Source organism: Pseudomonas sp. Marseille-Q7302, assembly GCF_965111925.1.
The window spans coordinates 1,112,501-1,167,550 of record NZ_CBCOPK010000001.1; the positions used below are offsets into that span (position 1 = coordinate 1,112,501).

Annotated in this window: 52 protein-coding genes, 2 rRNA genes and 1 pseudogene (1 of these 55 running past the window's edge); 32 read left to right on the plus strand and 23 right to left on the minus strand. The window is 65.3% G+C overall.

Annotated features, from left to right (window positions below; genetic code table 11):
- From ACWPW1_RS05220 to ACWPW1_RS05245, 6 genes are all read left to right on the plus strand, one after another.
- Positions 1-2,502: ribosomal RNA gene (locus ACWPW1_RS05220) — 23S ribosomal RNA — on the plus strand (it extends 391 nt beyond the left edge of the window).
- A gap of 159 nt (positions 2,503-2,661) precedes the next feature.
- Positions 2,662-2,777 (plus strand): 5S ribosomal RNA (gene rrf, locus ACWPW1_RS05225).
- A gap of 83 nt (positions 2,778-2,860) precedes the next feature.
- Positions 2,861-3,808: a bifunctional biotin--[acetyl-CoA-carboxylase] ligase/biotin operon repressor BirA gene (gene birA / locus ACWPW1_RS05230; RefSeq protein WP_454252492.1), complete on the plus strand. Its 948-nt coding sequence runs from the start codon at positions 2,861-2,863 to the stop codon at positions 3,806-3,808.
- Positions 3,798-4,550 carry a type III pantothenate kinase gene (locus ACWPW1_RS05235; protein WP_454252493.1) on the plus strand — a complete coding sequence of 251 codons (753 nt, stop codon included), beginning with the start codon at positions 3,798-3,800 and terminating at the stop codon, positions 4,548-4,550. The genes birA and ACWPW1_RS05235 overlap by 11 nt, the downstream gene beginning before the upstream one ends.
- Before the next feature lie 204 nt (positions 4,551-4,754).
- Positions 4,755-5,213 carry a DUF3301 domain-containing protein gene (locus ACWPW1_RS05240; protein WP_271654013.1) on the plus strand — a complete coding sequence of 153 codons (459 nt, stop codon included), beginning with the start codon at positions 4,755-4,757 and terminating at the stop codon, positions 5,211-5,213.
- 97 nt (positions 5,214-5,310) lie between these two features.
- On the plus strand, positions 5,311-6,603 hold the full coding sequence (locus ACWPW1_RS05245; protein ID WP_059313756.1) for an MFS transporter: 1,293 nt from the start codon (positions 5,311-5,313) through the stop codon (positions 6,601-6,603).
- Positions 6,604-6,645: 42 nt separating this feature from the next.
- Here ACWPW1_RS05245 and ACWPW1_RS05250 read toward each other — a convergent pair whose 3' ends face one another.
- Together ACWPW1_RS05250 and ACWPW1_RS05255 are read right to left on the minus strand one after the other, a co-directional pair.
- Positions 6,646-7,041 carry a hypothetical protein gene (locus tag ACWPW1_RS05250; RefSeq protein ID WP_454252494.1) on the minus strand — a complete coding sequence of 132 codons (396 nt, stop codon included), beginning with the start codon at positions 7,039-7,041 and terminating at the stop codon, positions 6,646-6,648.
- Positions 7,042-7,161: 120 nt separating this feature from the next.
- Complete coding sequence (locus ACWPW1_RS05255) at positions 7,162-8,097, minus strand: alpha/beta hydrolase (protein WP_454252495.1); 936 nt, start codon at positions 8,095-8,097, stop codon at positions 7,162-7,164.
- A gap of 120 nt (positions 8,098-8,217) precedes the next feature.
- Between ACWPW1_RS05255 and ACWPW1_RS05260 the strand changes: the two genes are divergently transcribed.
- The 9 genes from ACWPW1_RS05260 to ACWPW1_RS05300 all read left to right on the plus strand — a co-directional run bounded on the left by ACWPW1_RS05260 (position 8,218) and on the right by ACWPW1_RS05300 (position 15,263).
- Positions 8,218-8,736 (plus strand): hypothetical protein, encoded by a 519-nt coding sequence (locus ACWPW1_RS05260; protein WP_454252496.1) that lies wholly within the window; start codon positions 8,218-8,220, stop codon positions 8,734-8,736.
- Positions 8,733-9,119: a DUF3140 domain-containing protein gene (locus tag ACWPW1_RS05265; protein ID WP_059313760.1), complete on the plus strand. Its 387-nt coding sequence runs from the start codon at positions 8,733-8,735 to the stop codon at positions 9,117-9,119. Before ACWPW1_RS05260 ends, ACWPW1_RS05265 begins: the two co-directional genes overlap by 4 nt.
- 143 nt (positions 9,120-9,262) lie before the next feature.
- Entirely contained in the window at positions 9,263-10,153 is an 891-nt protein-coding gene (locus tag ACWPW1_RS05270) for an EamA family transporter (protein WP_313649492.1), read from the plus strand.
- 56 nt (positions 10,154-10,209) lie between these two features.
- Positions 10,210-10,992, plus strand: a complete 783-nt coding sequence (locus ACWPW1_RS05275; RefSeq protein ID WP_454252497.1) for a DeoR/GlpR family DNA-binding transcription regulator — start codon at positions 10,210-10,212, stop codon at positions 10,990-10,992.
- Positions 10,993-11,012: 20 nt separating this feature from the next.
- Positions 11,013-12,146, plus strand: coding sequence for an MFS transporter (locus ACWPW1_RS05280; RefSeq protein ID WP_454252498.1), 1,134 nt, complete (start codon positions 11,013-11,015; stop codon positions 12,144-12,146).
- A gap of 67 nt (positions 12,147-12,213) precedes the next feature.
- On the plus strand, positions 12,214-14,262 hold the full coding sequence (locus ACWPW1_RS05285) for an AsmA family protein (protein WP_454252499.1): 2,049 nt from the start codon (positions 12,214-12,216) through the stop codon (positions 14,260-14,262).
- Between the two features lie 131 nt (positions 14,263-14,393).
- Complete coding sequence (locus ACWPW1_RS05290) at positions 14,394-14,630, plus strand: hypothetical protein (protein WP_058765520.1); 237 nt, start codon at positions 14,394-14,396, stop codon at positions 14,628-14,630.
- The gene (locus ACWPW1_RS05295) at positions 14,627-14,848 is read left to right on the plus strand and encodes a YgdI/YgdR family lipoprotein (RefSeq protein ID WP_454252500.1); all 222 of its coding nucleotides are present in this window, start codon (positions 14,627-14,629) and stop codon (positions 14,846-14,848) included. Before ACWPW1_RS05290 ends, ACWPW1_RS05295 begins: the two co-directional genes overlap by 4 nt.
- 13 nt (positions 14,849-14,861) lie before the next feature.
- Positions 14,862-15,263, plus strand: a complete 402-nt coding sequence (locus ACWPW1_RS05300) for a termination factor Rho (protein ID WP_454252501.1) — start codon at positions 14,862-14,864, stop codon at positions 15,261-15,263.
- Between the two features lie 57 nt (positions 15,264-15,320).
- Here ACWPW1_RS05300 and ACWPW1_RS05305 read toward each other — a convergent pair whose 3' ends face one another.
- The 4 genes from ACWPW1_RS05305 to ACWPW1_RS05320 form a co-directional block, all read right to left on the minus strand.
- Positions 15,321-16,514 carry a class I SAM-dependent methyltransferase gene (locus ACWPW1_RS05305; RefSeq protein WP_434775882.1) on the minus strand — a complete coding sequence of 398 codons (1,194 nt, stop codon included), beginning with the start codon at positions 16,512-16,514 and terminating at the stop codon, positions 15,321-15,323.
- A gap of 67 nt (positions 16,515-16,581) precedes the next feature.
- Positions 16,582-16,821, minus strand: coding sequence for a hypothetical protein (locus ACWPW1_RS05310; RefSeq protein WP_059313768.1), 240 nt, complete (start codon positions 16,819-16,821; stop codon positions 16,582-16,584).
- Positions 16,822-16,880: 59 nt separating this feature from the next.
- Positions 16,881-17,267 (minus strand): Cu(I)-responsive transcriptional regulator, encoded by a 387-nt coding sequence (gene cueR, locus ACWPW1_RS05315; protein ID WP_059313769.1) that lies wholly within the window; start codon positions 17,265-17,267, stop codon positions 16,881-16,883.
- Positions 17,264-19,648 (minus strand): heavy metal translocating P-type ATPase, encoded by a 2,385-nt coding sequence (locus ACWPW1_RS05320; protein WP_454252502.1) that lies wholly within the window; start codon positions 19,646-19,648, stop codon positions 17,264-17,266. Before ACWPW1_RS05320 ends, cueR begins: the two co-directional genes overlap by 4 nt.
- 112 nt (positions 19,649-19,760) lie before the next feature.
- Between ACWPW1_RS05320 and ACWPW1_RS05325 the strand changes: the two genes are divergently transcribed.
- Complete coding sequence (locus ACWPW1_RS05325) at positions 19,761-19,955, plus strand: cation transporter (protein WP_434775884.1); 195 nt, start codon at positions 19,761-19,763, stop codon at positions 19,953-19,955.
- On the opposite strand, the gene ACWPW1_RS05330 is transcribed toward ACWPW1_RS05325, so the two are convergent.
- The gene (locus ACWPW1_RS05330; protein ID WP_059313772.1) at positions 19,937-20,566 is read right to left on the minus strand and encodes a TetR family transcriptional regulator; all 630 of its coding nucleotides are present in this window, start codon (positions 20,564-20,566) and stop codon (positions 19,937-19,939) included. The two genes, ACWPW1_RS05325 and ACWPW1_RS05330, sit on opposite strands and share 19 nt — an antisense overlap.
- A gap of 112 nt (positions 20,567-20,678) precedes the next feature.
- Between ACWPW1_RS05330 and ACWPW1_RS05335 the strand changes: the two genes are divergently transcribed.
- The 3 genes from ACWPW1_RS05335 (at position 20,679) to zapE (ending at position 23,439) form a co-directional block, all read left to right on the plus strand.
- Positions 20,679-21,851 (plus strand): Bcr/CflA family efflux MFS transporter, encoded by a 1,173-nt coding sequence (locus ACWPW1_RS05335; protein WP_313650214.1) that lies wholly within the window; start codon positions 20,679-20,681, stop codon positions 21,849-21,851.
- A 66-nt stretch (positions 21,852-21,917) separates the two neighbouring features.
- On the plus strand, positions 21,918-22,304 hold the full coding sequence (locus tag ACWPW1_RS05340; RefSeq protein ID WP_271654029.1) for an MAPEG family protein: 387 nt from the start codon (positions 21,918-21,920) through the stop codon (positions 22,302-22,304).
- Between the two features lie 85 nt (positions 22,305-22,389).
- Entirely contained in the window at positions 22,390-23,439 is a 1,050-nt protein-coding gene (gene zapE, locus ACWPW1_RS05345; RefSeq protein ID WP_454252503.1) for a cell division protein ZapE, read from the plus strand.
- Here the strand turns inward: zapE and ACWPW1_RS05350 are convergent.
- Positions 23,436-24,080: a hypothetical protein gene (locus ACWPW1_RS05350; protein WP_454252504.1), complete on the minus strand. Its 645-nt coding sequence runs from the start codon at positions 24,078-24,080 to the stop codon at positions 23,436-23,438. The two genes, zapE and ACWPW1_RS05350, sit on opposite strands and share 4 nt — an antisense overlap.
- A gap of 152 nt (positions 24,081-24,232) precedes the next feature.
- On the opposite strand from ACWPW1_RS05350, the gene ACWPW1_RS05355 reads away from it, so the two are divergent.
- Positions 24,233-25,843, plus strand: a complete 1,611-nt coding sequence (locus ACWPW1_RS05355) for an inorganic phosphate transporter (RefSeq protein ID WP_059313776.1) — start codon at positions 24,233-24,235, stop codon at positions 25,841-25,843.
- Here ACWPW1_RS05355 and ACWPW1_RS05360 read toward each other — a convergent pair.
- A complete protein-coding gene (locus ACWPW1_RS05360; protein WP_454252505.1) occupies positions 25,811-26,695 on the minus strand; it encodes a LysR family transcriptional regulator in 885 nt (294 codons plus the stop codon). The two genes, ACWPW1_RS05355 and ACWPW1_RS05360, sit on opposite strands and share 33 nt — an antisense overlap.
- A gap of 150 nt (positions 26,696-26,845) precedes the next feature.
- Here ACWPW1_RS05360 and ACWPW1_RS05365 point away from each other — a divergent pair, with 150 nt between their 5' ends.
- A complete protein-coding gene (locus tag ACWPW1_RS05365) occupies positions 26,846-27,271 on the plus strand; it encodes a VOC family protein (RefSeq protein WP_059313778.1) in 426 nt (141 codons plus the stop codon).
- Positions 27,272-27,361: 90 nt separating this feature from the next.
- Positions 27,362-28,660 carry a flavohemoglobin expression-modulating QEGLA motif protein gene (locus ACWPW1_RS05370; protein ID WP_059313779.1) on the plus strand — a complete coding sequence of 433 codons (1,299 nt, stop codon included), beginning with the start codon at positions 27,362-27,364 and terminating at the stop codon, positions 28,658-28,660.
- A gap of 86 nt (positions 28,661-28,746) precedes the next feature.
- Here ACWPW1_RS05370 and ACWPW1_RS05375 read toward each other — a convergent pair whose 3' ends face one another.
- Positions 28,747-30,660 carry an AAA family ATPase gene (locus tag ACWPW1_RS05375; protein WP_059313780.1) on the minus strand — a complete coding sequence of 638 codons (1,914 nt, stop codon included), beginning with the start codon at positions 30,658-30,660 and terminating at the stop codon, positions 28,747-28,749.
- A 195-nt stretch (positions 30,661-30,855) separates the two neighbouring features.
- Here ACWPW1_RS05375 and ACWPW1_RS05380 point away from each other — a divergent pair, with 195 nt between their 5' ends.
- Positions 30,856-31,629 carry an NAD-dependent protein deacylase gene (locus ACWPW1_RS05380; RefSeq protein ID WP_434775890.1) on the plus strand — a complete coding sequence of 258 codons (774 nt, stop codon included), beginning with the start codon at positions 30,856-30,858 and terminating at the stop codon, positions 31,627-31,629.
- 4 nt (positions 31,630-31,633) lie between these two features.
- Here the strand turns inward: ACWPW1_RS05380 and ACWPW1_RS05385 are convergent, their stop codons facing one another.
- The gene (locus tag ACWPW1_RS05385; protein WP_434775891.1) at positions 31,634-32,401 is read right to left on the minus strand and encodes a hypothetical protein; all 768 of its coding nucleotides are present in this window, start codon (positions 32,399-32,401) and stop codon (positions 31,634-31,636) included.
- Positions 32,402-32,553: 152 nt separating this feature from the next.
- On the opposite strand from ACWPW1_RS05385, the gene ACWPW1_RS05390 reads away from it, so the two are divergent.
- Positions 32,554-32,802: a hypothetical protein gene (locus ACWPW1_RS05390; protein ID WP_059313783.1), complete on the plus strand. Its 249-nt coding sequence runs from the start codon at positions 32,554-32,556 to the stop codon at positions 32,800-32,802.
- A 53-nt stretch (positions 32,803-32,855) separates the two neighbouring features.
- On the opposite strand, the gene ACWPW1_RS05395 is transcribed toward ACWPW1_RS05390, so the two are convergent.
- Complete coding sequence (locus ACWPW1_RS05395; RefSeq protein ID WP_059313784.1) at positions 32,856-33,128, minus strand: hypothetical protein; 273 nt, start codon at positions 33,126-33,128, stop codon at positions 32,856-32,858.
- A gap of 124 nt (positions 33,129-33,252) precedes the next feature.
- Positions 33,253-34,065, minus strand: coding sequence for an HDOD domain-containing protein (locus tag ACWPW1_RS05400; protein WP_434776592.1), 813 nt, complete (start codon positions 34,063-34,065; stop codon positions 33,253-33,255).
- Between the two features lie 341 nt (positions 34,066-34,406).
- On the opposite strand from ACWPW1_RS05400, the gene ACWPW1_RS05405 reads away from it, so the two are divergent.
- A complete protein-coding gene (locus ACWPW1_RS05405) occupies positions 34,407-35,426 on the plus strand; it encodes a diguanylate cyclase domain-containing protein (protein WP_434775892.1) in 1,020 nt (339 codons plus the stop codon).
- On the opposite strand, the gene ACWPW1_RS05410 is transcribed toward ACWPW1_RS05405, so the two are convergent.
- The gene (locus ACWPW1_RS05410) at positions 35,399-36,961 is read right to left on the minus strand and encodes a diguanylate cyclase (protein ID WP_434775893.1); all 1,563 of its coding nucleotides are present in this window, start codon (positions 36,959-36,961) and stop codon (positions 35,399-35,401) included. The genes ACWPW1_RS05405 and ACWPW1_RS05410 overlap by 28 nt on opposite strands.
- 205 nt (positions 36,962-37,166) lie before the next feature.
- On the opposite strand from ACWPW1_RS05410, the gene ACWPW1_RS05415 reads away from it, so the two are divergent.
- The gene (locus ACWPW1_RS05415) at positions 37,167-37,427 is read left to right on the plus strand and encodes a hypothetical protein (RefSeq protein WP_059313788.1); all 261 of its coding nucleotides are present in this window, start codon (positions 37,167-37,169) and stop codon (positions 37,425-37,427) included.
- A 22-nt stretch (positions 37,428-37,449) separates the two neighbouring features.
- On the opposite strand, the gene ACWPW1_RS05420 is transcribed toward ACWPW1_RS05415, so the two are convergent.
- Both ACWPW1_RS05420 and betT read right to left on the minus strand, forming a co-directional pair.
- Complete coding sequence (locus tag ACWPW1_RS05420; protein WP_434775894.1) at positions 37,450-38,520, minus strand: AbrB family transcriptional regulator; 1,071 nt, start codon at positions 38,518-38,520, stop codon at positions 37,450-37,452.
- Between the two features lie 130 nt (positions 38,521-38,650).
- Positions 38,651-40,648: a choline BCCT transporter BetT gene (gene betT / locus ACWPW1_RS05425; RefSeq protein WP_434775895.1), complete on the minus strand. Its 1,998-nt coding sequence runs from the start codon at positions 40,646-40,648 to the stop codon at positions 38,651-38,653.
- Positions 40,649-40,865: 217 nt separating this feature from the next.
- On the opposite strand from betT, the gene ACWPW1_RS05430 reads away from it, so the two are divergent.
- Positions 40,866-41,270, plus strand: coding sequence for a response regulator (locus tag ACWPW1_RS05430; protein WP_454252506.1), 405 nt, complete (start codon positions 40,866-40,868; stop codon positions 41,268-41,270).
- Positions 41,271-41,606: 336 nt separating this feature from the next.
- Here the strand turns inward: ACWPW1_RS05430 and ACWPW1_RS05435 are convergent, their stop codons facing one another.
- The 5 genes and pseudogenes from ACWPW1_RS05435 to ACWPW1_RS05455 form a co-directional block, all read right to left on the minus strand.
- Positions 41,607-43,436 carry a glycoside hydrolase family 15 protein gene (locus ACWPW1_RS05435; protein ID WP_059313792.1) on the minus strand — a complete coding sequence of 610 codons (1,830 nt, stop codon included), beginning with the start codon at positions 43,434-43,436 and terminating at the stop codon, positions 41,607-41,609.
- Positions 43,429-44,232, minus strand: coding sequence for a glucose 1-dehydrogenase (locus ACWPW1_RS05440; protein ID WP_454252507.1), 804 nt, complete (start codon positions 44,230-44,232; stop codon positions 43,429-43,431). Before ACWPW1_RS05440 ends, ACWPW1_RS05435 begins: the two co-directional genes overlap by 8 nt.
- A gap of 91 nt (positions 44,233-44,323) precedes the next feature.
- Complete coding sequence (locus tag ACWPW1_RS05445; protein ID WP_454253900.1) at positions 44,324-45,382, minus strand: methyl-accepting chemotaxis protein; 1,059 nt, start codon at positions 45,380-45,382, stop codon at positions 44,324-44,326.
- Positions 45,383-45,445: 63 nt separating this feature from the next.
- A pseudogene (locus tag ACWPW1_RS05450) lies at positions 45,446-45,964 on the minus strand (MCP four helix bundle domain-containing protein); the annotation flags it as partial.
- Positions 45,965-46,091: 127 nt separating this feature from the next.
- A complete protein-coding gene (locus ACWPW1_RS05455) occupies positions 46,092-47,321 on the minus strand; it encodes an MFS transporter (RefSeq protein ID WP_271655904.1) in 1,230 nt (409 codons plus the stop codon).
- Between the two features lie 482 nt (positions 47,322-47,803).
- Between ACWPW1_RS05455 and ACWPW1_RS05460 the strand changes: the two genes are divergently transcribed.
- The 4 genes from ACWPW1_RS05460 (at position 47,804) to ACWPW1_RS05475 (ending at position 51,610) form a co-directional block, all read left to right on the plus strand.
- The gene (locus ACWPW1_RS05460; RefSeq protein WP_059313795.1) at positions 47,804-49,249 is read left to right on the plus strand and encodes a cytochrome ubiquinol oxidase subunit I; all 1,446 of its coding nucleotides are present in this window, start codon (positions 47,804-47,806) and stop codon (positions 49,247-49,249) included.
- Positions 49,246-50,268 carry a cytochrome d ubiquinol oxidase subunit II gene (cydB, locus tag ACWPW1_RS05465; protein WP_059313796.1) on the plus strand — a complete coding sequence of 341 codons (1,023 nt, stop codon included), beginning with the start codon at positions 49,246-49,248 and terminating at the stop codon, positions 50,266-50,268. The genes ACWPW1_RS05460 and cydB overlap by 4 nt, the downstream gene beginning before the upstream one ends.
- Positions 50,268-50,429, plus strand: a complete 162-nt coding sequence (locus ACWPW1_RS05470) for a DUF2474 domain-containing protein (protein ID WP_017640936.1) — start codon at positions 50,268-50,270, stop codon at positions 50,427-50,429. Before cydB ends, ACWPW1_RS05470 begins: the two co-directional genes overlap by 1 nt.
- Before the next feature lie 287 nt (positions 50,430-50,716).
- On the plus strand, positions 50,717-51,610 hold the full coding sequence (locus ACWPW1_RS05475) for a proline iminopeptidase-family hydrolase (RefSeq protein WP_454252508.1): 894 nt from the start codon (positions 50,717-50,719) through the stop codon (positions 51,608-51,610).
- On the opposite strand, the gene ACWPW1_RS05480 is transcribed toward ACWPW1_RS05475, so the two are convergent.
- Both ACWPW1_RS05480 and ACWPW1_RS05485 read right to left on the minus strand, forming a co-directional pair.
- On the minus strand, positions 51,607-52,983 hold the full coding sequence (locus ACWPW1_RS05480) for a GTPase/DUF3482 domain-containing protein (protein WP_059313798.1): 1,377 nt from the start codon (positions 52,981-52,983) through the stop codon (positions 51,607-51,609). The genes ACWPW1_RS05475 and ACWPW1_RS05480 overlap by 4 nt on opposite strands.
- A complete protein-coding gene (locus tag ACWPW1_RS05485; protein ID WP_434775900.1) occupies positions 52,980-54,368 on the minus strand; it encodes a DUF2868 domain-containing protein in 1,389 nt (462 codons plus the stop codon). The genes ACWPW1_RS05480 and ACWPW1_RS05485 overlap by 4 nt, the downstream gene beginning before the upstream one ends.
- 81 nt (positions 54,369-54,449) lie before the next feature.
- Here ACWPW1_RS05485 and ACWPW1_RS05490 point away from each other — a divergent pair, with 81 nt between their 5' ends.
- Positions 54,450-54,965: a dihydrofolate reductase gene (locus ACWPW1_RS05490; RefSeq protein WP_064308631.1), complete on the plus strand. Its 516-nt coding sequence runs from the start codon at positions 54,450-54,452 to the stop codon at positions 54,963-54,965.
- Positions 54,966-55,050: the final 85 nt, after the last annotated feature.

Sequence of the window (55,050 nt, forward strand, 5' to 3'; positions counted from 1 at the left end):
AATATGGGGGGACCATCCTCCAAGGCTAAATACTCCTGACTGACCGATAGTGAACCAGTACCGTGAGGGAAAGGCGAAAAGAACCCCGGAGAGGGGAGTGAAATAGAACCTGAAACCGTATGCGTACAAGCAGTGGGAGCCCACTTTGTTGGGTGACTGCGTACCTTTTGTATAATGGGTCAGCGACTTATTTTCAGTGGCGAGCTTAACCGAATAGGGGAGGCGTAGCGAAAGCGAGTCTTAATAGGGCGTCTAGTCGCTGGGAATAGACCCGAAACCGGGCGATCTATCCATGAGCAGGTTGAAGGTTAGGTAACACTGACTGGAGGACCGAACCCACTTCCGTTGAAAAGGCAGGGGATGACTTGTGGATCGGAGTGAAAGGCTAATCAAGCTCGGAGATAGCTGGTTCTCCTCGAAAGCTATTTAGGTAGCGCCTCATGTATCACTCTGGGGGGTAGAGCACTGTTTCGGCTAGGGGGTCATCCCGACTTACCAAACCGATGCAAACTCCGAATACCCAGAAGTGCCGAGCATGGGAGACACACGGCGGGTGCTAACGTCCGTCGTGAAAAGGGAAACAACCCAGACCGTCAGCTAAGGTCCCAAAGTCCTGGTTAAGTGGTAAACGATGTGGGAAGGCTTAGACAGCTAGGAGGTTGGCTTAGAAGCAGCCACCCTTTAAAGAAAGCGTAATAGCTCACTAGTCGAGTCGGCCTGCGCGGAAGATGTAACGGGGCTCAAACCAGGCACCGAAGCTACGGGTATCACCTTTGGTGATGCGGTAGAGGAGCGTTCTGTAAGCCTGTGAAGGTGAGTTGAGAAGCTTGCTGGAGGTATCAGAAGTGCGAATGCTGACATGAGTAACGACAATGCGAGTGAAAAACTCGCACGCCGAAAGACCAAGGGTTCCTGCGCAACGTTAATCGACGCAGGGTGAGTCGGTCCCTAAGGCGAGGCTGAAAGGCGTAGTCGATGGGAAACGGGTTAATATTCCCGTACTTCTAGTTACTGCGATGGGGGGACGGAGAAGGCTAGGCCAGCTTGGCGATGGTTGTCCAAGTTTAAGGTGGTAGGCTGACTGTTTAGGTAAATCCGGACAGTTAAGGCCGAGAACTGATGACGATCCTTCTTTTAGAAGGAGAAGTGGTTGATGCCATGCTTCCAGGAAAAGCCTCTAAGCTTCAGGTAACTAGGAACCGTACCCCAAACCGACACAGGTGGTCGGGTAGAGAATACCAAGGCGCTTGAGAGAACTCGGGTGAAGGAACTAGGCAAAATGGCACCGTAACTTCGGGAGAAGGTGCGCCGGTGAGGGTGAAGGGTTTACCCCGTAAGCTCATGCCGGTCGAAGATACCAGGCCGCTGCGACTGTTTATTAAAAACACAGCACTCTGCAAACACGAAAGTGGACGTATAGGGTGTGACGCCTGCCCGGTGCCGGAAGGTTAATTGATGGGGTTAGCGCAAGCGAAGCTCTTGATCGAAGCCCCGGTAAACGGCGGCCGTAACTATAACGGTCCTAAGGTAGCGAAATTCCTTGTCGGGTAAGTTCCGACCTGCACGAATGGCGTAACGATGGCGGCGCTGTCTCCACCCGAGACTCAGTGAAATTGAAATCGCTGTGAAGATGCAGTGTATCCGCGGCTAGACGGAAAGACCCCGTGAACCTTTACTGTAGCTTTGCACTGGACTTTGAGCTTGCTTGTGTAGGATAGGTGGGAGGCTTTGAAGCGTGGACGCCAGTCTGCGTGGAGCCATCCTTGAAATACCACCCTGGCAACCTTGAGGTTCTAACTCTGGTCCGTTATCCGGATCGAGGACAGTGTATGGTGGGCAGTTTGACTGGGGCGGTCTCCTCCTAAAGAGTAACGGAGGAGTACGAAGGTGCGCTCAGACCGGTCGGAAATCGGTCGTAGAGTATAAAGGCAAAAGCGCGCTTGACTGCGAGACAGACACGTCGAGCAGGTACGAAAGTAGGTCTTAGTGATCCGGTGGTTCTGTATGGAAGGGCCATCGCTCAACGGATAAAAGGTACTCCGGGGATAACAGGCTGATACCGCCCAAGAGTTCATATCGACGGCGGTGTTTGGCACCTCGATGTCGGCTCATCACATCCTGGGGCTGAAGCCGGTCCCAAGGGTATGGCTGTTCGCCATTTAAAGTGGTACGCGAGCTGGGTTTAGAACGTCGTGAGACAGTTCGGTCCCTATCTGCCGTGGACGTTTGAGATTTGAGAGGGGCTGCTCCTAGTACGAGAGGACCGGAGTGGACGAACCTCTGGTGTTCCGGTTGTCACGCCAGTGGCATCGCCGGGTAGCTATGTTCGGAAGAGATAACCGCTGAAAGCATCTAAGCGGGAAACTTGCCTCAAGATGAGATCTCACTGGAGCCTTGAGCTTCCTAAAGGGCCGTCGAAGACTACGACGTTGATAGGTCGGGTGTGTAAGCGCTGTGAGGCGTTGAGCTAACCGATACTAATTGCCCGTGAGGCTTGACCATATAACACCCAAACAATCTGACCGCAGGTCAGAGCGTGAGGAAGACGACGCCGAAAACGGGCGCGTGGGTTCGCAAGACCCAAGACGAATTGTCTACTTCGATCACAGACCCAATTGGGCAGGCCAGGCAGCCTCATCGCCTGGTCAGCCAACCGAATTGCTTGACGAACATAGAGCATTGGAACCACCTGATCCCTTCCCGAACTCAGAAGTGAAACGATGCATCGCCGATGGTAGTGTGGGGTTTCCCCATGTGAGAGTAGGTCATCGTCAAGCGCCTAACACCCAGCACCCCCGCTCAGTTCATTCTGGCGGGGGTGTTGTCTTTGGGGCGGAATAAAGTCGAACGGAGTTCGGGCATGCCGTTGCTGAACCTGCTGAGTGATGGGAAATTTCATTCCGGCGTCGAGCTTGGTGAGGCCTTGGGCGTCTCCAGGAGTGCCATCTGGAAGCGGCTGAAGACGCTTGAAGAAGACTTTGGCGTCGAGGTATTCAAGGTTCCGGGTCGGGGTTACCGCCTGGAGGAGCCATTGTTCCTGCTCGATGCCGAGCGGATCGCTCGGCAGGGTGGGTGGCCAGTCACCGTCTTGGCTTCGATAGATTCCACCAATGCCGAGGCGCAACGCCGGCTGCACCAGCACGAGCAAACACCCTTCGTCTTGCTGGCCGAGCACCAGCAGGCCGGGCGCGGACGTCGAGGTCGTGCCTGGGTCAGCCCCTATGGCAAGAATCTCTATCTCACCGCCGTGGTGTCCAGCCAGGGTGGCATCCAGAAGCTGCAGGCACTGAGCCTGACCATGGGCCTGGCCGTGATCCGTACCCTGCAACGGCTCGGTGTCGAAGATGCCTGGCTGAAGTGGCCCAATGACGTCCTGGTTCGTGGCCGCAAGCTGGCTGGCATTCTGATCGAGCTGTCGGGTGATCCGCAGGACGTCTGTCAGGCAATCATCGGAATTGGCATCAACGTCAACATGCGCCTGGCCGAGAACATCGATCAGCCGTGGATTTCCATGGCCGAGGCGTTGGGTGGCCTGCAGGATCGCAACGAGGTCGCCAGCCTCCTGCTCCAGGAGATAGACAACCTGTGGCGTATTCATCGCCAGTCGGGATTCACCGCCCTGCGGGACGAGTGGGAGCGTTATCATGGCTGGCAAGGTCGAGCGGTAACCCTGTCTTCGGGGGTTCGCTGTATCCAGGGCACAGTGGAAGGAGTTGCCGAAGATGGGGCTATCCTCATGCGCGTAGATGGGCAGACGCAGGCTTTCAGCGGTGGCGAATTGAGCCTGAGCCTAGATCATGATTCTTGAACTCGATTGTGGTAACAGCCTGATCAAGTGGCGGCTCTTGGCCAAGGGTGGCGACGTGGTCGCTACCGGCATCGTCGACAGCGACGAAGCCCTGATCGCCGCGTTGTCCCAACCGGGCACACCCGCCCTGACGGCCTGTCGCCTGGTCAGCGTGCGCAGTGACGAAGAGACCCAGCGACTCAAGGAGCTTCTCACGGCGACCTTCGGTATCGTCTGCCACCAGGCCTTGCCGGTGGAGATCTGGAACGGCGTGCGCAATGGGTATCGGGACCACCAGCGCCTGGGCATGGACCGTTGGCTGGTGATCCTGGCAGCGGTTCAGTTGGCAGAAGGCAAGGCCTGTGTAGTGCTGGACCTGGGTACTGCGGTCACCGCCGACCTGGTCGATGCCCAGGGCGAGCATCAGGGCGGGTTCATCTGTCCGGGTATTCCGTTGATGCGTCGGGAACTGCAGACCCATACCCGTCGTATCCGCTACGATCCACATTGGGCCAGTGGTGAACGCTACGAGGCGCCGGGACGTACGACCATCGAGGCCGTGGAGCGTGGGTGTCTATACATGCTCAAGGGTTTCGTCCGTACTCAGTACGAACTGGCTCAGGATATGTTCGCCGAAGGTTGCGAAGTGTTTCTGACCGGGGGTGACGCAGAACTGGTCAAACATGTCGTTCCGGGTGCGCGAATCGTGCCCGATATGGTGTTTGCTGGATTGGCATTGGCGTGTCCGCTCGAGAACGAATGATGCGTTGGTTGTTTCTGCTATTGGCGGTACTGAACGTTTTCTACTACATATGGCACCAACAGCAGGCGCCTTTGTTAGGTAAGGAAATCGCCCCTCTGGCGTTGTACAAAGGCGAGCGTGAGAACATTCGCCTGTTGAACGAGACGGCATCCGGTGACGCTGTGCGGCGTCAGTGACGGCGGTACCCTTCGATGAGGAGCGAAGATGCTGACGCTAGGTAATCTCTGCCTGTTACTGGGCGCAGTCGGCATTGGTCTGTGGTTCTGGCATGCCCATGGCATTCGCGAACAGGCTCTGAGGTTGGCGGAGCAGGAATGCCGCCGCCGCAAGGTCATCCTGCTCGATGGCGCCGTGGCTTTTTCACGTTTTCGCTGGATGGCCGATGCCAAGGGGCGCAAGCGCCTGGCGCGGCTATTCGCCTTCGAGTTCACCGTGACGGGTGAAGAGCGGCTGAACGCCTCTCTTGCGCTGTTTGGCAAGACGCTGGCCAAGGTCGAGTTCGCCTCCTTCGTGGTACCCGAGGTCGAACGGCCGTCGGCGGACTCAGTGGTGGCTTCGGCTCCCGTCTATCAGGCCAAGCCCGAGCATGGCCAGGTGGTCTATCTGGATCAGTGGCGGCAGCGCCAGCGCACCGATACCAGTAGGCGCCAAGAGCCGGAGTAGGATCCGGCGCTTCTTTCAAACCCTTTCCTTTCTTGGTCTCGACGATCAGCGCGTGCTGGTCCGTTCTGGCTTTTCGCTTCCTTTCATGTGATCCCTGATGTTCAGCCCTCTAGTTACCTTTCCTGCGCTCTATTTCGCCACCCTGTTGATGTTGGCCGGTTCCGGTCTGTTCACCACCTATATCGGCCTGAGACTCACTCAGCAGGGGGCTGGCGACCTCTGGACCGGCGCCCTGATGGCGGCCTATTACTTCGGGCTGGTGTGCGGGGGCAAGTTCGGCCACCGGCTCATCGCCGGAGTCGGCCATATCCGCTCCTATGTGGCCTGTGCCGGTGCCGCCACGGTTACCGTCCTCATCCATGCCCTGGTCGACGACCTAAACGTCTGGATCGCGCTGAGATTCGTCATGGGCATAGTGATGATGAACCAGTACATGGTGATCGAGAGCTGGCTCAACGAGCAGGCGGAAAATCACCAGCGCGGCAAGGTGTTCGCGGGCTACATGGTGGCGGTGGACCTGGGCCTGGTGATCGGACAGGCGCTGCTGGCCTGGCATCCGCAACTGGATTACAAGCCGCTGTTGCTGGTCGCGATATGCTTTGCCTCTTGCCTGATTCCCCTGGCGATGACGCGGCGGGTGCACCCGGCCAAGCTGGTGGCGGCGCCCCTGGAGATCCGCTTCTTCTGGCAGCGTGTGCCTCAGTCGCTGGTGACCATCTTTACCGCGGGACTGCTGGTGGGCGGCTTCTATGGCCTGGCACCGGTATTCGCCAGCCGTAGCGGGCTGGACACGGCGCAGTCGAGCTTCTATGTCGGGTTGTGCATCGTGGCGGGTTTCTGCGCCCAGTGGCCGCTGGGCTGGCTGTCGGATCGTCTCGATCGCTGCAAGCTGATCCGCGCCAATGCGGTATTGCTGTGCCTCGCGGCGGTGCCGCTGTGGGGCCTGATCACCTTGCCCTATCCCTGGCTGCTGGCCGCGGGATTCGTGTCGGGGATGCTGCTGTTCACCCTCTATCCGCTGGCCACGGCCTTTGCCAATGACCATGTCGAGCCCGAGCGGCGGGTGGAGTTGTCGGCGATGCTGCTGACCACCTATGGCGTGGGTGCATGCATCGGTCCTCTGCTGGCTGGCGCCGCCATGGAGCACTTTGGCCCGGGCATGTTCTATGTGCTGACCTCGGCCTATGCGCTGATCCTGATCTTCTTCGTGCAACCGCGCTTCGTGAGTGGCGAGCACCGACTGGACGCGGCGCCGCTGCATCACGTGGCCATGCCCGATTCGGTGAGTCCGATGGCGGCGGCGCTGGACCCGCGGATCGACGAGGTGCCTCAGGAGCTGAGCGTGGACGCACCCGCCAGCATCGGGCCGGGCAGCGAAAAGATTCATTGAGCGAGCCCGGCGCAAGGCCGGGCAGGAAGGCGCTGATAAGGCTTAGGCCTGGCGGGTCTGGCCGGCCTTGATCAGGCGGTCGAGGGTCTGGGCCGACCCGTTTTCAGCCACTTCATCGCTATCCAGGCGCTGTTGCTGGTCTTCGATGACCTGACCCAGTGGGCGCAGGCTGGATTCTTCGGCAACACGGTGTTCCTGCAGCTGCCGTTGCTGTTGCTGTTGCTTGATGATCTGGCCCAGGGGACGCAGGCTGGATTCCTCGGCGAGGGTGTGTTCCTGCAGGCGCTGCTGCTGTTGCTTGATCAGCTGGCCCAGCGGGCGTTGACTGGACTCCTCGGCGATTTGGGTCGCAGTGCTCGGAGCAGAGACGAAGTCCTGGGCGAAGGTGTTGAGGGCAAGAGCGGTCAGGGCAAAACCGAAGGCGATACGCAGGTTCATGGTGGTGTCCTCTGGGGAGACTGGTCTGGAGTGAGTTCAGTATCCCGAGCAGGGCCGCCCGAAAAAAATAGACTGGCGAGATAGTGACTATTAGCGCCGTCGATGGCTTTGCGAAAGTGTCTAGCCTCCTGTCGATGATTCTCGCTTTTCCGCTTCGCTCAGGTGCGCGCCACCGAACAGTTCGCGCAAGGCGGCGGCATAGTCGCGCGTGCCGATCACCATGCTGTTGGAGTGAGTGCCTCCCGGAACCAGCAGCAGGCGTTTGGGTGGCTTGGCCGCGGCATAGAGCGCCTCGCTGAAGCGCGGGGGGACATAGCGGTCATCGCTGCCGTGAACGATGAGGACCGGAATGTGGATGTCGGGGATCTTGGCGAGGGAATCGAATTTCTCCGACATCAGCCAGCGCAAGGGAAAGCGGGTGTCGACCACTGCCGAGGCGGCGTCCGCCAGGGTGGTGAAGGTGGACTCGATGATCAGCCCGGCCGCAGCGGGATAGTCGCCCGTCGGATCTCCGTCGCGGGCGATGCGCCAGGCCAGGTCCACCGCCACCGCACCACCCAGTGAATGGCCATAGATGTATCTCTTGCGGGGATCGGGCTGCAGGCTCTGCAGGTGCTTCCAGGCGATGCGGGCATCCTGGTAGACGCTGCGCTCCGACGGGACGTCGCCAGGGCTTTCGCCGAAGCCGCGATAGTCGATGGCCAGCACCGAATAGCCGAGTTGTCGCAGGGTGGCGATGCGCCGGACCTGCGCCGTGAGGTTCCAGCGGGTACCGTGCAGATAGAGCAGGGTGGGGGCGTCTGGACGGCGGGCGGGCCACCACCAGGCGTGGAGGTAGTCGGTGCCGGTCAGGCCACCCGGGACGGGAAGGTTGAACTGGCGAACGCCTTCCGGCACGCCAGTGAACCAGCTGGCATTGCCCGGTTCGATGCTGAACACCCATTGACGTTCGCGATAGGCCAGTTCCGAGCAGCCATAGGGGACGCCTACACCCACCAGCAGGATGACGAAGAGCAGCGGGATCCAGCGGCGGCGGAGCAGGGCGGCAAGGGACATGGCGTTCTCTGAAGACTAAGGCGGGAGACAGGAGCGTTCGTCGCCTGGCGCGAACCCCCGTTTCGGTTGGACAGTCATCCTAGAGTCAACGACTGCAATGTCTCCAACTTGAGGTGAGCCATGAGTGCCACGGCCAAGAAGAGCGATCCCGAACTCTGGGAAAAGGTGAAGCAAGAAATTACCGCGGGCGACAAGGGCGGCAAGCCCGGTCAGTGGTCGGCGCGCAAGGCGCAGCTGGCGGCCCAGGAGTACCAGAAGCGCGGTGGTGAATACCAGGGCGGCAAAGGCAAGGATAACCATCTGCAGCAGTGGACCGACGAGAAGTGGGGCACCCGTTCCGGCAAGAAATCCGAAGAGACCGGTGAACGCTATCTGCCGGAAAAGGCACGCGATGCCTTGAGCAAGGAAGACTACCAGCGCACCACGGCCAAGAAGCGCCGCGATACGCGCCGGGGCCAGCAGCATTCCAAGCAGCCTGCCGATGTGGCACGCAAGACGGCAACCGCGCGCGAATCGGGCCTGGCCGGTCTGACCAAGGACGAGTTGATGAAGCGTGCCGCGCGCCGCGAGGTGCGTGGCCGGTCGCGCATGAAGAAAGATGAACTGGTGAAAGCGTTGCAAAAGGCAGGTGAAAAATGAGCACCAAGAAGGCTTCCGACGACGACAGGAAAGAAGTACGCAACGAATTCAAGCAGGTGGTCAACATGACCCCGAGCCAGCTGCGCAAATGGCTCAGCGGTGACACCAGCAAGGGCGTCGGCATGACCAAGGGCGGCAAGAAGGTCACCGCAGCCAACGACGGCAAGGCGGTCGGCCACGCCATGGGCGAGCGTATCCTGGAGCTCAAGGGCAAGCGCCAGGCCGAGCTGGAAGACGATGACTACCAGGCCATGCGCAAGGTCATCGGCTATGTCCATCGTCATCTCAAGCAGCGGCCGGAGGGCGATATCGAGGATTCGCGCTGGCGCAAGTCGCTGATGAACTGGGGCCACGACCCCCTGCGCGACAAGCGCAGTGCCTGATCCCGACTAACCGCAGCCCAGGCTGCGGTTTTTCTTTTGCAGAGAGTGACTGGCCGAATTTGTGGGCAACTGTGACGCCGCAGCGCGAACACAAAGGAGTAGGGTAGCCGCCTATCTATCTGAACGCGTTCAAGGAGTTGTCGATGGCACCCCGGGATCTGTTGCTGGCACTGGTCGTCATCCTGGCCTGGGGGGTGAACTTCGTCGTCATCAAGCTCGGGCTGCATGGGGTGCCGCCCATGTTGCTGGGTACCTTGCGCTTCTGCCTGGCGGCCTTTCCGGCGATTCTGTTCGTGCGGCGACCCCAGGTGTCCTGGCGGCTGCTACTGGCCTACGGGCTGACCATCTCCCTGGGGCAGTTCGCCTTCCTGTTCTCGGCCATGTACGTAGGCATGCCGGCCGGCCTGGCCTCGCTGGTGCTGCAGGCGCAGGCCTTCTTTACCCTGGCGTTCGCCGCCACGTTGCTTGGGGAAAAGGTAAGACGTGCCAGCCTGGTCGGGTTGGCGGTGGCGGCCCTGGGGCTCTTGCTGATCGGTACCGAGCATGGCGTCACCATGACCCTGGCTGGTTTCCTGCTCACCCTGGCGGCCGCAGCCATGTGGGGCCTGGGCAATATCGTCACCAAGAAGATCGGCAAGGTGGACATGCTCGGTCTGGTAGTCTGGGGCAGCCTGATTCCGCCGCTGCCCTTCCTGGCCCTGTCGCTGCTGCTGGAAGGCCCGGAGCAGATCTTCACGGCACTGACGTCGCTGTCGGGCGGGTCGGTCTTCGCCATCGTCTACCTGGCCTTTATCGCCACCCTGGTTGGCTACGGCATCTGGAGTCGGCTGCTGTCGCGCTATCCGGCCGGTCAGGTGGCGCCCTTTTCGCTGCTGGTGCCGGTGGTTGGCCTGACGTCAGCGGCCGTCGTGCTGGGCGAGCAAATGACCACTCAGCAACAACTGGGTGGGCTGGCGGTCATGCTGGGCCTGCTGATCAATGTCTTTGGCGGTCGCTGGCTGGATGCTCGGAAAAGCGTGTCACCTAACGCATGATGTTGCACGATTGTATTTGATTGTGCATGATCTGCTGATCCTCTTGGAGTATCGGTATGAGTGCAGCTATCCATCTTCCCGAAGAACGCCAGGCCGCGATCCTGGCCCTGCTGCGTAAGCAGGGACGGGTCCTGTCCGCCGAGCTGGCCGCGACCTGGGGCATTTCCGAAGACAGCGTGCGCCGTGACCTGCGCGAGCTGGCCCGTCAGGGCCTGTGCCGACGGGTATACGGAGGGGCGCTGTCGCTGTTGACGCCGCCGGAGCCGCTGCCGACCCGTATCGGCCAGGACGAAACCGCCAAGCAGTCCCTGGGGCAGGCGGCGTCCCGGCTGGTGCAACCGGGGCAATTGCTGCTGCTGGATGCCGGCTCGACCAACCTGGCCATCGCCCAGGCGCTACCGGGCGATCAGCAGTTGACCGTGGCGACCAATGCGCCAGTAATCGCGGCGGCGCTGCTGCAGCGCCAGGGTATCCGGGTGCTGATGATCGGCGGGCTGGCCGCTCCGGAGTCGGGCGCTTGCCTGGGTGCACGCGCGATGCGCGATCTGCGCGGTGTCCGTGCGGACCTGGCTTTCCTTGGCGCCTGCGCCCTGGCAGTGGAAACCGGGGTGACCGGCTTCGATCTGGAGGAAGCCGAATTCAAGGCAGCCGTGGCCGAGCAGAGCAGTCAGGTCGCCGTCGCGGTGACTGCCGAGAAGCTCGACAGCGTGGCCTTCTATCATGTGCTGAAGCTCGATCAGGTGAACCACCTGGTGCTGGAGCCGGGTCTGAGCGAGGGGCGCCTCCAGCCCTATCGCGACGCCGGTCTGCAGCTGCATTCGCTCGCCAGTGACCGTTAGCCTCTCGCCCTAGGATCCCCATGACCACTGCCGTCTTGCGTCGCCAGCGCCGCGCCACCTTTACCGTCTTTCTCGCCAATGGTTGCGGGATTGGTGGCTGGGCGGCGGCCATTCCCGAACTCAAGCGCAATCTGGCGCTAGGGGACGGCCAGTTGAGCCTGGTGCTGCTGGCTGTCGCCCTGGGCGCCATGCTCACCATGCCCTTCGCCGGGGTGCTGGTGCCGCGGCTCGGCGGTACCGGACGCCTCACCCGCTTGAGCATCCTGGCCTTCGTATTGGTGCTGATCTGGCCCGGGGTGGCGCCGTCACTGGCCTGGCTGCTCCTCTGCGCGCTGCTGCTCGGCGCCTGCAATGGCCTGATCGACGTGGCCATGAACGCCCATGCCAGTGATGTCGAAAGCCGCTGGGACAGGCCGCTGATGTCCTCTTTCCACGCCGCCTTCAGCCTGGGCGGCTTCCTCGGTGCCGGCCTCGGGGCGCTGGTGCTGCACCTGGGCGCCTCGGCATTGCTGGTGCTGTTGGCCGCGGCGCTGGTGGCGCTGGTGCTGGCGTTGCCGGCCGCCCTGGCGCTGGACGAAGGTGATCGCAGTCCGGTGAGCCATGCCCTGCGGCTGCCGGATCGACGGGTGCTGGCGCTGGGGTTGATCGCCCTGGGCTGCCTGATGCTAGAAGGCGCCATGACCGACTGGAGCGCTGTCTACCTGGGGCAGGTGGGTGGGGCGACACCGGTGGTCGCCACCCTCGGCTACGCCGCCTTTTCGCTGACCATGCTGGTGGGCCGTCTGTTTGGCGATGGCATTCGCCACCGCTTCGGCGGGCCCCAGGTGATCTTTGGCGGGGCCCTCCTTGCCACTCTTGGCCTGGCACTGGCGGTGATCCTGCCGGCGCCCTGGAGCGCCATCCTCGGCTTTGCCCTAGTGGGACTGGGTCTGTCCAACGTGGTGCCCGCAGCCTTCAGTGCCGCAGGCCAGGTGGCCGAGACCCCGGCCGCCGGTATCGCCATGACCGCTACCGCCGGCTATCTGGGCTTCCTGCTCGGCCCGCCGCTGATCGGGGCCGTGGCGGGGCAGGTGGGACTGCGCGGCAGCCTGTTGCTGCTGACCCTGATCGGGGTGGCGGTAGCGCTGCTCGCCCTGCGCCAACGCAAGGCATGACGTCTATCCAGGGAACCCCGCTGCGCTGAGCAGACCCAAGAGGGAACGGAAATCCAAGGAGGCGGCCATGACGCGCCCACGCAAGATCCTCGCCTGGCTGCTGGGAATCATCCTGCTGCTGCTCGTCCTGCTGGTGGTGGTCCTCGCCACCTTCGACTGGAATCGGCTCAAGCCAACCATCAACGAGCAGGTATCGAGCGCCCTGCACCGACCGTTCGCCATCGAGGGTAACCTGGGCGTGGTCTGGCACCGCGAGCCGGACCAGGGCGGCTGGCGTGCCTGGATCCCTTGGCCGCACATCGCCGCCGAAGACCTGACCCTGGGCAATCCGGACTGGGCCAAGGAAAAGACCTTCGTTCATCTCGACCGGGTGCAGTTGCGGATCTCGCCGCTGGCGCTGCTGGCCAAGCAGATCTATATCCCGCGCATCGACCTCACCGGGCCGGTGGTCAATGCTCAGCGGCTGGCCGATGGGCGCAACAGCTGGACCTTCGAGACCGCTAAAAAGGATCCCAAGGCCGAGCCTTCGGCCTGGACGGTGGACATCGGCACCATCGGCTTCGATGCTGGCAAGGTGGGCTTCGACGATGCCCAGACCGCCACCCGGCTAAAGGCGCGCATCACCTCCCTCGATGCTCCCATCGCCTATGCCGACCTGGTCGGCAAGCAGGGCACCTCGCGCCAGCGGTCCAACGTCAAGCAGACCCAGGCCTTCCAGTTCGCCCTGGCGGTGGAAGGCAGCTACAAGCAGGTGCCGGTCAATGGCCGTGGCCAGATCGGTGGTCTGCTGGCCTTGCAGGATGCCGACACGCCGTTTCCCATCCAGCTCGATGCCCGGGCGGGTGAGACCCGGGTGCAGGTGTTCGGGACCCTGACCGATCCGCGACGCCTGGGCGCCCTTGATCTGCATCTGGTACTGGAAGGCAAGAGTCTGGCGCAGCTCTATCCGCTGACGGGCGTTACCCTGCCGGAAACGGCGCCCTATGCCACCGACGGTCATCTCACCGTCAAGCTCAACGACCCGGCTGGCGCCCGCTTCAGCTACGAAGACTTCAACGGCCGGGTAGGCAAGAGCGATCTGCATGGCGAGGTGCTGTTCACCGGTGGTAAGCCACGACCCAAGCTCAGCGGGACGCTGCGCTCCGATCAGTTGCTGTTCGAAGACCTGGCACCACTGATTGGCGCCGATACCAAGGAGCAGCAGGCCGCCAAGGGTGAAACCAGCCAGCAGCCGACGACCAAGGCGCTGCCCGTGTCCGAGTTTCGCACCGATCGGTGGCGCGCCATGGATGCCGACGTGCGCTTCACCGGTAAGCGCATCGTGCAGAACGCGCAGTTACCGATCACCGACCTCAACACCCATGTACGCCTGACCGATGGGGTGCTGTTGCTCGATCCCCTGCGCTTTGGCGTGGCAGGGGGCGACCTGAACACCACGGTACGTCTGGAGGGCGACAAGACCCCACTGCGGGGACGTGTCGACCTGCATGTACGACGGGTCAAGTTGAATCAGCTGTTCCCTACCGTGGAGACGATGAAGCGCAGCATGGGTGAGCTCAATGGCGACGCCACCCTGAGCGGCACCGGCAACTCGGTGGCGGCCCTGCTGGGCACCAGCGATGGTGAGCTCCAGCTGCTGATGAACGATGGCCGCATCAGCCGCAGCCTGATGGAGCTGGCCGGCCTCAACGTCGGCAACTACCTGGTCGATCGGCTGTTCGGCGATGACGAAGTAGAGATCAATTGCGCGGTTGCCGATCTCGACTTCAAGAAGGGCCTGGTGCAGCCCCAGGTGTTCGTGCTCGACACCGAGAACGCCCTGATCAACATCACCGGCACCATCAACCTGGCGAGCGAACGACTGGATCTCACCGTCGATCCCCACAGCAAGGGCTTGCGCATCTTTTCCCTGCGCTCGCCGCTCTATGTGCGCGGCACCCTGAAGAATCCTTCGCCTGGCGTGAAGGCGCTGCCTCTGGCCGCCCGGGGTGCCGTGGCGGCGCTGCTGGCGACCTTCGCCGCGCCTGCCGCCGGTCTGCTGGCGCTGGTGGCGCCCAGCAATGAGCAGGGTGCCCAGTGCAGCGCGCTGCTCCAGCAAATGCGGGCCGCGCACTGAGGTAAAGCCGCTGAAAAGGAACTTGACAGGCGACCGTTCGGCGGCGTCGGACGAGCGGAAAAGAACCGGTTTGGTTGGTCGAGTTCTATAACAATAACCCGAGTCGGGCAGCCTTTTCGCGGAGACCCCTCATGCGTGACGACACCGATAGCCATTACGAAATTCACTACAAGTTGCTGGGCGAAAGCTATACCGACCGTATCAGCAATCTGGATGTACCCATCACCGACGTGGTCCGTGATCTGGCCTGCCGGCACCTGGATGCCATCAACGATGAGCGCTTCCAGTTGGCCGACATCGAGTCCGGTCAGGCGCTGGTGGCCCTGCATGATGTCTCCATTCATCGTGTCTCGCCGGAAGCGCCATGAGTCGCCTGGCAAGCGGTGGCGTGCTGGCCCTGACCCTCATGGGGCTGGCGGCCTGTTCCACCGAGACAGTGGTGACCCTGCAGGATGGCACCCAGTACATCACCGAGGATCGTCCCACTACCAAGACGGCCGACGGCTTTTATGAATTCACTGATGTGGCGGGTCGTCACGTGCAGGTGAAAGCCGGTGAAGTGGCCACCATCAAGGCTGAAGACTAATCGGGAGACTGCCATGCCTCGCGGCGACAAGTCCAAGTACAGCGACAAACAGGAACGCAAGGCCGAGCACATCGAGGAGAGCTACGAGAAAAAGGGCGTCTCCAAGGATGAAGCCGAAGCGCGGGCCTGGGAGACGGTGAACAAGCAGTCCGGCGGTGGTGAAAAGGCAGGTTCCGGCAAGGCCAAGAGCAGCACCGCCAAAAGTGCGGATCGCAAGGATTCCGCCCGGCGGGCGGTGGCCACCAAACAGGGCCAGTCGCCCAACAGCGGACGTGCAGCGGCGCGTCGCTCGCGCAGTGGTAGTACCTCGCTCAGTGACCTGACCCGCGATGAACTGGTGAAGAAGGCAGCCGAGCAGAATGTGCGGGGTCGTTCGCGGATGAAGAAGGACGAGTTGATCCGCGCGCTCAGCTGAGGTTTGAACACGCACAAAAAAGCCGGACCTGGTCCGGCTTTTTCTTGGCCTGGCGTCTTAGCTGGGCAGCAGACGGCAGGTGAGGCTCTTGATGTAGCGGGTTTCCGGAATGGCCGGGTGTACCGGATGATCCGGGCCCTGGGCGCCGCGTTCGAGGATCTGCAGATTGCGATCCAGATGGCGGGCACTGCCGAGCAGGATGTTCTGCAGGTCGTCTTCGGGGAGGTGCATGGAGCAGGAGGCACTGACCAAGATGCCGTCCTTGTTCAGCAGCCGCATGGCCTGCTCGTTGAGGCGACGGTAGGCGGCCTCACCGTTCTTCAGGTCCTTGCGCTTCTTGATGAAGGCTGGTGGGTCGGCAACGATGACATCGAATTTTTCTTCACCGGCCTTGAGTTCCTTGAGCGCCTCGAAGACATCGCCCTCGACGCACACCAGCTTTTCCGCCAGGCCGTTGAGGGTGGCATTGCGCTCCACGCCGTCGAGGGCGAAGCCCGAGGCGTCCACGCACATGACTTCGCTGGCACCGAAGGCCGCGGCCTGCACGCCCCAGCCGCCGATGTAGCTGAACAGGTCGAGCACCCGCTTGCCTTCGACATAGGGCGCCAGGCGCGCACGATTAAGGCGGTGGTCATAGAACCAGCCGGTCTTCTGGCCTTCACGCACCGGGGCCTCGAAGCGCACGCCGTTCTCTTCCAGCCCCACCCAGTCGGGGACCTCGCCGTAGGCCACTTCCACGTAGCTGGAAAGGCCCTCGGCCGCACGGGCGCTGCCATCGTTCTTCCACAGCACGCCCTGGGGTTTGAATACCTGCAGCAGGGCGGCGAGGATGGCGTCGCGCTGGCGCTCCATGGTCGCCGAGGCGATCTGCACCACCAGGATGTCGTTGAAGCGATCCACCACCAGGCCGGGCAGGAAATCCGCATCGCCATAGACCAGGCGATAGCAGTGGCTGCCGAACAGCCGCTCGCGCAGGCTCAGGGCGACCTTGAAGCGATGCACCAGCAGCGACTTGTCCAGCGGGTAGCCAGTGTCGCGGGAGAACAGGCGGGCGCAGATCAGGTTGTTGGGCGACAGCGCCACCAGGCCCAGCGGCTTGCCGCTGGTGGTTTCCAGGATGGCCTGGTCGCCTGGTTCGAAGGCGGTGAGCGGCGTGGCGACCACGTCCACCTCGTTGCTGTACACCCAGAGGTGCCCGGCGCGCAGACGGCGGTCGGCATTGGCTTTGAGGCGCAGGCGAGGCAGGGTCATGAATCACTCCAACGAAGGGGGCAAAAGCGCGGAATTATAGCGCAAAGCCACCTGCCTGGGCCGGCCGTCAGTCCCGCTGGCTGATCTCGATGTCGCTCAGCCCGGCTTCCTGGGCGCGGCGGGCGATGCTCGGCTGGGCATGGCGCTCCCAGGGTGCATCGACCACCACCTGGGGTTCCTCGACGTGCTTGATGAGCAATTGCAGCAGCGCTTCCTCCTCGGTGACCGGCTCGAAGCTCTCCAGCTCGTGGCTGAGTGGCTCGCCATTGAGGCGATAGCGGATCTGGTAGTGGTGCAGGGTCTGCATGGTGGTGCCTCGGTAGCGGGGGGATAACCGATGGACCCCGCTGGGCGGCAGCGGTTGCGTCAGCCGCCCAGGCTATCGAGGATCGGGCAGTCGGGGCTGGCATCGCCGTGGCAGCAGGAAACCAGTTCGCCCAGGGTGCTGCGCAGCCGCGTCAGCTCGGCGATCTTCTGGTCCAGCTCGGTGATGTGCCGCTTGGCCAGCGCCTTGACGTCGGCACTGGCACGCTGCCGGTCCTGCCAGAGACTGAGCAGCTGGCGGATCTCCTCCAGGCTGAAGCCCAGCTCCCGCGAGCGGCGGACGAAGGCCAGCACCCGCAGGTCTTCGGCGCCGTACTGGCGATAGCCGCTGTCGGTGCGCCCGGCGGGTGCCAGGAGGCCGATGCGCTCGTAGTAGCGCAGCATCTTGGCGGTAAGCCCGCTGGCCTTGGCGGCCTGACCGATATTCATGACGGGGAGTCTCCGGACGGGCGCCAGCGGCCGAGCAGCAGGGCATTGGCCAGGACACTGACGCTGGAAAAGGCCATGGCGGCCCCGGCATAGACCGGGTCGAGCAGGCCGAAGGCCGCCAGGGGCAGGCCGATGAGATTGTAGACGAAGGCCCAGAACAGATTCTGGCGGATCTTGCGCTGGGTACGCCGGGCGATGTCCAGCGCCGCGACCACCTGGCGCGGGTCCTCCTGCAGCAGGGTGATGCCGGCGGCATGGCGAGCGGCCGCGGTGCCCGAGCCCATGGCGATGCCCAACTCGGCAGCGGCCAGTGCCGGGGCGTCGTTGAGGCCGTCGCCGACCATGGCGACGCCGCCCTGGGTCGCTTGCAGGCGGGCGACCACCGCAGCCTTGTCGGCGGGCAGTACCTCGGCCTCCCACTGCGCGATGCCCAGCGCCTCGGCCACCTGGCGGGCGCTGCCGCGGTTGTCACCGGTCAGCAGCCAGCTGTCGATGCCGTCCGCGCGCAACTGGGTGATGGCCTGGGTGGCGCCCGGACGGATCTCGTCGCCAAAGGCCAGCAGCCCCAGCACCCGCGACGGGGCACCGGTCTCCAGCAGCCAGGACAGTGTGAGGCCCTGGTCTTCCCAGTCGCGGGCCGCCTCGGCCAGCGGGCCGGCATCCAGGCTCTGTTCGGCCAGCAGCCGGGCATTGCCGAGGAGCAGCGCGCGCCCTTGCCAGCTACCGCCCAGGCCACGGCCGGGGAGGGCGCGGACGTCGCTGGCTGGTGGCGTATCCAGGCCACGCGCGCGGCAGGCCTTCAGCACCGCCGTGGCGAGGGGGTGTTCGCTGCCCCGTTGCAGGCTGCCGGTCAGGCTCAGCAGCTCGTGTTCCTCGATTCCTGGCGCCGTGGCCAGCTGGCGCAGGCGCAACTGGCCGGCGGTCAGGGTGCCGGTCTTGTCGAACACCACGGTGGTGATGCCCTGGGCGCGTTCCAGGGTTTCGGCGTCCTTGATCAGGATGCCGTGGCGCGCCGCCACCCCGGTACCGGCCATGAGCGCGGCTGGCGTCGCCAGACCCAGGGCGCAGGGGCAGGCGATGACCAGTACGGCGACGGCGGCGAGCAGGGCGGGTTCCAGGGCGTGTCCGGTCAGCAGCCAGCCAGCCAGGGTGAGGAAGGCCAGGCCGATCACTACCGGGACGAAGATCCGGCTGATGCGATCCACCAGTTGCTGGATGGGCGCCTTGCTGGCCTGGGCGTCTTCCACCAGGCGGATGATGCCGGCCAGCACCGTCTCGCCGCCCAGGGCGCTGACCTCGATGTGCAGATTGCCCTCGCCATTGATGGCGCCTCCGACCACCTCGTCACCGGGGCCTTTGGCGACCGGGCGGCTCTCGCCGGTGAGCAGGGCTTCGTCCACCTGGCTTTCGCCCAGCAGGATGCGACCGTCGGCCGGAATGCGTTCGCCCGGGCGAATCTGCAGGCGGTCGCCCAGCCGCAGCCGATTCAGCGCGACTTCTTCTTCCTCGCCGTCCGCGTTCAGGCGCCGGGCCTGCTCGGGGCGCAGGGCCTCCAGGGCGCGCAAGGCGGCACCGGTACGGCGCTTGGCGCGGGCCTCCAGGTATTTGCCCAGGCGGACCAGGGCGATGACCATGGCCGCCGTCTCGAAATAGAGATGGGGACTGTCCTTGACCAGCCAGAGGTAGAGGCTCAGGCCGTAGGCAGCGCTGGTGCCCAGGGCGACCAGCACATCCATGTTGCCGCTGCGGGCGCGCAGGGCATGCCAGGCGCCGCGATAGAAGCGGGCGCCGACCAGGAACTGTACCGGTGTCGCCAGCAGGAATTGCAGCCAGGCTGGTGGCATCAGGTGCCAGCCGAAAGGTGCCAGCAGCATGGGCAGGATCAGCGGGGCGGCCAGCAGCAGTGCCAGGGCCAGCTCCAGTTGCTCCCAGGGCATCCCCGCACGCCCCGGGGCAGGGCGGTCATCCTCGGCGAGGCGGTCCTGGGCGCCGTAGCCCGCGGCTTCCACCGCGGCGATCAGGGCGCCGGTCTCGACCGCGGCCAGGGTCTTCACACGGGCACGCTCGCTGGCGAGATTGACCTCGGCCGACAGGACCCCGGGCACGGCGCGCAGGGCCTTTTCGATGCGCCCCGCGCAGTTGGCGCAACTCATGCCGGACAGCGCCAGGTCGTGCTCGGCCTCGGCTACCCGGTAGCCGGCCGCCGTGATGGCTTCGGCCAGGGCCGGGGCCGCCTCGGGTGGTGCGCTGACGCGGGCCTTTTCGCTGGCGAGGTTGACCCCGGCCGCGCTGACCGCCGGCACCTTCTGCAGGGCGCGCTCGACCCGCCCGGCGCAGGCTGCGCAGGTCATGCCGCTGATGGAGAGTTCGAATTCGTGCATGGGCACCTCCTGACATCAGTGTTGACCTTGACCTCGGGTCAAGGTCAACACTGGAACCCGGTCCTGGCGCTTGGCGTCAGGAGAGATAGGTTTCGTCAGACAGGAGCAGACCATGCATGTCATCAAGGTAGTCGGAATGAGTTGCGCCCACTGCGTGAGCGCGGTCGAGGCGGCGGTCCTCAAGGTCGATAACCAGGCCCGGGTCGAGGTGGACCTGCAGGCGGGCGAAGTGCGCATCGACAGCGCCGAAGTGGATGCGCCTTTCCGCGCGGCCATCGAGCAGGCGGGTTATACCGTCGCTGACTGAGCCCAGTCGCGCACGATGGCGCGGAAGAAGGTGGTGAACACCTGCTCGGTGGCCAGCAGCGGCGCGAAGGTCTGTTCGTCGCGCAAGAGATCGGACAGGGTGCCAAGAAACAGGCTGTGCAGCAGTCGGCTGGCCAGCTGTGGTGTCACGCCCGGCTGCAGCCGGGCCGCCTGGGCGGTGAAAAGGGCGTCGGTGATGCGGATGAACTGACGCAGGAACTGCAGATCGCGTTCCTCGGCCTCGCGCAGTTCCTCGGTGAATTCGCAGCGGTGCAGCATGATCGTCATGACCCGCTGTTCACGTCCGGGCTTGGTGAATTTCTCCATGCCTTCGATACAGAGCTTGAAGAGTCGCTGCAGGCTGTCTTCCTCGCCATCGACGCGCAGACGCTCGGTCAGTTCGTCGGCTGGGATCCTTATCTGGCTAAGCATTTCGTGGAACAGGTGGGCCTTGTTCTGGAAATGCCAGTACACTGCACCCCGGGTGACGCCGCATTCGCGGGCGATCATTTCCAAGCTGGTACGCGCCACGCCATTGGTCAGGAACAGGGCTTCCGCCGCATCGAGAATGGCTTGGCGAGTCTGTTCGGCTTCTTCTTTCGTACGACGCATGGGCGATCTGATTGGCAGTGGGTCTGCCATGCAGTTTAGCGCGCCTTGGCACTTTTACAAACATCATTGTATGTAACTGCGCGGCATTTCCGCTTCCACCGGATAGGCTTTCATGACCTTTCGCTTACTGTTGATTCTCGGGGCCCTCTCGGCCTTCGCTCCTTTCGCCATCGACATGTACCTGCCCAGCTTTCCTTCGCTGGCACTGTCGTTCGCCACCGACATCGAGCATGTGCAGCTGAGTCTGGCGGTGTATTTCGCCGGCCTCGCCAGCGGCCAGCTGTTCTACGGTCCCCTGGCAGATCGCTTCGGCCGACGGCTGCCGCTGCTGATCGGCATCGGTCTGTTCTGCCTGGCCTCGCTGGGTTGCGCCCTGGCGCCGAGCCTGCCCTGGTTGATCGCCGCGCGCTTCGTCCAGGCCCTGGGCGGCTGTGCCGGCATGGTGATCGCGCGCGCCGTGGTGCGCGATCTCTGCGAGCCGGTGGCGGCGGCACGGGCCTTCTCGCAGATCATGCTGGTGACCGGTATCGCCCCCATCATCGCGCCCTTCGCCGGCAGTCTGCTGCTGAGCACCTTCGGCTGGCAGGCCATCTTCGTCAGCCTGGCGCTGTTCGCCGCCGCCTGTGGCACCGCCGTGGCGCTCTGGTTGCCTGAATCCCTGCCGACGCACCATCCGCGGCCACCGCTGCGTGGGGCCTTGCGCAACTACCTGCGCCTGCTGCGCGATCGCGGCTTCATCGGCCATACCTTGACCGGTGGCATCGCCATGGCCGGCATGTTCGCCTACATCTCCGGCTCGCCCTTCGTGCTGATCGAACTCTATGGTGTTGCCCCCGAGCACTACGGCTGGGTGTTCGGTCTCAATGCCGCCGGCTTCATCCTGCTCGGCCAGCTCAATGCGCGTCTGGTGGTTCGCCAGGGGCCGGCCTTCTGGCTGCGCCGCGCGGTGGTGGCTTATGCCGCGGCGGGGCTGATCCTGCTGCTGGTCGGTGCCTTCCAGCCCAAGGCGTTGCCGGTGCTGATGATCCCGCTGTTCTTCGCCATCGCCCTGCTCGGCGGCATCGTGCCCAACGCCTCGGCCTGCGCCCTCGCCGGGCAGGGCGCCAATGCCGGCAGTGCCTCGGCGCTGATGGGTAGCCTGCAATTCATCCTGGCGGCGCTCGCCTCCAGTAGCGTGGGCGCGCTGCACAACGGCACCGTGGTGCCCATGTGTGCGGTGCTCGCCCTCTGCGCGGTGGCGACCGCTTTGATGGCGCGCTGGACCCACAGGCGCACGCTGGCCTGAGTCGGAGGGATTTTTCCCGGTGCGGCGGGTCAGATAGGCGAACCCTCAACTTCCAGGGACGCCGACATGACCTTTGCCTACTGGTGCATCTTCCTCGTCTACCTCGTGCCCTATGGCGCGGCCTACTATGCCAAGTTCAAGGGCAGCGGCTTCACGCCCGAGGACAACCGTGATCCGCGTGGCTTCCTCGGCAAGCTGGAGGGCGCCCGGGCAAGAGCCAACGCCGCCCAGCAGAACGCCTTCGAGATCAATCCGCTGTTCGCCGCGGCGGTGATCGTCGCCCACGTCACCGGTGGCGCCGACCAGGGCACCATCAACTTCTGGGCCTTCCTCTTCCTGCTCAGCCGCATTGCCTACACCTGGCTGTATATCCGCGACCATGCCACCCGCCGTTCCCTGGTCTGGGCCGGCGGTATGTTCTGCTGCCTGTGCCTGTTCATCGCCGCGGCCTGAGTCGCTCGAACGCGGACGCCGTCGGTCTTGACCGGCGGCGTCGGCTCCGGCTTCATTAGCGGCCTATCTTTCCTGACGTGCCGCCATGACCGTTGCTTCGCCCGCCCAGCAGGTACTGGAGCATTTCGCCGATCTGGCCCGAACCCGTGGGTACACCCTCGATAGCGCCCAACAGGCGGTCATCGAGCGCTTCGCCGTCTTGGCCGACGAGCTGCTGCGCCCGCGGCTGTTCCGCCGCCAAGCGCCGCGCAGCCTCTACCTCTGGGGTCCGGTGGGGCGTGGCAAGAGCTTCCTGCTGGACGGCTTCTTCGCCGCTCTACCATTCGCCGAGAAGCGCCGCGTGCACTTTCATGCCTTCTTTCGCGACCTGCACGAGCGCATGTTTCGCCAGCCAGCGGGTGGCGATGCCCTGGCCGCCAGTCTGGACGACCTGCTGGAAGGTTGCCGACTGCTCTGCTTCGATGAATTCCATGTGCATGACATCGGCGACGCCATGCTCATCACCCGGCTGTTCAAGGCGCTGTTCAGCCGCGGCGTGGTGTTGATCACCACCTCCAACTATCCGCCCGAAGGGCTGCTACCCAATCCGCTTTATCACGAGCGCTTCCTGCCGGCGATCCAACTGATCGAGACGCGCATGGACATCCTCTCGGTGGCCGGCCCCCAGGACTACCGCAGTGCCAGCTCCGTCGAGCCCGATCCCTTCGGCGTTGGCGCCTATCTCTGGCCGGGTAGCCCTGATCAGCGCCGCGCCCTGGGGCTGCCGCCGATGGCGGAGACGCGGGTGGAGGTAGCGGTGGGGCATCGCCATCTCCCCGCCATCAGCGCTGCGGATGGGCTGCTGCAGTTCAGTTTCGCCGAGCTCTGCGAAGGCGCCACGGCGGTCCTCGACTACCTGACCCTGAGCGAAACCTGGCACCGCTGGCTGCTCGACGAGGTACCTCCGCTGCGCGCGGCCAGCCCCGCCGCGCGACAGCGCTTCATCAACCTGGTAGATGTGCTCTACGACCGCCGGCTGGCGCTGTTCCTGGTCAGCGCCGCGCCTCTCGACGAGACCCTGGCCGACAGCGAGATCGCCGACATGTCGCGTACGCGCAGTCGGCTGTCCCAGCTGCGGCAGATCGGCCCTTCCTAGCGCTGCCGTTTCAGCTTGGCACCGTCCAGATGCCAACGGCGCTGTTCGGCCGAGGCGCCATCGACGTCGTTGACCCGGCGCACCTGATAGCTGCCGCTAAAGGTCTGGCGGCTGCCGTCGGCCAGGCGTGCCCTTACCGTGACCGGAACGCTGACATAGCTCGAGCCCGCCGCGCCCTCGACCGGACCGGGCTGACCGAGGGTCACCTGCACGCCGCGAGTTCGGGCATAGCCCTGGCGGAAGCGCTCGTAGCTGTTGCCGGGCTGGCCGTCGCTTCCCCATTGCTGCCAGGCGGTACCGTAATCCCGGGCATCCAGCGCGCGGTAGTAGCGCGCCACCACTGCCGCGGCTGCTTCGGCGCTGCTGGGTAGCGGACCGCAACCGGGCTGCTTGGCAGCCTCGTCGTCACCGAACAGGGCGCAACTGCGGGCGATCTCGTCCTGTATCAGCGCGCAACTGTTGGCGGCGTTGCAGGGCGGATGCGTCGCGGGGGAGAGCGCCCGACAGGTCGTGGCCAGCGCCTGGGCCGGCTTTTGCCCCAGCTCCTGGGCGCAACTGCGCGGGGCACGCTCGGTGGCGGCCAGGGCACCGGTGGCAAGGGACCACAGCAGAAGAGGGAAGAGCGGCAAGCGTGGGGGCATAGGTGCGATCCTTGAGCAAAGGCCCAGCCTAGCAGGCCGAGGTCGACACGGAAAAAGGCACGCGGCGGTCATCCGTCGTCTGGTCTCAGGGCTGACGTAAAAGCGTCATGCAGCCGGCGCAGGGTAGGCAGATCCCGTGTCGGAGTTCGCCCATGCCTTCGTCCAGTCCAGCCGCCTCCCTGTCACCGCTGTCCCATCCCCTGCACAGTTCGCGCAAGCCCGGTCCGCTGCGGATCGTGCTGTTCATCGTGCTGCTGCTGACCGGTCTGGCGGTCACTCTCGGGGGTATCCACAGCGACGTCAGCGATGCCCAGTCGCCGCCCACCACCTGGCTGCCCTTCGCCGGGCTGGCGCTGGCGCTGGTGATCGCCCTCGGCTTCGAATTCGTCAACGGCTTCCACGACACCGCCAATGCCGTGGCCACGGTGATCTACACCCACTCGCTGCCGCCCAATGCGGCGGTGCTCTGGTCCGGCTTCTGCAATTTTCTCGGGGTACTGTTTTCCAGCGGCGCGGTGGCCTTCAGCGTCATCGCCCTGCTGCCGGTGGACCTGGTGGTGGAGATGGGCGCGGGTCGGGGCTTCGCCATGATCTTCGCCTTGCTGATCGCCGCCATCATCTGGAATCTCGGCACCTGGTGGCTGGGCTTGCCGGCGTCCTCGTCCCATACCCTGATCGGCTCCATCATCGGCGTCGGCCTGATGCACGCCTGGCTGGGCGGCCTGGATGGCAGCAGCGGCGTGGACTGGGACCAGGTGGCCAAGGTCGGCTATGCGCTGCTGTTCTCGCCGCTGATCGGCTTCGTCTGCGCGGCGGTGCTGCTGGTGCTGCTCAAGCGGATCGTGCGCGACCAGACGCTCTATCAGGAGCCGAAAAGCGCCGAGCCGCCGCCGCCCTGGATCCGCGGCCTGCTGATCCTGACCTGCACCGGGGTGTCCTTCGCCCATGGCTCCAACGACGGCCAGAAGGGCATGGGGCTGATCATGCTGATCCTGGTCGGCGCCTTGCCGACCGCCTATGCGCTCAATCGAGCGGTGCCGGCTACCGCCACGCCGGCCTTTGCCGCTGTGGCCGAGGTCACCGCCAGCGGCCTGCGCCAGGCGGCGCCCCAGGCTGCGCCAGCCGATCCCCACGGCGTACTACTGGAATTCGTGCGCAAGCGGCAGAGCAATCCCGAGGTGCTGCCGGCGCTGGCGGCCATCACCGACGACATCGCGCGCGAGGTGCGTCAGTACGGCGCTCTCAACAACGTGCCGGCGCAGAGCATGCCCAACGTGCGCAATGCCATGTACCTGGCGTCGGAATCCATCCGCCTGCTGGAAAAGGAGCACCTGCCGGGCCTGGCGCCCAAGGCGCAGGAAGACCTCAAGGAATTCAAGCGGCAGATCGATCAGGCCACCCGCTTCATCCCGCTGTGGGTAAAGGTGGCGGTGGCCATCGCCCTGGGCCTGGGCACCCTGGTCGGCTGGCGGCGCATCGTCATCACCGTTGGCGAGCGCATCGGCAAGACCCACCTGACCTATGCCCAGGGTGCCTCGGCCGAGCTGGTGGCCATGGGCACCATAGGCGCGGCGGATGCCTTCGGCCTGCCGGTCTCTACCACCCATGTGCTCTCTTCGGGCGTGGCCGGGACCATGGCCGCCAATGGTTCCGGATTGCAGTGGGCCACGGTGCGCAATCTGGCGCTGGCCTGGGTGCTCACCCTGCCGGTAGCCATGGCGCTGTCCGCTTCACTCTACTGGTTGCTGGTGCAGCTGTTCTGACACGGCCTCGGTCAGGCACTGGCGAAACAGCGTCACCGCCGGCAGATCGCGCCCGGCGTGGCGAGTGATGACCTGCAGTTCGCGATGGAAGGTGAGGGCGCCGAGCGATAGCCGGCGCACCCGCGCATGCTCCAGCCAGAGGCCGGCGCAGGGCACCAGGGCGACGCCCAGGCCGTGCTCGACCATCTTGACGATGGCGTCGAGTTCGTCGAGTTCGAGCACCTGGCGCACCGTCAGGCGCTGCTCGCGCAGAAAGGCGCTGACCCGGCGCCCGCCGAAGGAGTGGCGGTCGTAGCGGATGAAGGGCTGGGTCTCCAGCAACAGCCGGGGATCGTCACCTGTCAGCCCTGGGGGGACGATCAGCACGAAGGGTTCCTGCAACAAGGTGGTGGCGTGCAACTCCTTGGGCAGCTCGAAGGGCGGGCGGATGAGGATGGCCAGGTCCAGCTCGCCGGCGTCCACCTGGCTGAGCAGGGCGAGCGACACCCCAGGCACCAGGCGGGGCTCCAGACGTGGCGCCCGCTGGCGCAGCCGCACCAGGGTGCCGGGAAGCAGGCCGGTCTGGACGCTGGCGATGGCGCCTATGCGCAACTCGCCCTGGATCTCGTCCCCGGCGCCCGCCATGCGGGCGTAGGTAGCGAGGATTTCCTCGGCCAGGGGCAAGGCGCGGCGTCCCGCGGCGTTGAGCAGGGCGCTGCGTCCGTTGCGGTCGAACAGGTCCAGGCCCAGGTTCTGCTCCAGATTGCGGATCTGGGCGCTCACCGCCGAAGGCGTGAGGCCTACGTGCAGACCGGCCGCGGCGAAGCTGCCATGGCGGACGACGGCGAGAAAGGTCTTGAGTTCGCGAAGCATGGCGGATGCCCGGGGCCTGGGTAGGGCACTGTAGCGAGCCCAGCGCCGAGCGACAAAAATTTCGATGCTCGGAGGCAGGAATATGCGCTTCATGCGCAGGAAAACTTGAGGTGACAATGAGCCATCCATCCTCCATCAGGAATTCCACGTATGGCCCTGTCGCCCTTTCACCTCGCCATTCCCGTCTACGACCTGGCTGCCGCGCGGCATTTCTACGGGGAGGTCTTCGGCCTCGCCGAAGGCCGCTCCAGCGACCACTGGGTTGACTTCGACTTCTATGGCCACCAGCTGGTGATCCACGAGCATCCCAAGACCGCTTCCCAGGACGAGGCTCACACCAACGCCGTTGACGGCCACAACGTGCCGGTGCCGCACTTCGGCATCGTGCTGGGCTGGGACGAGTGGGAAGCCCTGGCCGACCGTCTGCGCGCCCGCGAGACCCAATTCGTCATCGAGCCCTACATCCGCTTCCAGGGCCAGGTGGGCGAGCAGGCCACCATGTTTCTATTCGACCCCTGCGGCAACGCCCTGGAGTTCAAGGCGTTCAAGGACATGAGCCAGCTGTTCGCCAAATAGCGCGGCTCGGCCGGTCTGCTGTCGCGAAACCTAGGCAAAAGACGTGGCAACGGCCATCCTTGAGGTCTTGCCCGTCGCCCGGTTGCCGTCATGAATGCCCGCCAGCCCTTTCTCGATCCCTATCACCAGACCATTCGCCAGCTGTCCGACCGCATCGTCGCGGCTCAGGCGCCGATCCGTATTCTCGATGCGGTGAAGTGGGACGACGAGGTGCGCCAGGGTTTCCTGGATGGCAAGGGCAAGCGCCTGCCGGCGGTGGATCGCGCCTTCTACGATGGACGTCCGCTGGGGTTCGATGCCGATGCACTCAAGGGCGAATTCCAGAGCATCGAGCGGGAGGTGACCCGTCAGCTCGGCCAGTTCAATCCGGTCGGCCAGATCATGAGGCGCATGTGCCGCGAGTACCGCATGGTGATTCGCATGTTGCAGGCGCGTGGCACCCCGGATTTCGGGCTGATTTCCCAGGAGCTCTATGGCGCCGCCTCGGACGCCTTTCATGCCGGCGATCCGACCCTGGCCGACCTGGGCATGATGATGTCCAGCTACCTGGACAACATCGCTCATCGCGGTGCCCTGGAGGACGAGCCCAAGACCCTGACCGCCAAGGACGCCGTGCCCATCCTGCAGGAACGGCTGAATCGGGTCTTTGGCGAGACGGAAGGCACCATCCGGGTGTTCGAGTCCGACGGTATCGTCGCCGACGCCGCGGCGGGCGCCGACTACATCAAGGTGCGTGCCGACGCCCTGTTCAACGAGCGTGACGTGCGCGCCTTGGAAGTCCACGAGGGCCTGGTGCACGTCGGTACCACCCTCAATGGCCAGAACCAGCCGATCTGCACCTTCCTGGCCAAGGGGCCGCCGTCGTCCACCGTGACCCAGGAGGGCCTGGCGATCCTCATGGAAGTGATCGCCTTCGCCTCCTATCCGACCCGCCTGCGCAAGCTGACCAATCGCACCCGCGCCATCCACCTGGCCGAGGACGGCGCCGATTTCCTCGAGGTCTTCCGCTTCTTCCAGGAGCAGGGCTACGACCTGGAGTCGGGCTACCAGAACGCCAGCCGGGTGTTCCGCGGCTCGACGCCGACCGGGCTGCCCTTCACCAAGGACCTGTCCTATCTCAAGGGCTTCATCCTGATCTACAACTACATCCAGCTGGCGGTGCGCAAGGGCAAGCTGGAGCAGATCCCGCTGCTGTTCTGCGGCAAGACCACCCTGGAGGACATGCGCATCCTGCGCCAGCTGGTGGACGAGGGCGTGGTGGTGCCGCCCAAGTACCTGCCGGCACAATTCCAGGACCTCAACGCCCTGGCGGCCTGGATGTGCTTTTCCAACTTCCTCAATCACCTGAGCCTGGATCGGATCGAGGCGGACTACGCCAACATCCTTTGAGAAGCTGAAGGATCTGAGTAGGCCCTGACATGAAAAAGCCCCGGCAGACCGGGGCTTTTCTTTGCCATGACCAGAGGTCGCCGGGATCAGTCGCCCTGGAAGGCCGCGGCGATGCTGGGTTCGCTGTCGCCTGCGCGCTCCGGCAGGTGGGCCAGGGCGCGGTTGAGAGCGCCGCAGGCTTCCCGGCCACTGGCGCGGGCGATGGCTTCGGCCACGGCGCTGCCGGGGATGGTCTCGTCGCGCAGTAGTTGCTCGGTGATGTCGTCCAGTGCCGGCTTGAGCTCGGTGATCAGCGCCAGGCAGCGATGATCCAGGCTGTGCAGCAGCTGATCGGCAGAGGCGATGCTGGGCGCGGCGTCGAACTCGATCCCGGCGTCGCGCAGGGCCTGCAGGCTGAGCAGCGAGCCGCTCGGGCCCATGCCCAGGGAGGCGACCATGGACAGCGCCAGCTTGGAGGCTTCCTGCAGGTCCTGGGCAGCGCCCGAAGAGACCTCGTTGAAATACAGCTGCTCGGCGCAGCGGCCGGCCAGCAGCATCTGGATACGGCCTTCGAGTTCCGACTTCAGGTGCAGGCGCTTGTCTTCGGTGGGGGTGATCAGGGTCACGCCCAGGGCCTGGCCACGGGGCAGCAGGGTGACCTTTTCCACCCGACCGACGTTGAGCACGGCAGCGACCAGGGCATGACCGGCTTCGTGCACGGCGATGCGGGTGCGCTCGGCCGAACCCAGCGGGGTGACGCCGACCGGTTGCTCGCCGATCCGGCAGGTCTCGATGGCCTCGACGAAGTGGGCCATGGTCACGGCGCTGGCATTCTCGCGAGCGGCCAGCAGGGCGGCGTGGTTGCTGATGTAGGCGATGGCCGCCGGGGTCAGGCCCACGGTGCCGCGCGACAGGGCGGCCAGGTCCAGTTCGCCTTCGCAGGGCAGCTTGCCGGCATAGAGTTCGAACAGGGCGCGACGGTCTTCCAGGCTCGGCAGCGGCACGGCGATGGTACGGTCGAAGCGACCTTCGCGGCGCAGCGCCGGATCCAGGGAGTCGGCGAAGTTGGTGGCGCCCAGGACCAGTACGCCGCTGGTGCCGTCGAAGCCGTCCAGTTCGGTGAGGAACTGGTTGATGATGCGGTTGGCTTCGGCATCGCTGGAGCGCGACTGCTCGGCGCGGCGACCGATGCCGTCGATCTCGTCGATGAAGATGATGCAGGGCGCCTTCTTGCGCGCCGTGCGGAACAGCGACTTGACCTTCTGGATGCCGACACCAAAGAACATCGAGGAGAAGTCGCTGCCGGTCACCTGAATGAAGTGGGCGTTGCACTCGGTCGCCAGGGCCTTGGCCAACTGGGTCTTGCCAGTACCGGGCTCGCCGGTCAGCAGTACGCCCTTGGGCGGACGGGCGCCGAGGGCAGCGAAGGCCTCGGGATTGCGCAGGCAGGTGGTGACGTCTTCCAGGGCGCGCTTGGCTTCGGCGGCGCCGACCACGTCCTTGAAGGAGATGCCGGTGCCCTTGCGGTGCAGCTTGAAGGGGCTGGCGAAGCGCAGCGCCAGGGGCACGGCCAGCAGCAGCAGGAGCAGATAGCCCGGCAGGTTGAACAGCAGGGCATCCAGCCAGGGGTGGCGCTGGCCGGACTCGCTCCAGGTGGCGATCGGGAACAGCGGCTCGGCCTGGGTGGCGTAGTCGGCCAGCAGCCGGTCGGTCAGGCGACCGCCATTGTCGGTCACCGCGTAGTGCTCGCCGCGGGTGGTGTCGATGTAGAGGGTATGGTCACCGATCACGGCGCCACTGATGACCTTGGCGCGCAGATCGGCCAGCAGCACGGAGAAATCGCGAGGCTCCTGGGTCCAGTGTTCAGGCGTCTGCTGCACACTGGCGAGCATGGCCGTGGCGGTCGGAGCCGGGGTGGAAGGCTTGAGCCACCACCAGCAGGCCAGGCTGACGAGGGTGACGAGGGCGAGAGCACCGGCGATCAGCAGGCGCGGATACTTGGAAACGACGGACTTCTTCATTCACATACCGTTGGGTAGGAGCGACATCGGACGCGGACTCCCGGATTATCGGCCTGTGGGAAAAAGGGTGAACCTCGGTTCCCGGGAAAACGATGAGCGGACTCACCATCCGTCGAGTATCGTCACACTTTCGGCCTTTTTAGCGGTCCGCAAGACCCCCTTGTGTTGCCTTAGATGTCAGGAGCCAGCGCCCTTATGCCCGATCCCTTCGATTGCCGGTCCGGACTCGCGCCGCTCCCCGAGGTCCTGCTCGATCGCTTGCGACAAGCCGACGAGGTGCTGGTGCTGACCGGCGCCGGCGTCTCGGCGGAGAGTGGCATAGCCACCTTTCGCGAAGCCCTGACCGGTCTCTGGGCGCGCTTCGATCCGGCGCAACTGGCCACCGCGGAGGCCTTTCAGGAGGATCCCGCGCGGGTCTGGAGTTGGTACGAGTGGCGGCGTGCCCAGGTGCTCAGGGCCGAACCCAACCCGGCCCATCGCGCCCTGGCGGACTGGGCCGACCGCCAGGGGCGGTTGCGGCTGGTCACCCAGAATGTCGACGACCTGCACGAGCGGGCTGGCAGTCGCGACGTCATCCATCTGCACGGCAGCCTGCATGAACCGCGCTGCTTCGATTGCGCAAATCCCCTGGCGGCGCCGCCACCCGTGGGCGCGGAGGCGCAGCTGCTGGCGCCGCCGACCTGTCCGCTGTGCGGCGGCTTGGCGCGGCCCGGGGTGGTGTGGTTCGGCGAGTCCTTGCCGGAAGCGGCCCTGGCTACCGCCTGGGCGCTGGCCGAGCGCTGCGACCTCTGCCTGGTAGTAGGCACGTCCGGTTTGGTGCAGCCAGCCGCCAGTCTGCCGGTGGTGGCGCGCCAGCAGGGCGCGACGGTGATACGCATCGACCCGCAGCCGGCGGCGGATTTCCGGGCGGACTGGCAGTTGCTGGGGGCTGCGGGCCTGATCCTGCCAGCGCTGCTGGAGCGCCTTTAGGACATCAGTGCAGCGCCTGGCCGCCGGTACCCAGGGCATCCAGGGTGCGCTTGAGCGCGGTGTAGGCCTGGCGCTGGTCCTCGTCTTCGGTCAGCAGGCCGTCGAACAGGGTGGCCACCAGCACCGGATCCTGCGCCACGAAGCGGTCGATGAGGACATCGTTGTCCTGGCGACCCGCAGTGATCAGCAGCACGGCGAGCTGGGCGACATAGCGTGCGGCGAGCGGATAGGCCTTGAGGAAGACCTTGAAGGGTGCATCGGCCAGACCCGGCGCGAAGCCCTTGGCCAACCCCTGCTGGGCGGCGGCGATGGCCTGGCGGACGGCGTCCTGCCAGTTGCCGGCGGTTACCGCGCCGGCAGGCAGGGCACGGCGCATCTGGCCGAGCAGGCTGTTGAGGAAGATGCGGCGATTGGCTTGATAGTCATGATCGGTATCGAGCAGTTCGCTGCGGATACGGGTCAGGACGCGATCGTCTTCGGCATCGGCGGTTACCGCCTGCTTGAAGGCCAGGGTCAGCTCGCGATCCAGCAGACCCGGCTTGCGACCCTCCAGCTCGGCCTGCAGCAGCGGGCCGCTGGAGTCGGCGAAGAAGAAGCGCTCGGCATGGGGCGCCAGGCGCTCGCGCAGGCGCGGCCAGAGATCTGCGGCAAACAGCTGCTCGGCCGTACCGCCGGAGACGATGACCCGGTGCTGCGGCGCCTCGGCCAGATAGTCGAACAGCGCAGGGCTATCGAGCGCGGTGCGATCGACGATGAGATAACGGTGCTTCACGGTCACTCCTGAATACGACGGCCGGACCTTTCGAGGCGCGGCGGGATGGCCATTAGTCTATAGGAAGGCGGGAACGCTTGGCCCGGCCTTTGGCCTAATCCACCAGGGTGCAGCCCGCGACACCCTTCCTTTCGCGGCAGGAGGACACCACGATGCGCAAGACCCCGCTGATACTTGCCTTAAGCGCCGCCCTGGCTCTGGTAGCCGGCCCTAGCCTGGCCGCCAGCAACAATGACGCCGGTGTGACCGGTAATGGCATCGGCGCGCCGGGCAGTTCCAACACCGGCAAGCGCGACAGCGCCGACGACACCTCCACGGCCAATCCAACCACCCAGAAAAAGACCGGCAAGACGCCCGCCACCAAGCAGGGCAGCCAGCAGAAGCGCGAACTCAACGATTGACGGTCACGAAAAAGGCGCCTCTTGGGGCGCCTGTTCGACAGCGATTGCCAGACTCAGGACGCGCGGGTGTAGCGCACCTGCCAGTCGAGGCGTTCGTGGGTCGCCCGCTCGATGCGGGCACGGCTGTCGCAGATGAAGGCTTCCAGCAGGGAGTTGTCGAGCAGATCGACCCGGGCGATGCGTCGCTGCAACAGTGCCGTGCCGTTGGGCGCATAGACCTCGACGTTGAAGGTCGCCTGATCCTGGGCGGTCATGGCGCACAACATGGGTTGGAAAGCGCCCTTGATAATGGTGTTCGCATCCGTGAACTTCAGCGGCTCGGCCATCGCAATCACTCCTGTCAGCTATAACGCTTCGACCGATTCTTGCGGGACCCGTTCGACTTTCGCCACGACCGGCTGGCAGATTTGTGATGCAGGTGCTAGCGCGCCTCGTGCAGAAGACGACCGGTCAGTTGATCAGGGTGCCAAAAGCCTTGTCGGCTTCGATGACCTGGGGCAGTTCGGCCAGCAGTTCGTCCAGATCCACGCCTTCCAGCAAGGCGTTGCCCAAGGCGACCTTGGCCTGTTCGTTGATGCCGCCATGGCGACGCAGGACAAAGGAGACCAGGCGGGCCTGGGCCACTAGCCGCGCCTGGGTGGGGTCGTCGGGGGCGTCCTGGGGGTGCAGCTGATAGGCGATGGCGTGCTGGATCACCACGGGCAGCTGCCAGCGGCGAGCCAGCTCGGCACCCACTTCGGGATAGCCGAAGCCGAGGGTTTCCCCTTCCACCAAGGGCGCACGCTGCTCGGCATCTATTCGCGCGGCGATGTCGGGTGCTGCCGTCCTGATCAGCAATTCGCCGATGCTGTGCAGCATGCCGCAGGTAAAGGCCGTTTCCGGATCGGCACCGACCTGGCGGGCGAGGACGCGACAGATGCTGGCCACGTCGAAACTGTGCTGCCAGAAATCTCGCGGGTCGAAGGCCGGGTTATGGCGGAAGGCCGCCGTGACCGCCGACGCCAGCACCAGGGTACGTAGGGCATCGAAGCCCAGGCGGATAGCGGCGCCTTCGATGCTGGTGGACGGGCGGACGCCGCGAAAGCGTACCGAGTTGGCCAGGCGCAAGACCTTGGCCGAGAGCACTGGATCCAATGCCAGGTTACGAGCGATGCCTTCGATGCTACTGCGGGGATCGTCGAACTGCTGGATGAGCTCCTGCGCCACCTTGGGAATGCTGGGAAGGGTATGCAGGTGGTCGAACAGAGCATCGATTTCCATGATGGCGCCTGGTGTGTTCTATGCCGGTAGAAAAGGGGCTTGAGGTCGCTCGAAGCATGAACGACGGCTTGGGCACTGCCAAGCCTAGCCGAAAATCTCAAGCGCAGAGCTTAGCGGGAGGGGCCTGCGGGTTCGCAGGGCGAGCTGACCGGTGGCGTCTTTTCGCCGCCGTTCGTTTCGTCGGTGCGGTGGAGAAAGCGGTCCTATGCTGTCTGGTCAGAGGCAGGGTGATGTTCAGACGTCTATCGTCTTGCTTGAATCCGCTTTTCGCCGACGAAACGCAACGAATGGGATAGCATCTAATGATGTCAGTTGGCCACTAAATTTGGCGTTCGAGTTATGCAATGACCTATCAGACTCATATTCGCCAAATGCTGCAGTTGCCCAATGTGCTGGCGCAGACCACTGGCATCCTGGGTTGGTTGATCAGTGTGCTGATCAACCCCTTCCTGAGCGCTGGGGTCCCGCTGTGGGGCTGGCTGGCCTTTGGCGGGATGGTCGGCTCGTGCCTGACGATGGCTACGGCGCGGCGCTTTGTCGTCTGGCGCTTGTTCGCCCTGGTATTCGTGCTCTTCGAAGCCCTGGCCTTTCGTTTCCAGATCCTGCAGATGGGCGAGCCCGGCCAGGCCTGGATGATTCCCATGGCCATCGTCATCACCCTGGGCTCGACCATCCTTTTTTCCCATGTGCTCGACTACGGCATCGCCGCCGCTGCCGTCTGGCTGCTGCTCTTCTACGGGCAGATGGACCTGGTCGCAGCGATGGGCCTGCCGCTGTTCGTGGTGATGCTCGGCGCCAGCCTGGCCCTGGGCGTGCTGCTCAACGCCACCTTCGTGCGTATCGTCGCCAGCACCCTGGAACTCAAGGAAAACTACCGGCGGCAGGCGGAGACCGATGCCCTCACCGGCATCAGCAATCGACGGGCGCTGATGCTGGACATGGAGCAGGTCTGCGAGGAGGCCTCGCCGTCCTGGTATTTCGCCATGCTCGATATCGATGACTTCAAACGGATCAACGACCGCTTCGGCCATGACGTGGGCGACCAGGTACTCAAGGAGATCGCGACCATCTTGGGCCGGCATTTCCCCGCTGGCCGCTTCGGCCGCCTGGGCGGCGAGGAGTTCGGCATGTTGCTGGAGGCCGAGGACGAGCGGCACCTGGCGCAGCGGTTGCAGGCGCTGCTCGATGACATCCGCAGCAACACCAGCACCGGTACCTGCTTTTCCTTCAGTGCGGGCGTCGCACGCCTGGCCCCGGGTTATCAGCCTTCCGATCTGCTCAAGCAGGCCGATGGCGAGCTCTACCAGGCCAAGCGTGCCGGCAAGGACCGAGTGCACTACCGCGGTGGCATGATCTGCGGCTGATCGTCGTCGGGGTCCACCGACGGATAGGTACGATTACGCCCCAGGTGCTTGGCGCGATAGAGGGCGGCGTCGGCATTGGCCAGCAGCTCGGCGGGCTGCGGCGGCTGGAGCCCACCGGGTGTCTGGACGGCGAAGCCGAGGCTGACGGTGATGCGGCCGAAGGCGCTGGTGGCATGGGGTACCTCCAGAACCTGCAGCCGCTCCTGGACCGTAAGGGCCACCTGCTGGGCACCGGCCGCGTCGCAGTTGGGTAGCAAGAGAGCCATTTCCTCGCCGCCGTACCGTACCGCCAAGTCGCCCGGGCGCCGTGCTGCCGAGGCCACTACGCCAGCTACCGCCTGTAGGCAGCGATCACCCGCCGGATGACCGTAGTGATCGTTGTAGGCCTTGAAGTGATCGATGTCGATCATCAGCAGGCTGAGCGGTTGATGGTTGCGCTGCGCCCGCGCCAGTTCCACCGGCAGCAGGGTGTCGAACTGCCGGCGATTGCCCAGCCCGGTCAGGCTGTCCTTGAGCGTCAGCTTGTGCAACTCGTCGTGGGCCAGGCGCAGGGCCACTTCGATACGTTCGCTGGCGCGGATTTCCCGCAAGAGGCTGAAGCCGAAGACCAGCATCCCAAGGATGATGAGGCCCACCACCGTCACCGAACGCAGCATGTCCTGGCGCCAGCTGGCGAGGATATCGCTCTTGGAGATGCCGGCCAGGGCCACCAGCGGATAACCTTCCAGGTGCTGGAAGGCATAGAGGCGCTCGCGCCCGTCGATCATGGCGCGTACCAGGGCGGTACCTGTGGACGCCTGGGTCACGTACTGGCGAAACAGCACGCTGCTGGCCAGCGGCATGCCGACGTGCTCGGGCACATAGGGGCGCCGTACCATCAGGGTGCCATCGTCCAGCGCCAGGGTGATGGCGCCCCGGCCGTCCAGTTTGAAGCGGGCGTAATAGTCGACGAAATACTGCAGGCGAATGGTGGCGAGCAGGACCCCGGCGAAGTGGCCAGCGCGGTCTTCCAGGCGCCGCGACACCGGAATGATCAGCTCATGGGTGCTGCGGCTTTCGATCACGGCGCCGACGTGCAGCCGGTCTTCCGGATGTTCCCGGTGAAACTGGAAATACTCACGGTCGGCGTTGCTGGCCTGGGGCGGGTTGCTGCTCTTGTCGGTCACCCGCCAGTTGCCGTCGCGATCGTAGATGAACAACCCGTGGAGCTGCGGCAGCAGAGTCGCCTGGCGTGCCAGCAGGCGATGCACCCGCGGGCGATCCAGCTGGTCGAGCGGTTGGTCCTCCAGGCGGTCACGGATGCTGACCAGCAACGAATCGGCTTCCTTGATGGCATCGTCCGCGTGCTGGGCCGCTGCCAGGGCGATGTTGCCGACATCGCTGCGGGCGCTGGCAAAGGCATTCTGGTAGTTGCGCCACACCTGCCAGGACTCCAGTGCCAGGATCACCGCGACGGCGCAGACGAGCAGCCAGAGTGCCAGGCGCTGGGTGGCCGGATTACGGGGCGGAGTGGGGTGATCGGCAGCGTCGACCATGGCGGGGCAGCTTCCTCGTCCTCGGTGTGCAGGAGACCGCAACCCGGCCGATTGAGACGTCATGAAAGTCGTAAAGTCATACAAGTCTACAGTTTCGTCGGAATCTTGCAGAGAGAACGAATCCTCTCGCCGTGCTCGTGGTCATTAGCGAAACAGCCGTCCATGGGGATGGTGAATCAGCCAGTACCTGACCAGGAGGTCACAGATGTCGCAGATCGCCGAACAAATCGTCGAAGACGCCATGCAGCGCATCGAGGAGAACGAGCTGCAGCATGCCGCCGATCCTGTACGCAGTTTTTCCCTGACCTTGACCGATCCGGCGGAAATCCAGGTCGGCGCGGAGATCTACTTTCTCTTCGAGCAGCGCCTCAAGGGCTTCTATCCCGATGCGCGCGTCGTGGTCCGTGGCCATGCGGCCGAGGGCTACAACATCACTGCCCAGGTCGAACGTCGCCGTTCGGCCTAGGCCCCGGCGTCCGCACCTCCTGCTAGGTGCGGGCAAGCTTGACCAGCTGCCGGGCCAGTAGTGGCCCGGTCAGTACCACGCCGATCAGCCGCAGTGCCTGCATGGCCAGTACCAGACCGACATCGGCGTGGGCATCCACCGCGATAATGGCCATCGAATCCAGTCCGCCCGGGCTGGTAGCCAGGTAGGCGGTGAGAAAATCGACGTGCATCAGCCGCGCCATCAGCAGCGCCGACAGGGCGCACAGGGCGATGAGCAGCAGCGAGGCGAAAATCATCTTGGGCAGGGCCCGCCAGACATAGCTGACGGTGGCCCGGTCGAACCTCAGACCCACATAGCAGCCCATGGCGCCATAGGCTGCTGCAAGCAGCAGGTGGGGCAGCGTGATATCCAGCCAGCCATTGAGTTGCAGCAGGGTGCCCAGGGCGATGGGTAACAGCAGGGCGCCGGCGGGAAACAGCCGCCCGCCCAACCAGCTGCCGGCCAGGGCTACTGCCAGGGTCAGCGCCAGGTTGAAGGCGAAGTGCCCGTCAAGGCTGATGCCAGTGGCCTGATGACCCGTGCCGCTGCCTTCCGCGCCCAGTAGCCGACCCACCAGGGCACTGATGAGCACCACGCAGACCACGCGCACGTATTGCATGGTGGCGACGATACGCGGGTCGGCGCCGTATTCCTCGGCCATGGCGACCATGGCGGCGGCTGCACCTGGCGTGGTGCCCCAGGCCGCTGTGCTACCGGGCAGGCCGCCAAAACGTACCAGCAGGGCCCCGGTGAGCAGGCTGAGCAAGACGGTCAGGGCGGTCGCCAGCAGCATCACCGGCCAGTGCTCGGCAACGGTGAGCAGTACCGCGGCGGTCATGGCATGGGCGATCAGACAGCCCACCACCCCCTGACCGGACTGGAACAGGCGCCGTGGCAGACGGATGCTGGCGCCGCTGACGCCAAAGGCGATGGCCACCAGCATGGGGCCCAGAAAGAGCGCGGCGGGCACCTGCAGCCAGTTGAGTCCGCCCCCGACCAGGGCCGAGCAGAGGATCAGGGCAAGCCATTGCAGCAGGGGAGGATAGGGCAGGTTGGCGGGCGGGATGGGCAAGACGGTCTCCAAACGACGAGGGGACCGGCGAGGCGTACCGACCCCGGGGCCGGCACGGGGCCGACCCTGGGAGCGATTATACGACGTCTATCGCTTTCAATGGCCTTTCAGTCTACGAAAAAACCACCTTCTAGCGTACCAGGTGCAGGAACTGCAGGTGGCGTTCGTACTGATCGAGCATGTCGTTGAGGATCTGCTCGCGGTTGTAGCCCACCAGGTCGTAGTCCTGGCTGCCCTCGGTGAGGTGCACCTCGGCGCGGTAGTAGCGACGGTTCTTCAGGTGCAGCCGGCCGATGCCGGCGCGGGCGAAGGAGGGCGTGAAGTAGCCCTGCATGATCACCTGGTAGATGAAGGGGTGCTCCTCGCCGTGGCCGATGGTCAGCTGCAGGTTGGCATTGTTGGAATCGAACTGGGTTTCCACCACCAGCCCCTTCTCCCGCGAGACCTCGACCATCTCTTCCATGGCCGGCCGCACGAGGCTGTCCATGAAGCGGTACACCTCGTCCCGCGAGGGGAAATATACCGCCTGGGACAGCCGCTGGCGCCAGCCGCCGTGGCGGGCCTTGCCGTTGGTCGCCACCGGCGCCAGGGAATGCAGTCGCGCGCGCTGGCGTTGGGATTCCAGGTGCAGCGCCTTGTGCAGGCCCCACATCATCAGCAATACGACCACCGAGAAGGGCAGGGAGGTCAGCACCACCGCCGATTTGAGCGCATCCATGCTGCCGGCGAACAGCAGCCCGCCGGTGACCAGGGCTACCGCGGCGCCCCAGAACACCCGCAGCCATCTGGGACCGTCTTCGTCCGCCTCGCCGCCCTTGGACGACAGGGTCGACAGCACCACGGTGCCGGAGTCGGCCGAGGTGACGAAGAAGACGAAACTCACCAGCACGGCGACGCTGATCACCACGCGGCTGGCCGGATAGGTTTCCAGCACCTGGTAGAAGACCATGGCGGGATCGGTGAGCGCGGTCTGTGCCAGGCCGGTCATGCCTTGGCCGAGGACCAGTTCCAGGGCGCTGTTGCCGAAGATCGACAGCCAGGCCAGGGTGAAGCCCAGTGGGATGAACAGGACGCCAAAGACGAATTCGCGGATGGTGCGACCGCGCGAGATGCGGGCGATGAACAGCCCGACGAAGGGCGCCCAGGCGATCCACCAGGCCCAGTAGAACACCGTCCAGCCGCCGAGCCAGTCGGAGGGCTTGTCGTAGGCATAGAGGTCGAAGCTCTTGCCCGGCAGCGCCGCGAGATAATCGCCGATGTTCTGGATCAGGGTGTTGAGCAGATGTTGGGTAGGACCGGCGAACAGCACGAACAGCAGCAGGGCGACCGCCAGCACCATGTTGATGTCGGACATGATCCGCACGCCCTTGTCCACGCCGGACACGGCCACGGCGATGGCGGCGCCCATCATCAGCACGATGAGCACCAGCTGTACCCAGTGGCTGTGGCTGATGCCGAACAGGTAGTCGAGCCCGGCGTTGAGGTGCAGCACCCCGAAGCCCAGGTCGGCGCCCAGGCCAAAGATGGTGGCGATGATGCCGAAGGCGTCCACGGCGTGCCCGATGGGACCGTTGATGCGCTTGCCGATCAGCGGATAGAGCGCCGAACGCAGGGCCAGGGGCAGATTGTGCCGGTAGGCGAAATAGGCCAGGGACATGGCCACCAGGGCGAAGACGCCCCAGCCATGCAGGCCCCAGTGCAGAAAGAGGATCTGCATTGCCTGGCGGGCCGCTGCCGAATTACCGCCTTCACCTGCCGGGGGCTGGGTGAAGTGGGTAAGGGGTTCGGACACGCAAAAGAAGAACAGGGTGATGCTGATGCCGGCGGCGAACAGCATGCCGGCCCAGGACAGGTAGCTGAACTCGGGTTGGTCGTGGTCGGCACCGAGCTTGATCTTGCCGTAGCCGGACAGGGCGGTGACCACCACGAACACCAGGTAGAGCGACATGGCGAGCAGGTAATACCAGCCGACCGTGTTGGCAGCCCAGGTCTGCGCCTGCAGCAACCAGACGCCCGCCTGATCGGGCCAGCCGATGACGACCAGGGAAAACAGCAGGATCACTGCCGCCGCACAATAGAAGGCGGGGGGATTGAGCTTTACGGTGCCGGATGAGGGCGTCGCACTCATGGGGACTCCTTACGAGCTGCCAAAGGGGATGGGGTTCTTTTTTTATTGATCGTTCAAACAAGAAAGAATATCACAGCGGGTTCTTGAGGTGAACGCCCAGGCTCAGCGAAACGCTGGAAAAATACCGCTTAGAGGGGTTGCCACTGCCGGTGGTCGACTTTGGTCGAGACTGGGCCAAACCGCCAGAACCGCGCCTGTTTGGCAAAGTCTGTTGGTTATGACACAAGCATCTTCCCTTCTCGGCGGCTATCGTCCTCTACTGTTACTGGTGGAGGATGAGCCGTTGCTGCGGGAACTGGCCACCGAAGCGCTTGAATCCCTGGTGGACCTGCAGGTGGTGGCCGTGTCCACCGCCGATGCGGCGCTGAGCTATCTGGAGCAGAATGGCGCTCGCATCGACGTGCTCTTCACCGATGTACGCATGTCGGGCCGGCTGGATGGCGAAGCGCTCGCCCAACTCGTCTCCCAACGCTGGCCACACATTCCGGTGATCCTCACCTCGGGTGATCGCCTGACGGTGCCACGCGGCGCCGGCCGCACCCGCTTCATGCCCAAGCCCTGGCACATCGACGACATGGCGAACTGCGTCAACGAGGCGCTGGGGCAGAGCCGGGTGGCGTGAAGGTTAGCTGACTTTCCTCAGTGTTTGAGCTGCTCCACTTTCAGGTTCCACCAGTGAACCCCTTTCGAGACCCTTCTGTGGATGAGACGGCGCCGTAATCCAGGCTAGGGGTCGCACCTTTGTCAGGACAGTCGCTCGATGCGCGTGTAGGAGCGGCCCATGGCCGCGATGGATTCGGCGCTGTAGCACCAGTGTGGAGAGGATAGCGGGGGGGGAAGCTTGCCTATCGCCAGCGCCCGGCCTCTTCATGATCATTTCGGCTACTGACGGCATCGCGGCCATGGGCCGCTCCTACGGATACCTCAGGAGCGACCCAGGCACGCGATCCAGATCAACCTACGGCTGCCACTGCGGATCCCGGCCGCTCAGTTTGCGATCCAGGAAGAAGGCGGTGCTGATCAAGGCCAGGTGCGACAGGGCCTGGGGCACGTTGCCCAGGGGATAGCCGCGCTTGTCCAGCTCCTCGGCGTACAGGCCCAGCGGGTTGGCATAGCCCAGCAGCTTCTCGAACTCCAAGTGGGCTTCGTCGACCCGGCCGGCGCGGGCCAGGCACTCGACGTACCAGAAGGCACAGGCGACGAAGGCGCCTTCCTCGCCCTTGAGATTGTCCGCCGGGGTATCGACCGGGTTGTAGCGACGGATCATGCCGTCGTAGGCCAGGTTGGTCTTGATGGCGTCCAGGGTGGCCAGCCACATGGGATCGGTGGCGCTGACGAAGCGCACCAGGGGCATCAGCAGCAGGGCTGCGTCCAGGCTCTTGCCATGGCGCGTCGAGGTGAAGTGCCCCAGCTCGGCGTTCCAGAAGTTTTCCCAGATGTCTTCCTGGATGGCGGCGCGGGCAGCGTACCAGCGCTCGTACGGCATGGGCAGCGAGCGCTTGACCGACAGCCGCATGGCGCGGTCGATGGCTACCCAGCACATCAGGCGCGAATGCAGGAAATGCTCGGGATCGCCACGCATTTCCCAGATACCGGCATCCGGCTGATTCCAGTTCTCGCAGACGTGATCGATCATCCGCACCACGTCTTTCCAGCCGTGATGGGAGATGGCCTCGCCATATTTGTTGGACAGGTAGATGGCGTCCATCAGCTCGCCATAGATGTCCAGCTGGACCTGCTTGTAGGCCTCGTTGCCGATGCGCACCGGACTGGAATTGGCATAGCCCGTCAGGTGGTCCAGGGTTTCCTCGGGCAGATCCAGGCCACCGTCCAGGCGATACATGATCTGCAGCTTTTCCGGGGCGTTGTGGCTGTTTTCCACGCACTGACCCACCCAATGGGTAAAGTCCTTGGCCTCCTGGGTGTAGCCCAGACGCATGAAGGCGTAGACGGTAAAGGAGGCATCGCGGATCCAGGAGGCGCGGTAGTCCCAGTTGCGTTCGCCGCCCAGGGCCTCGGGCAGGCTGAAGGTCGCGGCCGCGGCGATGGAGCCGTGCTTGCAGGAGGTCAGCATCTTCAGCGCCAGGGCGGAACGGGTGACCATCTCGCGCCAGCGACCCTGGTAATGACTCTTGGCGGCCCAGCGGGTCCAATAGGAGTGAGTCTCCTCGAAGCAGAGATCGCTCTGCCCGGTGACGACCTTGTCGTCCTCTTCGCAGCCAAAGACGAAGTCCAGCTGCTGGCCCTGTTCCAGCTCGAATTCACCGTAGGCGATATTGTTCTCCACCTGCAGGGTGACGCTGGAAGCCAGGCGCAGGGTCGGCTGGCCGTCGGCTTCGAACAGGGCACCGCCATCCACCAGACGCGCCCGGGTCTGGGCCCGGGCATAGTCGTGGGCCGGAGCGCAGACGAGGCGGAAACGGCAGCTTCCGGCCACCGCCTGCACGCGGCGCACGATGCGTGGCTTGGTGTCGTCGCTGCTGCACACCGGCATCAGGTCGGTGACCTCGGCAACGCCGTCCGCCGAAAGCCAGCGGGTCTGCAGGATATTGGTGTCCGGCAGGTAGAGCTGTTGTTCACGGGCATCCTCCCAGACCGGCGCCAGGCTGAAGTAGCCGGCCTTTTCCGAGTCGAGCAGAGAGGCGAACACCGAGGGACTGTCCAGATTCGGCCAGCAGAAGTGGTCGATGGTGCCGTCGGTGGCGACCAGGGCGCAGGTGCGCAGGTCGCCGATGACACCGTGGGCGCCGATACTGCGGCGGGCGTGCACGGAGGAGGAATCAGCCATTGTCTTCGAATCCCGGATAGAGGCACATGCCGCCGTCGACGAACAGGGTCGTCCCGACGATGTAGTCGGCCAGGTCGCTGGCCAGGAAAACCGCCACGTTGCCGATATCATCGACATGGCCGACCCGCTTGTAGGGGATCAGCCTGAGCAGCTCGCGCGCCTTGGCCTCGTCACCGGTCACCTCTTCGTTGATGGCGGTGGCGATGGCGCCCGGGGCGATGCTGTTGACGCGGATGCCCTCGGCGGCGACTTCCTGGGCCAGGCTGCGCATCAGCAGATTGACCCCACCCTTGGAGGCCGCGTAGTTGACGTGTCCAGCCCAGGGAATGACCTCGTGCACCGAACTCATGTGAATGATCTTGCCGAGGGCGCGGGAAATGTTCTCGTCACGGCCCTGCTTGCGGAACTGTCGGATCGCCGCCCGGGCGCAGAGAAACTGGCCGGTCAGGTTGGTGTTGATCACCGTGTTCCAGTCCTTGAGCGACATGTCGGCGACCGCCGCATCCTTTTGCAGGCCGGAATTGGCGACCAGGATGTCCAGCCGGCCGAAGGCTTCCAGGGTTTGGTCGAACAGGGCCTGGACCTCGGCCTCGTCGCCGACGTCACCGCCGACGGCGATGGCGCGACCGCCGGCATCCTCGATACGCTTGGCTAATTCCTCGGCCGGCTCGGCGCTGGAATGGTAGTTGATGGCGACGGCGGCACCGGCCTTGGCCAGGGCTTCGGCGACGGCGGCGCCGATCCCGGAGCTGCCACCGGTGACCAGGGCGACCTGACCGTTTAGGGAAAGCTGCATGTCCAGACTCCTGTGCGGGAAAAGGTGTCTGACTGCTGACCGTCACGCTTGCCGCTAGGTTCAGCCCGGGAGCGTTGCCGGATGTTCAGGTCTAGGCGGTGCGGAACAGACTCATGCGGCGCTCCAGATCCTCGGCCAGTTCCGCCAGTTGACGGCTGGCCCCGGCGATCTGCTGCGAGCCGCTGGCGGTTTCCAGGGTGGCCGAGTGGATGCGGTTGATGTTCTCGTTGACCTCTTCGGCCACCGCGGTCTGCTGGGCGGCTGCGGTGGCGATCTGGGCATTCATGGCGTTGACCGAGCCAACGTCGGCCCGAATGGCCGCCAGGGCCGTGACCGCGCGCTGGGTCAGCTCGGCAGTCTCATGGGCCTGGCTGCGGCTTTCTTCCATCTGCGCGGAGGCGCGGCTGGCGCCTTCCTGCAGGGTGGCGATCATGCCGCGGATCTCGCGGGTCGACTCCTGGGTACGGGTCGCCAGGTTACGTACCTCGTCGGCCACCACGGCGAAGCCGCGGCCCTGTTCGCCGGCACGGGCGGCTTCGATGGCGGCATTCAGCGCCAGCAGATTGGTCTGCTCGGCGATACCGTTGATGACGGCGACGATGTTCTCGATGCTGGCACTGTCGCTGGACACCTGCTGCACGGTCACGCTGGCCTGCTCCAAGGCCTGCACCAGCTGGCCGATGGCCTGGCCGGAGCTGGCCACCAGCTGGTTGCCAGCGTCCACCTGGGTACTGGCATTGCCGGTGGCCTGGGCGGCCTGAGCGGCGTAGCCGGCGACCTCGCCGATGGTGGCGGCCAGTTCGGTGACCGCCGCCGCCATGTGCTGGGCCTGGTTGGACTGGACATCGGTGTGCCGCTGGTTGGTCTGGGCGGTGTTCTGCAACTGGGCGGCAGCCGCGGCGACCGAAGTGGCGGTGCTGCGCACCTGGACGATGGTCTCGCCCAGGTGCGCCGTGGCGCTGCCCAGGGTGCCCATGACGCTGTCCGGGTGACGCGTGGCAGGACGCTCGTCCAGGCGGCCCTCGGCCAGCCGGCGAATGGCCGCAGCCACGGCGTGGGGCTCGCCGCCCAGGGTCGCACCCATCTGGCGAATGAGCAGAATGGAGACGGTCACGCTCAGCAGCAGGGCGATGGCGCAGGTCACCAGCATCAGCCAGCGGAAGCCGCCGGCGATGGTGCGGACCTCGCCCAGATGGCCGCTGGCGATGGCTTCCTCGTGATCGATGAGCGCATTGATGCGCTTGAGCCACTCGACGTAGGCCGGCGAGACGCGGTCGAGCAGGAACACCCGGGCGCCTTCGAAATCACCGGCCTGACGCAGCTGCAGCAGGCGATCGGTCAAGGGCAGGGCGATGCCTTCGATCTCCTTGATGGCCGCGAGCAGGCGCTGCTCCTCGGGGGTGGCGCCTTGGCTGGCATAGAGCTGATCCATGGGGGCGGCGGACTGGCTATAGAAGGCCTTGAGGCGGTCGATGTCGGCCAGGCGGTTGGCCAGGGGGGCGGCGTCGTGGATCAGCACCGTATCGCGGATGGCGATGGCACGGTCGTGTACGCTGCCGCGGAAGTTGATGGCATAGCGCTGCTTGACGCTGGCGCCCTGGCTGACGGCGGTCAGGGTGTCGTCGATGACGTTGACGCGCTGGACGCCGACCAGGGTGATCAGCAGCATCAGCACCAGGATGAGGCCGAAGCCCAGACTCAGGCGAGCGGCTATGGAAAGGGGGGTACGCATGGAAACCTCAAGACTCGATCGGTATGTGACATGGATCACATTCTGCGATTAAGGTTTGCGCGATAAATGTTCCCTGGGCCGAACGGTCGTTCAGGGCGGATGAACGACCGTGGCGGCGACGGGCGGCTCAGCTGTCGACGCGTGGCTCGTGCAGGCGATCGCGTTTGGCCAGACCCGGGAACAGCTTCATCCAGGCCCCGGTGATGACCAGGGTGCCGACGCCGCCCAGCACCACGGCGGGCACCGTGCCGAAGAAGTGCGCGGTGACCCCGGACTCGAATTCGCCGAGCTGATTGGAGGCGCCGATGAACAGGCCATTGACCGCGCTGACCCGGCCGCGCATGGCATCCGGGGTCTCCAGCTGGACGAAAGAGCTGCGGATCACCACGCTGACCATGTCGGCGGCACCCAGCACCACCAGGGTGCCCAGCGAGAACCACAGCGAGGTGGATAGCCCGAAGGCGATGGTGGCCACGCCGAACAGCGCCACCGAGCCGAACATGACGCGCCCGACGTGGCGATTCAGGCTGACGTAGGCGAGCAGGAAGGACATGCCCAGGGCGCCCACCGCGGGTGCCGAGCGCAACAGGCCGAGGCCCCAGGGCCCGGTGAGCAGGATGTCGGCGGCGAACACCGGGAGCAGGGCGGTGGCGCCGCCCAGCAGCACGGCGAACAGATCCAGGGAAATGGCGCCGAGCACGTCCGGGCGACTCTTGATGAAGCGGATGCCGGCCAGCAGATTGTCCAGGGTCGGCTTTTCCTTCTGGCTGGGCGTCTGCCGTGCCGGCAGGCTCGACACCAGCAGGATGGCGATGCCATAGAAGAGCACGGCCGGGCCGTAGACCCAGGCGGCGCCCAGGGCATAGAGCAGGCCACCCAAGGCGGGCGCGATGATGGTGGCGCCCTGCATGGCCGAAGCCGCCGCGGCGATGGCGCGGGGAAAGATCGCCGGTGGCACGATGTTGGGCAGCAGCGCCTGGGTGGTCGGCTGCTCGAAGGCGCGGGCGGTGCCCAGGCAGAAGGCCAGGATGAAGATCAGCTCGCGGGTCACCGCCTGGTTCAGGCTGCCCACCAGCAGCACCAGGGCGATCAGGCCCTGGCCGGTCTGGCAGAGGGCCGCGACCCGGCGGCGATCGTAGCGATCGGCGACATGGCCGGTGTGCAGCATGAACAGCACCCGAGGCAGGAACTCCACCAGGCCCACCAGCCCCAGGTCGAGTACGTTGCCGGTGAGGGAATAGAGGTGCCAGCCGATGGCCACGGTCAGCATCTGGAAGCTGCCGGCAGTACAGACGCGGGCGAACCAGAAGGCGACGAAGGGACGATGGTGACGCAGCTGCAGGGTATCGCCGGACATGGCTGGGGCTCGCGGGGGCAGAGGCGGCATCTTAAGCCACCTGGAGACTAATCGTCAGACAACCTGGCGGGGTGGTTCAGGCGTTCGTGAAAAAATGGGCGAGCGATTTTCTGCGGTTCGGTGCTCCGCTGGCGAGGCTAGGCGCCGCGGTGGCTCATGGCAGGGCATGGTGAGAAGTGGCAATGCCGCCGCTGCGGCCGAAAAAGCCCCGCCGCAATGACGCGGTCGACGGCTGAAACAGCGCACCTGGGGTGCGACAGCCTGCCCAGTGCGACATCGAACCGCGTAAGCAAATGTATCCAAGAGGTCTACTCTAAAGCCTGACGTTGATCCACGTCAGTTTCCGGGCACGCCTGATCGGCTAGCCGCGCCACCTTTTTAGCGTCCCGCTAGAACCGCTGGCGATGCCTGGGGCTCGAACCTCGGTCAGCGTCATCTCGACCGGCTGCCCTCGACAGCCGGCGTGCCTGAGAGGAATAGCTATGTTCGGCCTCGAAGCCCTGGATCTCGCCCGGATCCAGTTCGCCTTCACCGTGTCCTTCCACATCGTCTTCCCGGCGCTGTCCATCGGTACCGCGAGCTTTCTCGCCGTGCTCGAAGGGCTCTGGCTGAAGACCGACAACCACGTCTACAAGGATCTGTATCACTTCTGGCTGAAGATCTTCGCGATCTTCTTCGGCATGGGCGTGGTGTCCGGTCTGGTGATGGCCTATGAGTTCGGCACCAACTGGAGCGGTTTCGCCGACTATGCCGGCGCCGTGACCGGTCCGCTGCTGACCTACGAGGTGCTCACCGCCTTCTTCATCGAAGCCGGCTTCCTTGGCGTCATGCTGTTCGGCTGGAATCGCGTGGGCCGCGGCCTGCACTTCTTCTCGACGGTGATGGTGGCCATCGGCACCCTGATGTCGACCTTCTGGATCCTGTCGTCCAACAGCTGGATGCACACCCCGAGCGGCTACGAGATCGTCGACGGGCGCATCGTCCCGGTGGACTGGCTGGCGGTGATCTTCAACCCGTCGTTCCCCTTCCGCTGGGCGCACATGACCATCGCCGCCTACCTGTCGGTGGCCTTCCTGGTCGGCGCCTCGGCGGCCTGGCACCTGCTGCGCGGCAACGACAACCCGGCCGTGCGCAAGATGTTTTCCATGGCCATGTGGATGGCCCTGCTGGTGGCGCCCATCCAGGCCTTCGTCGGTGACGCCCACGGCCTCAACACCCTGGAGCACCAGCCGGCCAAGATCGCCGCGATGGAAGGCCACTGGGAGAATCCCCCCGGCGAGGCGACCCCGCTGATCCTGTTCGGCTGGCCGGACATGGAGCGCGAGGAAACCCGCTTCAAGCTGGAGATCCCGGTACTGGGCAGCCTGATCCTCAAGCACAGCCTCACCGAGCCGATCCCGGCGCTCAAGGACTTCCCCAAGGAAGACCGGCCGCCGGCCTATGTGGTGTTCTGGTCGTTCCGCATCATGGTCGCCCTGGGCATGCTGATGATCGCCGCTGGCCTGTGGAGCGCCTGGCTGCGCTGGCGCGGCAAGCTGTTCGAGACTCGCGGCTTCCTGCGCCTGGTCACCTGCATGGGCCCTGTCGGCCTCATCGCCCTGCTGGCCGGCTGGTTCACCACCGAAGTGGGCCGCCAGCCGTGGATCGTCTACGGCCTGTTGCGCACCAAGGACGGGGTGTCCAACCACAGCGTCACCCAGCTGAGCATCACCCTGGTGGCCTTCGTGGTGGTCTACTTCGCCGTGTTCGGCATCGGCACCCTCTATGCCCTGCGCATGATCGGCAAGGGTCCGCATACCGGTGAAGGCGACCTGCCCACCTCCGGCGGCCCGGGCACCGATCGCCATCCCAAGCGTCCGCTGTCCGGCGCCGATGGCGGCCTGGAAGAAGAAAACCCCACCGACCAGCTGACCGGAGACCGCACATGAACGGCATCCCTGGCATCGACCTCCCGCTGATCTGGGCGATCATCATCATCTTCGGCCTCATGATGTACGTGGTCATGGATGGCTTCGACCTGGGCATCGGCATCCTCTTTCCCTTCGTCAAGGGCAAGGAAGACCGCGACGTCATGATGAACACCGTGGCGCCCATCTGGGACGGCAACGAGACCTGGCTGGTGCTGGGCGGGGCGGGGCTCTATGGCGCCTTCCCGCTGGCCTACTCGGTGATCCTGCCGGCGCTGTACCTGCCGCTGATCTTCATGTTGATCGGCCTGATCTTCCGCGGCGTGGCCTTCGAGTTCCGCTTCAAGGTCCAGGAAGGCAAGGAAGCCCTGTGGGACAAGTCCTTCATCTTCGGCTCGCTGCTGGCCAGCTTCTGCCAGGGCGTGGCCCTGGGTGCCTTCATCGAAGGCTTCCCGGTGGAGAATCGCCAATACGTCGGCGGGCCGCTGGATTGGCTGACGCCCTTCTCGATGTTCTGCGGCCTGGGCGTGATCGTCGCCTATGCTCTCCTGGGCAGCACCTGGCTGATCATGAAGACCGAAGGCCCGCTGCAGGCCACCATGCGCCGCCTGACCAAGCCATTGCTGTTCCTGCTGCTGGCCTTCACCGCGGTGGTGAGCATCTGGACGCCGCTGAGCCAGGCGGCCATCTCCGCCCGCTGGTTCAGCATGCCCAACCTGATCTGGTTCCTGCCGGTGCCGATCCTGGTGGGCGTGGTGACCCTGGCCCTGCTGCGCGCCATCCTGCGCGAGGACTCGCACCATGCGCCCTTCCTGCTCACCCTGGCGCTGATCTTTCTCGGCTACAGTGGCCTGGGCATCAGCCTCTGGCCGAACATCATCCCGCCTGCAGTTTCCATTTGGGAGGCGTCGTCGCCGCCGCAGAGCCAGCTGTTCCTGCTCATCGGCACCCTGTTCATCATTCCCATTACCCTGATGTACACCTTCTGGGGCTACTACGTGTTCCGTGGCAAGGTCCGGACGGGGGAGGGCTATCACTGATGGTCGGCCGCTCGCGCGAACCCAACCCCGCGGACAACAAGCCGCTCTGGCAGCGGCTGGCCTGGATGGCCGGCATCTGGGCTTGCAGCCTGGTAGCGCTCGGTGTGGTGGCCTGGGTGCTGCGGCTGGTGCTGACGGCGGCGGGGCTCAAGTCGCATTGACCCTTCCATGTGTCGGTGGAGGAGGCTGCGCCGTCATCCACCCTACGCAGGGGTTTGTCCTTGCGTAGGAAACTTATCCTGCACACCGGATTACCCCCTCTCCCGCTTGCGGGAGAGGGGGCTGTCTAGCGTCAAGGTATCATCCGCCGTACGAGGACCATCCCGCGCAGGGAATCTGCTGGTTCCGCGAATCAACTCACCCCCCAAACCTACAACTTTTCCCAGTTATCCCCCTGCCACCCGCCCGCTAGCCTGACCCCGTTCCCATCCAGACGAGGAAGGCATCCATGCAGGTTCGAGAAGGCTACGCTGATTTCCAAGGCCACCAGACCTGGTACCGGGTCACCGGCGACCTGGCCAGCGGGCGGTTGCCGCTGGTGGTGGCCCATGGCGGTCCTGGCTGCACCCATGACTATGTCGACAGCTTCAAGGATCTGGCCGAGCACGGCTGGCCTGTGGTGCATTACGACCAATTGGGCAATGGCCGCTCCACCCATCTGCGGGGGATAGATCCGGGATTCTGGACAGTGGCGTTGTTTCTCGACGAATTGAACAACCTGCTGCGCCACCTGGGCATCGCCGAGTACGTGCTGCTTGGCCAGTCCTGGGGCGGGATGCTGGCTGCCGAGCATGGGGTACGCCAGCCAGTAGGGCTGAGGGGACTGATCATCGCCAATTCGCCGGCTTCCATGGCGCTCTGGCGCGCGGCGGCGGCTGGACTGCGGGCTGAGTTGCCAGCCGAGGTGCAGGCCACCCTGGAGCGCCACGAGGCGGCCGGTACCACTGCCTCACCGGAGTACCGCGCCGCCAGCGAGGTCTTCTATGCCCGCCACGTCTGCCGGGTGCAGCCCCTGCCGGCCGAGGTGGCGCGTACCTTCGCCGCCATCGACGCCGACCCCACCGTCTATCACGCCATGAATGGCCCGACCGAATTCCATGTGATCGGCAGTCTCAGGGACTGGAGCGTGATCGAGCGGCTGGAGCGGATCCAGGTGCCGACGCTGCTGATCTCCGGGCGTCACGACGAGGCCACGCCGGCCTGCGTGGAACCCTTCGAGCGGCTCATACCGGACGTGCGCTGGCACATTTTCGAAGACTCCAGCCACATGCCCCATGTGGAAGAGCGCGAGGCCTGCATGGCCTTGGTGGCGGACTTTCTCACCGAGGTGGAGCGTGGCTAGGCGTCCGCGTCCAGGGCCGCGGCGATCTCGTCGATACGGGTCTGGCGGTCGTCGGCTTGCAGGCGCGGACGCGGATTGAGCGCCGACCATTCCGGGTGGGCCCGCGCCACCTGCACGGCGGCGGGCAGCTTGCCCTCGCGCCAGCGCTGCTCGTCAGGCGCGGCCACTTCGATGGCGCCCTGGGCGGCGTGGCCGCGGATTTCCAGCGCCGCCAGCAGCTGACGCTGCCGTAGCGCCAGCAGGCGCAGCACGGCATCGTCGATGGACAGCTCCCGCCCGCCGCGCAACTTGCCGAACAGCCGCCGGCCGTAGTGGCCGCCGGTCTGCGCCAGGCCACCGGCCAGGGCACCCAGCACTGTGGCGGCGCCCAGGGTCAGGCCACCGGCGAGCAGGTCGAGCCCGACCCCCGCCGCGGCGCCGGCCGCCACGCCGCCGCCCAGGCGAATGCCCAGCAGGCGCAGGGTCTCCGGATTGAACAGGTCATCGCCCCAGCGCCCGTCCAGCAGCGGCAGGTCGCTGGCATGGGCATCGCCCGGGCGAAAGCCGAACAACCGCAAGAGTTCTTCCACGCAGCGTTGTTCGCGGCTACGCAGGGCATCGCGCAACTCGGCGGTCGCGGTGCTCACCTCGGCTTCGCCGGGCGCCACGCTGCGCCGCGCGGCGGCGGCGTCCACCAGCAGTTCGGCGATCAGGCGCACGCCCTGCTGATGGCGGCGCCGGGCCTGTTCGGCATGGTCGGCGATCAGCCGTTGCAGCGCTGGGCGGCCGCTTTCCAGCAGGGTCGCCAGGCTTTCGTAGAGACGGGCTTCGCCGTCCGCCGGCGGCGCGACGCTGTCGAACCGCACCAGGGCATGCAGGCCGAGGCGGGCCAGGGTCGCGCGCCAGTCGTCGGCGCGGTGGCCCTCGGCGGCGACGAAATTGAGTACCGGCACCAGCGGCCGGCCGCAGCCGGCCAGCACCGCCAGCTCGTCGCGGTACTTGGCCAGCACCGGCTCGCGGGCGTCGATCACATAGAGACCGGCATCGGAGGCGCGCAACTGGCGGATCACCTTGGCTTCCTGCTCGAAACGCTGGCGAGCTTCCACGCTGTCGAGAAAGCGCTCGAGCAGGGTGGCGGCGTCCAGGCGTTCGCCGGGGCGCTCCAGTTGCTCCAGGTAGTCGCGCAGGGCGATGGCGTCTTCCAGGCCGGGCGTGTCGTAGAGCTCCAGCAGGGCCTCGCCATCCACCGACAGCCGCGCGCCCTCGACGTGACGGGTGGTGCTGGGGCGATGGGAGACCTCGCCGAAGTCGACGTCGCGGGTCAGGGTGCGCAGTAGCGAGGTCTTGCCGACATTGGTGTGGCCAACCAGCGCCAGGCGCAGGGGGCCGCTCATGGATTCGTCTCCAGCCAGGCCAATTCTGTTTGATCGCCCTCGCAGTGTGCCAGACGCAGGGCGTCCAGTGCCTGGCGCCAGTCATCCAGGCGGATGGGATCGAGCTTGCTACCCAGGGGCGCGGGCAGCAGCCAGATGCGGGTCGCCGTGGCGCAGCGCGACAGTTCTGCCAGCAGCGTCAGGGTACCGCGATCCGGTGAGCGGCGGGGATCGCAGGCGATCAGCAGGCGGCGGGCCGGATAGCGGGTCAGCTGTTCGAGCAGGTGGCGCCGCCCTTGACCGTCGTCGAGGACGCCGGCGTCTCGCACGCCCTCGGGCAGCGGCGGCGGCCAGGTATGGTCGCTGAGCTCGATGCCTACCAGCAGCGCCTCGTCGCCGGTGCGGGTGAGACCGCCGGCGTCCTGCTGGGGCAGGTGCGCGGGGGCGGCGTCGTTCACGCCCAGGCGTTCGCTGGTGGGCAGCAGGCGTTCACGCAGTTGCAGATAGCCAGGGCGCTCCACGTCCAGGCGCAGCCGCTGGCGGCCGCGCTGCCAGCGCCACAGGCAGAGCAGGGTCAGCAGCAGGCGTGGCAGCAGGCCATAGACCAGCACCACCCCGAGCAGCCAGCCAGCCCAGGCCTGGCGTGCGGCGGCCAGGGGGCTGGCCGCATCACCACTGGCGGCGATGCTGGCCGGATCGGGCAGGGGAAAACCCAGCAGGTGGGGCAGGGCGCCCAGCACCTGGGTCAGGAACACGAAGGTGTCACTGCCGAGCAGGGTGGTCTCCCAGACGAACAGGTAGCTGCGCCCGGAGAGCAGCGCCAGCAAGGTCGCCAGGGCACTGCCGAGGATCAGTAGCCAGAGGCCATGGACCAGGCCGCCCAAGGCCCAGGGCAGCAGGCGGGCGCGGCCGAGCAGGCCGACCAGTGCCGGCCCCAGGTGCAGGGCCCGGGCATCGCGCGCCAGGCGACCGGATAGCCACAGCCAGAGCCGCGCCAGCGGCGAGGCCAGCTGCCGTCCGCCCCCCAGCAGGCCAAGGGCCCAGACCGCGAGGCTCAGCAGATTGAGACCGAGCAGACTGCCCAGCGCCCAGAACACATTGACCGGGCGACTGCCGTCACCCAGGGCGCCAGCGGCGAGGCCGGCGCCACAGAACAGCGCCACGATGCCGAGCAGCCAGGCGGCCAGCACCGCGCCCTGGCGCCAGCGGCGCCGTGCGGCCAGCAGACCGTCACGCTGGCCGAGCAGCCGGGCGCGGGTCACCAGGCGCGTCTCGAAGGCACCACCGGCCGCTCGTGCCTGGCGATTGGCCTCGGCGTCTTCCAGGGGGCCACTGTCTTCCTCGGTCAGGCGCAGGGCTTCGGTCAGCCAGAGATCTTCGAAGGCGGGAGAAGGGGGTGCGGTCACGCGGGGACGCCCTTGCGGCAAATACGCCGAGGATAGTCCCTGGCGTCCCTGCTGTTAACGCCTCTGTTATGCTCTGTCACCATGAAAACTTCTCTCCCCCTTAGCCTGATCGTTGCCGTAGCTGATAACGGCGTCATCGGCATCGACAATCGTCTCCCCTGGCACCTGCCGGCGGAGCTCAAATATTTCAAGGCCGTGACCCTCGGCAAGCCGTTGGTCATGGGTCGCAAGACCTGGGACTCCCTTGGTCGCCCGCTACCGGGACGGCTGAATCTGGTGGTCTCCCGTCAGACTGATCTGGTGGCCGAAGGTGCCGAGGTCCGCACCTCGCTGGCGGCGGCGGTCGAGCGCGCCGAGGCCTGGGCCCTTGAGCACCAGGCAGCCGAGATCATGCTGATCGGTGGCGCTCAGCTGTTCGCCGACGCCCTGCCCCAGGCGCAGCGCCTCTACCTGACCCGAGTCGCCCTGGCGCCGCAAGGCGATGTCTTCTTTCCCCCATGGCAGGAGAGCGACTGGCAGCTCGTCTCGCGGCAGGAGCATGCGGCCGAGGACGATCGTCCCGCCTATGCCTGCGAGGTCTGGGAGCGGCGGGACTAGCGCCTGCCGCCTGCTGCTTTCCCGCATCGCGTCTCCGGTCCTTGCCCCGGCCTTAAGTAAAACCTAAGACGGGTATGGCATAAAG

Coding starts and splice junctions, on each gene's coding strand:
- ACWPW1_RS05270 (WP_313649492.1), top strand. CDS start 9,263: ATGGCACCCCGGGATCTGTTGCTGGCACTGGTCGTCATCCTGGCCTGG.
- ACWPW1_RS05255 (WP_454252495.1), bottom strand. CDS start 8,097: ATGTCCCTTGCCGCCCTGCTCCGCCGCCGCTGGATCCCGCTGCTCTTC.
- ACWPW1_RS05405 (WP_434775892.1), top strand. CDS start 34,407: ATGACCTATCAGACTCATATTCGCCAAATGCTGCAGTTGCCCAATGTG.
- ACWPW1_RS05490 (WP_064308631.1), top strand. CDS start 54,450: ATGAAAACTTCTCTCCCCCTTAGCCTGATCGTTGCCGTAGCTGATAAC.
- ACWPW1_RS05440 (WP_454252507.1), bottom strand. CDS start 44,232: ATGCAGCTTTCCCTAAACGGTCAGGTCGCCCTGGTCACCGGTGGCAGC.
- birA (WP_454252492.1), top strand. CDS start 2,861: ATGCCGTTGCTGAACCTGCTGAGTGATGGGAAATTTCATTCCGGCGTC.
- ACWPW1_RS05250 (WP_454252494.1), bottom strand. CDS start 7,041: ATGAACCTGCGTATCGCCTTCGGTTTTGCCCTGACCGCTCTTGCCCTC.
- ACWPW1_RS05240 (WP_271654013.1), top strand. CDS start 4,755: ATGCTGACGCTAGGTAATCTCTGCCTGTTACTGGGCGCAGTCGGCATT.
- ACWPW1_RS05245 (WP_059313756.1), top strand. CDS start 5,311: ATGTTCAGCCCTCTAGTTACCTTTCCTGCGCTCTATTTCGCCACCCTG.
- ACWPW1_RS05305 (WP_434775882.1), bottom strand. CDS start 16,514: ATGACCCTGCCTCGCCTGCGCCTCAAAGCCAATGCCGACCGCCGTCTG.
- ACWPW1_RS05445 (WP_454253900.1), bottom strand. CDS start 45,382: ATGCTGGTGACCTGCGCCATCGCCCTGCTGCTGAGCGTGACCGTCTCC.
- ACWPW1_RS05360 (WP_454252505.1), bottom strand. CDS start 26,695: ATGCTTCGCGAACTCAAGACCTTTCTCGCCGTCGTCCGCCATGGCAGC.
- ACWPW1_RS05235 (WP_454252493.1), top strand. CDS start 3,798: ATGATTCTTGAACTCGATTGTGGTAACAGCCTGATCAAGTGGCGGCTC.
- ACWPW1_RS05275 (WP_454252497.1), top strand. CDS start 10,210: ATGAGTGCAGCTATCCATCTTCCCGAAGAACGCCAGGCCGCGATCCTG.
- ACWPW1_RS05265 (WP_059313760.1), top strand. CDS start 8,733: ATGAGCACCAAGAAGGCTTCCGACGACGACAGGAAAGAAGTACGCAAC.
- ACWPW1_RS05390 (WP_059313783.1), top strand. CDS start 32,554: ATGCGCAAGACCCCGCTGATACTTGCCTTAAGCGCCGCCCTGGCTCTG.
- zapE (WP_454252503.1), top strand. CDS start 22,390: ATGACCGTTGCTTCGCCCGCCCAGCAGGTACTGGAGCATTTCGCCGAT.
- ACWPW1_RS05290 (WP_058765520.1), top strand. CDS start 14,394: ATGCGTGACGACACCGATAGCCATTACGAAATTCACTACAAGTTGCTG.
- ACWPW1_RS05300 (WP_454252501.1), top strand. CDS start 14,862: ATGCCTCGCGGCGACAAGTCCAAGTACAGCGACAAACAGGAACGCAAG.
- cueR (WP_059313769.1), bottom strand. CDS start 17,267: ATGAATATCGGTCAGGCCGCCAAGGCCAGCGGGCTTACCGCCAAGATG.
- ACWPW1_RS05335 (WP_313650214.1), top strand. CDS start 20,679: ATGACCTTTCGCTTACTGTTGATTCTCGGGGCCCTCTCGGCCTTCGCT.
- betT (WP_434775895.1), bottom strand. CDS start 40,648: ATGAGTGCGACGCCCTCATCCGGCACCGTAAAGCTCAATCCCCCCGCC.
- ACWPW1_RS05325 (WP_434775884.1), top strand. CDS start 19,761: ATGCATGTCATCAAGGTAGTCGGAATGAGTTGCGCCCACTGCGTGAGC.
- ACWPW1_RS05375 (WP_059313780.1), bottom strand. CDS start 30,660: ATGAAGAAGTCCGTCGTTTCCAAGTATCCGCGCCTGCTGATCGCCGGT.
- ACWPW1_RS05370 (WP_059313779.1), top strand. CDS start 27,362: ATGAATGCCCGCCAGCCCTTTCTCGATCCCTATCACCAGACCATTCGC.
- ACWPW1_RS05320 (WP_454252502.1), bottom strand. CDS start 19,648: ATGCACGAATTCGAACTCTCCATCAGCGGCATGACCTGCGCAGCCTGC.
- ACWPW1_RS05415 (WP_059313788.1), top strand. CDS start 37,167: ATGTCGCAGATCGCCGAACAAATCGTCGAAGACGCCATGCAGCGCATC.
- ACWPW1_RS05330 (WP_059313772.1), bottom strand. CDS start 20,566: ATGCGTCGTACGAAAGAAGAAGCCGAACAGACTCGCCAAGCCATTCTC.
- ACWPW1_RS05430 (WP_454252506.1), top strand. CDS start 40,866: ATGACACAAGCATCTTCCCTTCTCGGCGGCTATCGTCCTCTACTGTTA.
- ACWPW1_RS05455 (WP_271655904.1), bottom strand. CDS start 47,321: ATGTCCGGCGATACCCTGCAGCTGCGTCACCATCGTCCCTTCGTCGCC.
- ACWPW1_RS05365 (WP_059313778.1), top strand. CDS start 26,846: ATGGCCCTGTCGCCCTTTCACCTCGCCATTCCCGTCTACGACCTGGCT.
- ACWPW1_RS05380 (WP_434775890.1), top strand. CDS start 30,856: ATGCCCGATCCCTTCGATTGCCGGTCCGGACTCGCGCCGCTCCCCGAG.
- ACWPW1_RS05295 (WP_454252500.1), top strand. CDS start 14,627: ATGAGTCGCCTGGCAAGCGGTGGCGTGCTGGCCCTGACCCTCATGGGG.
- ACWPW1_RS05470 (WP_017640936.1), top strand. CDS start 50,268: ATGGTCGGCCGCTCGCGCGAACCCAACCCCGCGGACAACAAGCCGCTC.
- ACWPW1_RS05480 (WP_059313798.1), bottom strand. CDS start 52,983: ATGAGCGGCCCCCTGCGCCTGGCGCTGGTTGGCCACACCAATGTCGGC.
- ACWPW1_RS05350 (WP_454252504.1), bottom strand. CDS start 24,080: ATGCCCCCACGCTTGCCGCTCTTCCCTCTTCTGCTGTGGTCCCTTGCC.
- ACWPW1_RS05285 (WP_454252499.1), top strand. CDS start 12,214: ATGACGCGCCCACGCAAGATCCTCGCCTGGCTGCTGGGAATCATCCTG.
- ACWPW1_RS05435 (WP_059313792.1), bottom strand. CDS start 43,436: ATGGCTGATTCCTCCTCCGTGCACGCCCGCCGCAGTATCGGCGCCCAC.
- cydB (WP_059313796.1), top strand. CDS start 49,246: ATGAACGGCATCCCTGGCATCGACCTCCCGCTGATCTGGGCGATCATC.
- ACWPW1_RS05310 (WP_059313768.1), bottom strand. CDS start 16,821: ATGCAGACCCTGCACCACTACCAGATCCGCTATCGCCTCAATGGCGAG.
- ACWPW1_RS05395 (WP_059313784.1), bottom strand. CDS start 33,128: ATGGCCGAGCCGCTGAAGTTCACGGATGCGAACACCATTATCAAGGGC.
- ACWPW1_RS05460 (WP_059313795.1), top strand. CDS start 47,804: ATGTTCGGCCTCGAAGCCCTGGATCTCGCCCGGATCCAGTTCGCCTTC.
- ACWPW1_RS05355 (WP_059313776.1), top strand. CDS start 24,233: ATGCCTTCGTCCAGTCCAGCCGCCTCCCTGTCACCGCTGTCCCATCCC.
- ACWPW1_RS05280 (WP_454252498.1), top strand. CDS start 11,013: ATGACCACTGCCGTCTTGCGTCGCCAGCGCCGCGCCACCTTTACCGTC.
- ACWPW1_RS05475 (WP_454252508.1), top strand. CDS start 50,717: ATGCAGGTTCGAGAAGGCTACGCTGATTTCCAAGGCCACCAGACCTGG.
- ACWPW1_RS05410 (WP_434775893.1), bottom strand. CDS start 36,961: ATGGTCGACGCTGCCGATCACCCCACTCCGCCCCGTAATCCGGCCACC.
- ACWPW1_RS05260 (WP_454252496.1), top strand. CDS start 8,218: ATGAGTGCCACGGCCAAGAAGAGCGATCCCGAACTCTGGGAAAAGGTG.
- ACWPW1_RS05340 (WP_271654029.1), top strand. CDS start 21,918: ATGACCTTTGCCTACTGGTGCATCTTCCTCGTCTACCTCGTGCCCTAT.